The following is a 57,671-nucleotide window of genomic DNA, read 5'->3' as shown; positions in this document are numbered from 1 at the left end:
CCGAGCGCGCCTTTAATGCCATGGATAATGCGTTTTTTCTCTAACTTGCTTTCTGCTTGCTTTAAGTTGGAAACGTCTTGTGTCATCGAGCTCTTAAACACTTTCGCGATCTCATGCGCATCTTGCTTTCTGAACTTCTCGATCCACTCAGGCCATTTCGTCTCTTTTTCTTGACCGAGGTAAGGCAGCAGCTTCGACTTGAGTTTTTCTAAGTCATAAGGCTTGTATAAGATGTCATCAATCCCGATATTTTTTGCTCGCTCATTGGCTAAGCGAGAATCCTCTGCCGTCACGCCAATTACAGGGATCGAAGCATGCTCTGGTGTTGCTTTAAGCTTCTTCACTAGCTCAAAGCCATCCATCTCTGGCATATGGAAATCGGTCAGCACTAAGATCACTTGATCGTCATGGTTAACGTATTGCCACGCTTCTAGCCCGTTGCTGACGATCACAGGCTCGATGCCAAGCTCTCGCAGTTGCATCGTAATCACGCTTTGGTTAATCGGATTATCTTCTGCAACCAAAACCGAACCGTGCTTCCAATACACATCACTGAGTCTTTTAGTTTGCTTTGGCTTCAATGAACAATCTTGTGTTAACAGCGCCAAAAGAGTGTCGGGGTACTTGGCATCAGAAGGAGAAAGCTCACATTCTCGATTTTCCCCACACACCAAATTGAGACCTTGGAATTTACCTTGAGATGAAAACTTACCCGCTAAGCATGGCGCTACATCCGTAGACTCCATCCCCCAAACTAGACACCAGTCACGCACATTCGCAGGTAAAGTTGGTGAGAAGGTATAACGAATGGCCGCTTGCGGTTCGGCTTCGCAGAAAACCACTGGTAGCTTCACGACCATTGTCGTACCTAAGCCGAATTGGGAATCGATGCAGAGATCCCCGCCCATGCATTCCACAAGACGGTCAACAATGCTCAACCCGAGTCCTGTGCCACCGTATTTACGTGTGATCGTGTCATCAGCTTGCACGAACGGTTGGAGAATGCCGTCAAGCTGTGTCTCCGTCATGCCGATACCCGTGTCTGCAATCTTCAGGATCAACTTCCCTTCATTCATTGCAACGCTGACGCTGATCTCACCATCGGTGGTAAATTTCACCGCGTTAGATAGTAAGTTTGTGGTGATCTGAACCAAACGCACGGCATCAACTTTCAACCAAGGATTCACAAACGGTTTGAAAGTCACACGGTAATCCAAGCCTTTACTTACGGCTTTTGGCTCAAAGCTACGCACAACATCACTGAGGGTTGTCACCACATTGGTTTTGGTCGGAGTGACTTTTAATTGACCTGCTTCAAGCTTGGAGTAATCAAGTACTTCATCCACCAATAGGTTCAAGTGATTAAGAGAACGCATCGCTTGAGTGATGAGCTCTTTACTAGACTCGCGGTTAGTCTGACGGGTCAACAAGTCTAGCAAGCCGTGTGCCGCAGACAACGGAGTTCTTAGTTCGTGGCTCATCGTCGCCAAAAAGTTCTCTCGCGCTCTAACCGCAGTTTGCGCCTTTTCTTGGGCATCGATGAGTGCAAACTCTCGCTCTTTCTGCTCGGTGATATCTTGTAAAACGGTTAGAACGAACTTCTTCTTGCTACTCGGTGAAAGAATCGATTTACGCTCTCGATAAACATGCTGGATACCGAGCTTACAAGCATTAGAGGCCGTTGTATCCGAGATACGCTTTCCAGCTATAACTTGGCGCAGTTCGCTTACATTATCCACCAGCGGTTTCGCCCCTATTCGGCTTTGAATCGTACAGCCTTTACAACGATTATTGCGGTACAAAGAACAGTTGCTCATTTGGATCTGATTATCTTCACCATGGATAAAGACAATGCTGTTGATCTCTTGGATTATCTCCATCAACCACTGCTTTTCTTTTTCTTCGTTAGTCGCATTGAGCTCCGCTAGGTTCACTTTTAGCTTAAGATGTGCCAGAACGAAGTAAACAATGGCAAGCAAGATGACGAACACCACCGCGACAAACAGTACGATGGTAAAGATATGCTCTTCGCCGTATCCATAGACCAAGTTGAAGTTACGGTATGTACGGTTAAGTTTGTCTATCTCTTTGGCATCGATCGTGTCGATGATACTGTCGAGGATTTTCTTTAACTTGGTATTGTGGTTTGCGACTGCAAAAGCAATAGAGAGCGTAAGGACGTCTTTTTCACTGATAAGCAGCCCATCAATATTATCTTGCGCAATCATGCTATGAACAATGTCGTCCGGCACATAGGCGACATCGATCTCCCCTGATTTCAAATCGCTCAGCAATTGCTTTAAATCGTCATAACGTGTGAAGCGCTCTTCTTTCCATGAATCTAGATTTACCAACCCCTGCTTCTTTAAACTCATTAATATGCCCGATTTCGCATCGTGAGGTGGATGACTGTCCACATCTAACGCTTCAACCGCGACAAAGTTGTTGTGCATGAAAGGTTTGGTGATGAGCCAGTCTGAAGAACGCGCATGATCTACGTAGGCGACTGGAACAATATCGGCACTAAATGCAGTCAAGCCGCTGTTTAAGCTGCTGCTAGGTTTTAAGTATTCAAACTTGAGTCCCGTCCGAGATTGAATGAGGTCAATAAAATCCGGTAGGAAGCCATCTAAACGACCGGTGTGCGCATTTCTGAACAGAAACGGAAACGCCTCTTCGCTACTGCTGTAAGTGATGGTCTGTTTGTTCTTGATATCACGGCGATATTCCACCAGCAACTTGTCGTTGACGTGATAAGGGTTTTTCGATGCAACAGAACGAATGTTTTTACCATTGCGCTCCCAGCTTAAAATGCGGTCAATTCTATCAACAAGCGCTTGGTTCTCCTTAGAGGTAATAAAGCTAACGTCCTCTTCGTTTAACCAACTTGGGATATCAACCGAGCCATTCACGATGTCGTTTTGATCTAAGTATTGGTTGATCGCGACGTAGGTCGAGATCAGCGCGTTAGCACGACCAGTTCTCACCTCATCAAATGCTTTCGCTCGTGTTTGAACTTCTCGAACGTTGGTTGCACCCGTATCTTTCAGAGACTCGCAGTATACGCTTCCGACCACGCATACCCATTGCAGTTCCCTAGGGTCGCGTTTGTAATAACTGTTTTCGCGATACCAAACGGCGACGGTACTAGAGAAGAAGGGCTGAGAGAAAATAAATCGCGCCTCACGCTCCGGTGTTTTACTAAAACCAACGGCCCCGTCAATCTTGCCACTTTCAATATCATTGAGGATATCGGGGATGTTGTCATAAGAGCGCAGAATAAGCTTGAGATTGAGAACCTTCGCAATGTTCGTCAGGTACTCTAGGTTAATACCATAGAAGGCGTTCACCTTGATGCCGGCATTAGGGTCATCGGACATTTGTGCGATCACGCCAACCACAACGACATCACTTGGTTCTTCCGCAGCGAGAGAATAGTTTGAAGACGCAATTCCGATGAATGCGGCAAAAAATACAACAGTTTTTCTTAGAATGCTGAACATAACGACTTCCACAACTTGGGAGGTCAGACTAATTTGCACAGCTTAAATGTCAAACTTCGTAACTAGGCAAATTAATTTTATCTTATTGATTAAATGCCAATTTTTTATGGTTGGTAAGGATATTCTTACAACATTATCCACCTTGGACTACAACGAAATTGCGTTTACCATCTCATCATCAACACGAAACTGTTTGCACAACAAATAAACGGTATGTCGTCGCCAAAATAAACAAAGAAGTATAATTAGACACCAGTTTGTGATGAAAAAAAGGTCACACTAGTTAAGTGTGGCCTTGATGATTATTCAACCAGGCATGTTGTTTCATTAAGACAGTGAAACTGATTTTTCCCGTTATTCTTGGCTAGATACATTGCCATATCGGCTTCATTGATTTTTTCGTCCAATGTCGAACCGTCTTCTCTCGACCAATAACTCACACCGATGCTGGCAGAGATGTCACACGTTACATCACCAAACTGAAATGGCTTGGATAAACTTTCTATGATGCGTTGTGCAATTAACTCACAACTTGTCGCATCCCTTACGGCAATCAAAAACTCGTCACCTGCCAAACGCGAAACTAAATCTCTACGAGCAACGCAGTTCATCAAGCGTTGAGCAACGACTTTAAGTAGTTGATCGCCTATCGCGTGTCCATATTTATCATTGACGGCTTTAAATCCATCTAAGTCAACAAACAAGATATGCTGAGAAGCACCAACATCGTGCTTTTCTTGCAGACGGCGCATTGCTTTAGAGCGGTTTGCAAGGCCAGTGAGCGGGTCATGATTCGCTTGGTAGTTCAAACGCTTCAATTCAATATCAATGGTGAGGTCAGTAAAGGAAACCACAAAAGCTTCTGCTCGGCCCGTTTCACTCTTCAATACACGTACTTTCAACTCACAAGGCATCACCCGCCCTTGTTGGTTTTTGAGCTCTACGTGCGTCTTGTAGTGCCCAGTTTTGAGCAATCGTAGTTTGACGGCCTTTGTTACTTCAAAAGGCGACAAAAGCTCTAACGTTTTTAACGCATCTACTTCACCAAACCACTGTGTCGCGGCGTGGTTTTGAGTTTGAGTGGCTAATGCTCGATTAAGCACTAAGATTGCGTCTTGGTTTTGATCGAACATCAGATCCAACAACTTTCGTCGCTGCTCAGAAAGCGTTTGTTCAGTAATGTCTTGCAACTGAATCAAACTGCTCTTTTCCGTGTCCATTGGATTGCAAGAGATGAGATAACGCTTGGTCTTATCCAAACTGCGAACTTCAACACCTTTTACCGTCGTATGTGTGTCGATGGCAAACATTACCCGCTCAATTTTTGACATAGGTTCAAAGCGGCTCACGAGCAAACGTCTGATTTCAGAGTTAACATCCATGCCTCGCAACTCTTTAGACGCAATAGGGTTAAAGTACGTCACCCTATGACTTGAAGAAACCACCAAGACGCAGCGTTGCATTGCATCGAGCGCACTGTGTATATAACGGTTTTTATCCTCAACCCGTTTTAAAACCTGCGCGACTTGGGACTCACGCTCTGCCAAGCTCATGGTCATTTCATTAAAGCACTCTGTCAGCTTCCCTACTTCATCCTGATGGTAAACAGGCAGTGCTTTACGAATTACCCCGACTTTACTCATATGCTCTACGGAGCGGTGCAGAGACAAGAGCGGCAACGAGATAAGTGAATGCAGCAGTTTCGCCAACGCCCACGCACACATAGACAGTAGCAGCACGATAACGCCAAGCGATAACCACATTTTGCGCTCATTGATCAGTAAGTTTTCTAACGATACCCAGATCTCTAACGCACCAAGCTTTTCATCACCTAAGACCACATCGTAATGACGCATCACGACATTAAGATGCGAGCATTTCAAGGTACGGCTCTGCCATTCACAACCTTTTGGTAAATCTTCAATAGATGCGATGGTTTTATCATGTTGATTTACTACCAACGCCGAAATCACATCAGGATCGAAACTCAGGTTAATCAGTTGCTCTTTCGCGGTGTATGAATCGTCAAACATCAATGCAGCTTGAAGTGTATTGGCAACGCCTTGTCCAAGAATATTAGTTCTTCGATCAAGTGCTGATTCTTGCGCCAACACCAAATATTGAATAGCTAAAGTCCCCAAGCCAATAACAATCAGCGTGATCATAAGCCAAGTTGGAAGCATCATTTTGTGACGCAGTGGCAATCGAGCGAGACGAGAGCGAATCATGGCACCACCTCATCTTCGACTAGAATCGAAATACTAAGCAACTGTGCCCGAAGCAGTACTCGAGTGGGTGCCACATGACCGCGCGATACCATAGGGCGGATACGGTTATTCACTTTCACAAATGCAACCATGCCTCCCATCAAAACAAACTTTTCCCCATTGCTGATTAATAACGAATGGGGATAACTTTCTCTTAGCGTTTCAATCTGGGAAGGCTTGGCTTGTGGAATATAGATAATATGGCAAGTAACCGGCTTAACATCGCTCGACAGGTCGTAATAACGAGAAAGCTGAGGCCTGCGAGCAACGATGCGTTTTAAATGCTCAGCGACGGAGTCCCCCTCTGAGACACAGTATTCTACAGGCTCAGTAGGCTTGCCAGTAGCACCCCAATCGGCGAGTAAAGCAAATCGGTACAAGTAGACCGCTTTCAAATCGGCATCATCATATTGACCAAACGCGAACGAAGCACTCAATAATGCCCATAAGGTTATTCCCCATTTAAAAGCATAACCCTTCTCGAATCGTCTCACCATCTGGCGTAATCCCAATCTAGCGTTAGCCAATATTGCGTGCCATTAGCAAAAGAGTTGTAATTGTTAGGAAACTCTTTGCTTTGATCAGCTCCTAAGTTCTCGACCGACGCGGTAATCTCTGGCATACAATCGTTGTACTGCCAGCTTAAAGATGCATCAAAGGAAACGACTTCAGGCCAGTTGTAGTCTTTATTGGCAACAGAAACCGGATTCAATGCCGACTCATAATCTTCATGCAGTTCCGATTCAGAAACATATTGGCCACTGACACTTACCCACCATTGCGGCGTGATATCCCACATTACTTGTGCATTCACAAAGTGGTTTGGCTCATTTTCAATCGTTCGTTTTACAGCATCATTATTTGAGCAGATAGCACCTTCACAATGACCAACAATTCGCTTATAGCTGTAGTTAGCATTAATTTGGAGATCATCGCGGGGTTGCCATTTCACCGCGATTTCACCACCGAAACTCTCACTCCAAATTGGATCAACCAACTGAGAAGTGTACTGCTCTACCACTGTGCCAACTGTACCAGGCGATGAACCTTCGCCAATGATGATTTGCGACGCTGATTCTGCTTTATAAACACGAATGTTTTCGTGTCGGGTGTAAAAGGCACCGATGCTGAATTGCAGATGGTGTTCATCCCAAAAACGATAACCAAGTTCATACGTAGATACAGACTCGACATCCAGATCTTCATTGCCTTTAAGCAACGTACTGTAATAGTAATCGTAATAGTTGTTATCGCTGAACATTACGTTCTGCATGTATTGGTTTTCACGCAGATAAGTACTCAACTCAAGGCGTGACGGCGTCACTATTGCTTTCCCCCAACCTGCCCAAATTCTTTGGTTGCTTGCAAGTTCATAACTCAAGCGAACTTGCGGTTGCGGATCGATATCATGAGTCAGGTTATTGTATTGCCAACGATTGCCCAGCGTTAACTTGGTCTTATCCATGACGGGAATATTCCAGTTCATGTACACGCCATAAGACTGGTTGAGAAAATCAGGGTCTTCCGCTACACGTAAATAAGGCATTGTCACCTCATCACGCTTTGAAAAGGTGCCAAATTGCTCATCAATCAGGCGTACGTTGCCACCAAGGGTTAACTCAGTACCCCATAAATCAGAGAAAGTGTAATGTGAATCAAGATCGGTTCTGAAAAACTGGGCATTAGCATGAGTACTGTCGTTAGAACTGTAGGTAAACCAAACTTCGTTTTCCCAACTGTCACCATTGGCGCGATCAAAAATATGATGGCCACCAACGAAGTACTCTTGCATCGTCATTTCGGTTTCAAAAGAACGCATAGGCTCTGCACCTGGCATGATGAAATTCGGCTGGAAGTTACCCCAGTTGTAATCTTCACGGGAACGAATGCCACCTGCCTGAACACTCAATGTATGTTCATGTTTCTGATAATCCAAACGACCACCGAATCGCTCGGTATACACATTGAAATGCTGAAACGGCTGCACACGCGCTTCATCGCTGGTCCAAGGCATGTGATCAACGAACTCGCCGTAAAGACTGTAGTTTGCGTATTCACCAGCAGAGTCCGCATGATGGAGCTGATATTCACGGTAATCGTAGTTTCCGAAACTGGCTGACACCTTCCCTTTTGCCGCACCGTCCGCTTCTTTTGTGATGACGTTAATAACACCAGTTACGGCATTGCCGCCCCATACTGTGCCAACTGGACCGAGTACGATTTCGATCTGAGCTATGTTGTCCATACTGACGGGGATTAAATCCCAATCCACACCAGAAGACATCGGGTTAAACACACTACGACCATCAACCATGACCAACATTTTATTGTTCAGGGTTTCGTTGTTGCCACGCACGGTGACACCCCAATCGTAATTGGAGTATTTCGCGACATGCAGTCCGGGAGCCAAAGATAACGCATCAGCCACAGAGCGTGCACCAGAGCGTTTAATCTCTTTTGCAGTAATGACATATACAGACGCAGGCGTATCTGCAAGGGATTGCGAGGTTCGAGTGGCCGAAACAACCTTGGTTTCAGCCAAGGAGCACAATGGCATTTCGAGTAAAGAATCTAGATCATAGTTAGCAGAGGCAGGAGCAACAGCTCCAAACGTGGATGCAATCACGAGGTTTAACGACAAACGCATAGTGGTATTTCTCAACGTTTGAACGCAAAAAATGGTATTTGAGGGAAGAGGTTCAAACGTTAAATTACAGTGTATCTATATGAGTACAGTGTACCATTTGCCCTAGTGTGGTTCATTTTAAACCAACGCCAATTACGCTGAGTTATTTTTGTCGAGACGATTAATTGATGTACCAGATAGTGGGTATTGGAGATAGAGAGTAAAAAGCGCCTAAAGGCGCTTTAAGTTCACAATCTAATGCTAGATATTCTATTCACGGCAGGACTAACTAACAAACTGTAGTCCCATCTCCCAATCAGAGACTTTAACAAAATTAAGCGTATCTACATTGTGTTTTTTAAATGCCTTAACCACACTTTCGTGCACCATTATATGAGGGTAATCGCTATACTTAGGCATAAAAACCAATCGCTCTTTCTCGGGTAAAGCATCCAGCTTATCAGTATCTAAACTGTACTTGTCAATCGTATGTCTTGTATCTTCAGGATCAAAATCATCAATATCACACTCTTCTAAGTTCAATACATCCATTTTCTCAAATACATTGAACACCCAGTAATCCTCGTGATATTTCCCCGAATCATCAACAATAACTGCTGGGAACAACTAGAAATATTCATTTTCAACTTTGCCTAGTGACTTTTTAATTTCGTCCGTTATGACCGGGTAAGTAGAATCTAAATGAGCTTTTTTTAACGGTCTTGATACGCCACGAGCTGCATCTTCTTCACGATAACCGTTTTCAAAAAACATCGGTTCGTTACCACTTAATTTAGTAAATTCATAGTCCCTCATTGCAGAGTGCTTTTGAGGCTTTAGATATAAGGTGTTTTCATCATACTTCTCGAAAACAATATAGTACTTTTCGTTGTAATGGTTCATTTTCCTACCCCTGGAATCCATCGTCTTTTATTCCGTCTAACTACCTATCGTTTACCACTTCGGAGTACGATACGCATGCCACAGTGCATGGAAGTGAAGGTTGTGCCACCAGCAAGATCTTTTTATTTCGCATTGTTGCCATAAGGGATAGGAACGATCGGCTTGCCGACCTTCGGAAAAAACACTTAAGAAGGTGTGTTTACATGATTTATAGATTAAATCTAGTATTAAATGAAAAAGCGCCTTTCGGCGCTTATTGTATTTGACTTGCCCGGAAAATAGCTCACAAGCTTAACTGCCTATGCATCACCGTTATTGGTTTACAGCTAATTATTACATTAACTAGAGCTTCAGATAAATACAACCCACTTTCATCACTCGATAATATTTCATGTTAATTACCTATCTGCGTTTTGTTTCTCTCGAAGATGAGAAGAACCAGTATTGCTTTTTGCTACAGAAGTACATCTACTTTGTCAGATAAACCAATGTTCAGAGCAGCAAAAAAACTATAAATCGCCAAAGTCATCATCACTAAACATTGCAGCAGGTCCCCACTGGTCAACTCTAATGAAACCAACCCCAGTAAGATTTGCCGCTTTTAGAGCATCAACCACTGTTTCATGGAATAGAAATTGTGGTTTTTCTTGGAGTCGAAAAACGAGCCGTTCTTCTAAAGGCACCTTGTCTAACAGCGTTTCATCTAACGACAATGCTCTTAAAAAAAAGTCATTTTCAACATATGTGCCCTTTATGACTGAACGGCCTTGATGTATGGCTCTATAATTATTCCAAATATGCATCATGAAATAGTCCGACCAGACTTTGTCATCATTAGTCACTTCTGTTGGATAAAAATCGACCCCCGGAACCTCAAACGGCAATAAAACCTGTCTAAATTTATCGGATACCATTTGTTCTGCAATTTCGTGATAATCACAAGGGGAGAAATTCTTTTTGTTTCCTTCAAATACTCTAACCTTTCCCAAGCCTGTCACTTCACGCTTTAGGGAACGTTTTGCCATTAAGTGTCTTAATCCTTTATCAGAATCTTTAGTCTGCCCAAGCATATGAAAACCTGCATGGCCAGACTCACACAGTAAATAATATTGGTTATCGTATTTCATCTATTTTCCTAATTCTAATGTGCCGTTAAATCGCCCTAGGCCGAAACCATGATCTCGAGTTTCACAGAAGTTAGCTCGTTGTAATCCTTTTCGCTTCTGCTTGATTGTTGAAACATTACTACAACCAGGCCCTCCTTGACGATAATCTCGTCCGTCGTAAGCAATCGTCCAAGTAAAATCTTGGATATATCCAAGAATTATTTTACTGTGCTTTTTCATTTCACGCTCAAACATCATATTGACTTTCTTTGTATTATCAGCGTATTTACAAAGAAAACCATCCTCGACACGGTCTTTTAAATCTAAAACCTGTTTTTTAGCCGCTTTCGGATAACGCAATTCTTTACCTTGAGTGGTCTTAAATAACTTTCTGTTAAAGCTCTTTATATTTTCGTGACGGGCATTAGTTTCATGGCCCTCAAGTATACTTAGAGCTTTTTCGTTTTCACTCAGCGCCATACCTTGTGCGTGATTTCCCTGATGTCGCTGAACACCCAGCTCACAAGCTAGTTCCATTATTCCAGGAAGAGCCACCAAGTTATGTACATCATTGATATCATAACTAAAATCATCAAAAAGCTCTTTAAATACGTCATCGCTAACTGCTTCGAGAGGAATTACATGGTGAACTTCTAAGGAGCCTGCACCCACATACCAATCATGTCCTTCGGGATAGGATTTACCTTTGTTCCGGTAAGCCTTTTCCATCGCATCTAAATACCCACCTTTTTTATTCTGACCTTTCCCTTTTTTCAACCTTTTGCGGTTTTTACATTTTGAATCTCTACAAATAGGACAGGTTTTATCTAGTTCGGTTTCATCATCTTCAGGCTTCTCTTTATGGTTATTTTTCGAGTGCTTCTTACCTGCAACCAAGTTATTTATAGCTTTTACTAAAGGCTCTGCGGCTTTACCAGCCGATCTCGCTGTCGTTGCTCCTGTCAATAAGACGGCCATAGCCGGACCACCGACACCGCCAGCGGCAGTACCGGCAGCAGTACCGCCAACTACTATCGCTCCATCAATACCCTTTTGAGTCGCTAGGGACAGGCTATATTTCACCGCTTCATCTGCAGGTAATGCTTCCAGATAGAGCTGAGGAATAGTTAGCAGATATTCTCTAATTTCCTGATCAGAGATGATAAGAAGTAACCGCTCCATTGCTTCAGTCGCCTCTTGTAAGTACAGAGCCCCTCGATCAACTCGCTTTAACGCCTCTTCAAGCTCATCGATATCACCGGTTGTAATAGCATAAATTAATACGCTGAGGTCAATATCTAGCGCATCTAAGTAATCACCAATTTCTCCAAAGTCAGGCACGTAGTTTGTTACATCATCTCCCACCCCTTCGATTGATGACTTAGCTATTTCCCAAACGTATTCTGTCGTCGACGCACTGTCTAACTCGGCTTTTCTTGCTCGAAGTTCTTTTAATTCTTCTTCAGTTTGCGCCTTCAGCTCTTCAAGCAACTCTTTCTGAGGGCTTGGTTGGGTAGCATTGTAAGCAATGGTTTCTTTTACAAGATAATCGGCATACTTTGTGATTTCCTCTTTTAGCACGTCTAACTGTGCCGGACGATCCGCTTCGGCTTTGGCTGCTTTATCTGGATCACCGAACTCTATTTTCGGCACTTCGTGCTGAGGAACTCCATAAACACTTGCGATCCCTTTACCATTAAGTAGGCCTTCGAAGACCTCACCACTGCTATAAGTGAGTTTATAAGGTACATTCGATACTGGTGTTTTTTCTTTGTCGTCGTAACACAACTCCAATGCAAAAGGTACTGGTAGTGTTCTTTCTGCGTGTACAACATCTGATACTTTTTCGGACTGAGTCGTTTGTCCATTAGAAAAGGTATTCACGACTTTGGGCTTTGCACCGTTAGAAATCAGTTTTGAACTTTTCTGTTGCAGCTTCTCCATACCTGAAGCGGTGATATCTGGTAGTTTTGCTTTTACTTCGTTGGCACTTTTTGCTTGAACCTGCAACGTTTCGTAAGCAACTTGATACCCCTTCATCGACGCGTATTTTGACAGAGTATCAAATCGTTGAACGACTTTGCTCAGTATGGTGTCAAGCTGTCCAGATATTAACTTTGTCCACTCATTCCAGTTTAATTCTTTTAAATACTTCTCTGAATCACCGTAACCTTGCTGCCTCAACAGAGCCAGTATATTGTTATGAGATTCATCTTCATGTATGGAATGTAATAAGTTAAGCGTTACACCGTTTTTATCAATGATTGGTGCGACTTGAGCTATCAATTCGTTTGCTACTGCAGAATAATCATCGTTTGTGCTGAATAGTAGCGCGATATTTTGCGCGATATCATTCGCTTCTTTCTCTGTTAACTCATACTCAAAATGCGCTCTTACTTCCGTTGCTAACATTGAGATAAAGTCTTTATCTGAACCTAAGTTTTCGTCAAAAACACCCCAAGTACTACGGACGCTGTCGACACTTCTAGGCTCCCAAAACGGGAGTTTTTCTTTTGCACAATGGGCAAAGAGCTCGTCATCGCTCCACTCATATTTATGTCCATTTAAGCCACGAGATGTTTTAGCTTCATATTTTCTTGAATCTTCCTCGTAGACGACATAGCACTCACCTGGGGGTAAAGAGGACACACTACTGCGCCCATTAGAATCAAGTACTCCACTCCCTATTTCAGCATTATTCCCGTCAAAAACCTTAAACTTCGCATTAGCAAGAGGTTCTCCATCAGGATAGCGGCACTCTATATCCAGCGTGTACGTCCCTTCCTGCTCTTCCGTCACAGAGACCGATGGGTTTTGTGCGCCACTAAGACACATAGTGTTAGCTTTGTTCATGGTCATTTGATCGGACAGGCGACATACGCCCTTACCTTCAAACTTAACCGTTGGTGAGGCTGAAATGAACTTTGCTTCGGCTTCTATCGTGCCGGATGCAACGCCTTTTTTATCGCCGCCCGCATCACCGGTACTTTTTGAGAATGTACTGCCTTTGATTGCGACACTGTTGCCACCATCCATAGAGATAGTCGTTGTGCCACCAGCAAGATCTGCTGATTTGGCATTGTTGCCATAAGGGATAGGAACGATCGGCTTGCCGACCTTCGTTAAACAAACATCTGGGAGCGTTGCATTCGCTTGAACTACTGATTTAAATATGGTGCCAAATGAAAAAAAGCGCCTTTCGGCGCTTTCTATACATCTCTTACCCAAACGTCTTTGACGTCTTTTTTCAGAAGGTCAATCACACTTTGGTGAATAAAAACTAAGCCAAAATCTTCTTCTAGTTTAAATATTAATCGTTCCTCTAAGGGAATATTTTCTAATTTAGAGAAGTCAAACTCTGTTGACTCGATATCTAACCAGTTCAACTTACCGTATTGTTTTTCTTTATCCGTCAATTTATAAGTTTGATGGATGTAAGGCATACGATAATCTTCATAAACTTTAATTTCATCATCAGATGGTTGGCTTGGAGAACAATCCACGCGAGCGTCTAACCACTCAACTCCGTGTACGACCAGTTTCTCTACTTTTGACGCAATATCACTGATGATAAATAGCTTCGGAGAAAAGGTCATTTCAAGCAGTAAGTCAGGCTCTACGGGTACTATTGGTTTAGGGGTTTGCTGGAATGGGAAGTTAGTTAAGTTTTGCTTTGTTAAAATAATATAGTCTTCTTTCATTATTTTCCCCTAAAATTTAGGTGCACGCATAGATGTATTCTTCTTCATTTTCCTAACTAGAGAAAATCTTGAATCATTACTAATCAAATCATAGATTTCTGGAGCGAAAAATACTGCAGTATCAGCTCCTTTAGCCCTATAAACCACCCGTTTATGGAAGGGGATCTTTAAAATTTTCTCTGGGCTTAGAAACAATCGGTGGACGATTAGATCCCCATTGTTTGGTGATACTTCTACAACACTTCGTTCAAAGTCGACAACGTCTTGAATGTTATTCAGAGCTAGTATGTATCGATCGGTGATGACTCCATCTTTAGTCGATAGTGATGCTGGATAAAACTCTACACCATAAGGATCAAAGCTCATTACAAGATCTGCAAATTCTTTAGTAACACATATGTCACCATTATCCGAAATGGGGTGAACCATGGAGGAAGCTACATTTTTATCCTCCCATCTTATTGGACTCTCCGAACTCGTTGGGTGAAAATTATTTGTACTATATAGAAATTCACGATCATCCACACATTGGAATGCCGTTGAACTTCTCATATAGTCCTCAGAGATTACCGAAAACTCCATCTTATACCTCTTTATTGTTTGGTAATTATCTTGCTTTGCTCTCTTACACTCATAAGGCGAATTTTTTTCGGTATATAGCTAAATGCATCTACCGTTACTTGTTCAGGAACTCGCTTTTTGAGCTTAAAGAGTGATCTAAAACGCTTTGTGTAATGCGTATGCCGGACAGATTTTTTAATACAACGCGCACATCCTTTATCACCTTCTTCCATTAGTTTCCCTCTGCTTATTAACAAAAGGTCAAAACTCGCTATATCACCGAGGATTTCAATAGAAACATTATCTATTGTATCAATATAGCTTTTCGGAAGTGTGTCGCAATTGATTGATTTGAGCCTAAGAGCCAGTTTTCTAGCAACAACTTTATGGTATCCGAGAGCACTGTTAAGTGATTGAACATCTTCTTTAACGGACTCTTCAGTAACTGGGTTTGTTGCTATGCTTGCCAGCTCGGCCTCAACTTCTTCGCCAGTTCTATCCTCATAATGTGCAATTAAGTCACTATCAGTATGCCCAGATTTGTGTAGCGGTACACTATACTGACAAGATATTTCATCTACTGTTGGTAAAATTACCAAGTTTTTCTGATGATTCACATCATATCCTTTCCTCACGATTTGTTGCTGTCTAGCTTCGGACAGCCGAGATAGCGTGTCACAAGATACAACGTGATGGGATGCAACAGATCTTAACTTGAAGTTTAATGGGTGGTGCTTTTTAGCTTTTGAGTCTCTCAAACTCCTGCTTCGCTCCCACTTGCCTTTACCTTCTCTTATTGGCATAGAGCTTACCTTTTAACTATATCTAGCTTTTAATGCGTCTTTACACTGACCGTTCTTCTTCCCTGCAATTCGGCGACAGATTTTGCATCTAACAGGCTTTTTATCTTTGTCCTCATTCGCCTTCGCAGAGTTCTTTCCTGACTGAGCAGACTCACCTGTATTGTGTTTTACTTTTGCTGGATAGGTTTTCTCGCCCTTACCTAAGATGCGAGCAAAAAGCTTATCAAACTCGCCCATCGCTTCTTTTAGTTTGTCGGGTACCATCTTGTCGATGATTTTCACTTCATCCGCTAGCTTCAAGAAATACGCGCCGAGCTCATCTGCGCCCATTCTGTTTGCGTATGAAGCCAGCTCAGTTGCCACTTCAATACAAGGTTTTAGAACATCGCTAACAATCTGGCTGGTTTGCTTGGCGTAATCCACCCAATCTAACGTGCGCAAGAATTTTTCTGGATCGCCTTTACCCATGCCTCTTAAAACGGCCAGCAAAGTATCTTTTGATGTTCCTTTACCGCCTTTTAGTGCTACTTTACATGTGCCTTTGACCGCACTACCAAATGTAGGAACGCAGCCGACAAGGGTAAGTGAAAGTGCTAACCAGTTTTCGGGCTTATCACGTTCTTCTTCACTCAACAAAGTCATAATGTTTGCAGATAAATCTCGCACGTCAGCGGCTTGGTCTACGACAGGAATCATCGTCAGCGCTGTATTGGCGATGATCTGCTCTACAGAAGCATCATCGTTGAAATCACCAAGAATCACACCCCAAATCCAACTGGCGGCACCAGACATTCGCGTCCAAGCATTTTCCCAGAAACCAACTTCGCCTTTCTTTGTTTCTTCAATGATCAGTTGAGCGTTAGCACTAGGATTAAAGTTCGGATTGGTCTTAGTTGGAACATTCGGCATAAAGTCGCGACTGTCCTCACCGTACTCTATGGCAAACTCACCCGGAGCAACGCCACCGACCGAAGCCTTACCGTTGTTGTCTAATGTTCCTTCAAATATGGCGCCAGATTGATCGGTTAGAGTGTAAGTTGCGCCTTGAACGGGTTCACCGTCTGAGTAAGAGAGGTACAAGTCAACCGTATACGTCCCTTCCTGATCTTCCGTAACAGAAACCGATGGGTTTTGTGCGCCACCGAGACACATGGTATTGGCTTTGTTCATGGTCATTTGGTCGGATAGGCGACATACGCCCTTGCCTTCAAACTTAACCGTTGGTGAGGCTGAAATGAACTTTGCTTCGGCTTCTATCGTGCCGGATGCAACGCCTTTTTTATCGCCGCCCGCATCACCGGTACTTTTTGAAAACGTACTGCCTTTGATCGCGACACTGTTGCCACCATCCATAGAGATAGTCGTAGTGCCACCAGCAAGGTCTGCTGACTTAGCATTGTTGCCATAAGGGATAGGAACGATCGGCTTGCCGACCTTCGTTAAACAAACATCTGGGAGCGTTGCATTCGCTTCACCACCTGAGCCTTTATGAACTATCGAAAGTCCATTTGCACCAACTGTTACGCCCATAACCAATCCATTTGAATTTTGTTGATTGAATAATAAAAGAGATCGCACATTGCAATCTCTCTAAATGACTAGTGAATTTCACTAAACCGCTAGTGACATTCACGATAAAGCTTAAAACTGGCAGAAGATCTCATTTCGAGATCTTCTGTTTATCGATACACTTCAAGCAATTGCTGGAACTTTAAATCTATAACGATGTAGGTCGCGGCATACATGATCGCGAAGGTGATCGCACTGATGCCTAAAATCAGTTTGGGCGAAATCACCCTTTTTAGCGGTTTCTTGAGGTATTTGGCCTTAAGGTTAACGAGAGAGACTTTCTCTTGCTCTGCCAAACGCTCATCACGTACTAAGCGATAAATGGTATTGCCGATTTCTGCGAGCTTTTCGTTACCGCGCTCTTCACGGCCATATTTTCCCTGAAAGCCAAGTTGAAGCAGCAAATACAAGAATTCGATGACGTGACGGTATTTGCGCGGGTCTGCTTTTAAACGCTCGAGAATAACGAAGAACTTATCGCCGCCAGATGTTTCATTGTGGAACTCGGACAACAAACTGTTCTGGCTCCAATGGCTGTTAGCGCCCCACTCTTGTCGGCAAACCGATTCATCAATCGCAGCACACAAACAATATCGGATGACCAAAATGGATGCGCGATCCAATTCCATTTCGTTGAGCTTACGTTCGCCTTTTCTTATCTCGCGAGCCACTTGTTCACGGAACGGCATTGGGTCATCAAGCCAAGGAATTGAGGACATACAAGACAAGCTGGCGATCAACCATGAGAATTGGTCGACCAAAGGGTTGATGCCCATGTTTTCGATGTTTAGGTCTTGTACCGCGATATTACGAGACAAGTCAGGCGCTGGCATCACCTCCATCGGTTTGCCAGGCTCTGGTTGGAATAAGACTACGGTGACGTCGGTTTCTGCGTAACTCATAGACGAACAGCCCATAGTTGCAATGACAAGTTAGCAAAGTCACCCGCTACGTGAACCGCAATCGCAGCCGTGTTTTTCAGTGCTGCCCACTCTTCGCCTGTCTTATCCAGTTCGAAGTAGGTGTAACCTGCGTGGTAAGGCAATGCTCGAGGTACGACTGGCATTGGTTTAATCTCGATGCCCGGTAGTTGAAGGTTAATCAGGTCACGAATGTTATCGATAGAACCGATCTTCGTTTGGCTAACAAACTGAGTATGTAGAACATCCAAAGTAACATCAGCTTTAACCGCAAGAATAAAGGTTGTGGTATCGATGATCTTGCTGTCTGGAATCGCTGCCGTTCTAATACCATAGTTTTGGTCTCTCAACGTCAGTGGGATTGCACGTTGCTCAGACATCACACTTAGTGTCATCTTCGCACTATCCAATGTACGCGATAGACAGCTGGTTAGGTCGCCATGGTTGTATTTGGTGAACTCGACTGGACGACGAGACGCTGAACACAAAGTCGAAAGCTCACCTTCCGCTTGAAGAAGAATGCGATAAAACGATTCAGGATGAACCCCTTCTGCGCTCGCAAAGTGCCAGAATAGCGGCTCGTATCGGTTTAGAGCTTGCAGCAGCATGAAATCAGAAACTGAAGATACGCCTTGCTGGTCAACCACGCCGAGGCGCTGAACGATGGATTCTGCGCGGTGTTTCAGCATAGAGGCAAACTCGGTTGCGAACTTGTTTAGCACGGTAGAGGCATGAATATCGATACAAGTCGGAATAAAGCTTTCATCCAAGATAACACTGCCGTCTGGCTTCACTTCTGAGATCTTCAGAATTGGAATTGATGTGTAAGCACTCTTATCTTCATGGTCATACATCAAGCAGAAGTTAAGCTTACCGACTACGATATTTGCCATGTCTTCTGAATCATAACAAGCGTCAACCGCCTCTTGAGATTCCAGCGTGTAACGTGCGCCGTCTTTCTTGGTGCCGAATAGCTCCGAACGTTCAGAAGGTAAGGGACAGCAAAGGTAAACGACTTTGTCAGCGATCGAAGGATCGACGTCTTTCACTTCTGGAAGTTCAGCCAACAGCGGCAATTCGAATGGCGTTCTGTCTTGAAGAATACCTTCAGCACGAGTGATACCAATTTTGCCCAACGCCAGCAATTGCGAGTTAATCTCTAAACGCTTAATGCCCCAATGCAAAGGTGACGTATTTGCGCTCAGCATACTCGACAATTTACTTTGCGAACGATCGAGTTGCTGAAAGTGCTGCGGCTTCATGAACATTCCATCTTGCCAAACAACTGGATTGTATAAAGACATGCTTTTATTCCTTAAAAATAAACTTGTTCAATGCCGCGAGTGTTGTCAGAAATTAACTCACTGCCTTCTAACTTAAGTTTGATGTAGTACTCGCTCTTCTCTTCAATCACTTCAACTTTGCGCCAAGAAGAGCCATCAATATCGCGAAACGCCACCGAGAATCCGACAGCGCGAGTGGCAGGGTCAAGCTCCAAAAATTCATGGATTTTGTCACCCGGTTGCATTTGGTATTCGTAACGTTTGATGTATTCATCGCCTAACGACGCTTTGTCGTTTTCAAACAGAGCGAAGAAATCTAAGCTGCGAAATAGAACTGGTGATGTCAGTTCATGAACACGCAAAATAACTGGGGAGGATTGACCACCTTCACGAACATTAAGCACAGAAGATGCCTCAATCACTAACTCGACTGAGGACGTTTCGGGGATAATTCCCGTTGATTCTTTAAATTGCTCCCACATAGAACAACCGGATAGCAAAACACATCCGAGCAACATTGTAATACTACGCATGACTTCCCTTAATCGCTTTGGTGTAGTTTTTCTTGATCAAACCTTTCAATGACGTCTCATTCATCTGGCGACGGTTATTGGCATAGAACTCCAGATATTCACCCCACAATTTTGATTTGGTAGTGAACATAGATTTACTTGCGACGACGTTTGCAAATGTGACAGGGTCATTCGTCTCTGATTGTTCTATCAGCAACTCATTGAGAGCCTTGTTAAAAATAATCTGATGCTCATTGAGCTCATCCAACATTTGCTCCACCAATTCATTCGGAGACAGCAAGTTCTGGCTATTTAGCGTCAACATCAGTTCCGCTAAGTTTGAATCCGCTTCGCTTAAACCCTGTTCACCTTTAAGTGACTCCACTTCATGAAGGTCTTTTTGCAAGTTGTCGATACACAAACGAAGACAGGTTCCCATTTGCTTAAACAGGAGTGCTTCGTTGCTGATCAATTCTGGATTACTGATTCCTAAACCTTCGTAAAACGCTTTACTAATGTCAGAGGACAGCGTGCCTTCTTCAGTGGCGTTAGGTTCATTGCTGACGAACCCCACTTTGGTTTCTGTAACTTTTGATTCTTGCTGAGCAGATTGCGTCGAAGGAATAAAGGCTTGTGTTACCTCCTCCCATTTCTGACCAACAGGTTCTGTTCTTTGTGCCGATTGTTGGACTGGTGGTGGAGTTGGTTGTTCAAATTGTTGTGGACGAGATTGGTGTACTTCAGGTTGTACTTTCTCAGGTTGAGACACAAACGCGTCAGAGTTGTTTGCTCTCTCTGAATTCACAAAATCTTCAGGGATAAAACTGTTATCTCGACGAGGCTGTGTTTCTGGTTCAACAGACGCATTACTCGTGGCGGTTCCAGCCAACCAATCTTCTGGAATTAGGTTCGGAATATCGAATTCAGAGTGGATACTGAAGCTGTCATCAACGACTTGTCGCGTGTTTTCGATTGGCTTAGCTTTTACCGTCTCAGGCTTTTCGACATCGCGAATAAGATGGTCGTCTTCACGCTGCATCGAAAACTTAAGGTGTGCGATAGGGTCATCGCTGTCCACATCGTCCTGCTTCGTTTCCATGAACAGGTCTTCTAACGCGCCGACTTTTTCGTCTTCCTCGACGACAGCCTCACCCAAATTAACAAGCGGATCATTTGAGACACGTTCTGGAGCAATATCGGCAGCAATATCTTGAGCCGCAGAAACGTGCTCTAAAGAAACACCAATTTCGTACTGGCCAAGGGACACTACGTCACCGTCGACAATCGAAACTGGTTGGTTTTTAAGGATCTTATTGCCGTTTACCATAGTGCCATTGGTTGACACATCACTGATGTAATATGTGTCACCGTAAACACTAATAAGGCAGTGGGTCCCAGAGATAAAACGATTATGGTCAGTTAAAGGCAGTGTACAACTTGGCGCACGCCCTACTGAACCACCACCTTCGGGCATTTCAATATGCTTAGCGCCCGTGTATTCCTCCGGGCACTTTGAAATGAATAGGACTAGCTGATGTGTTTGCATTGCTAAACCTTAAAATAGTAGGGAAACGGACAGCTCTACTCCACCAATTCCATCATTGACTACTGGAAGAATGTAGGAAGCTTGAGGAATGATCTGGATGTGGGCATCTGGGTTGCTACCAAGTTTGATTGCGGTACCAAGAGTGACAACCGCACCAAGTTCAAACTGGTCGATGTCTTCAATGCTTTCGTCACGATAACCGTCTTGGTCTACTTTCCAACGGTTTGAATACTGTGAATAGCCGAACGAAAGTCCAGCACCGACGTAAGGAGTAAAGATGCTCCAAGAGCTCAGGGCGTATTGCGGAACAACACGAAGCTCGTAGTTTGTGACTTCTTGATAAACACCGTTTGAAGGTGCGTCGATATCTTCAGCAAGGTAATTAAGGCCCAACCACCAACGCCAACGGTTGTTGTTTTCATCGATCGGACGTGTATGAACTAGACCGTATCGCAACGTGTCGACATCACCGCTAGAACCTTCATCATAGTCAATACTTTCGATTGTCAGCATGCTGACTGAACCGCCATATCGTTCCCCTTTCGCAGCTGCAAAAGTAGAACACAGACACATGGCCGTGATTAGCCCAACTTGACTTGGTTTTAGCATTTCGTCCCTCTTGGAAAACCTTTGTAATAATATTCAGAGGCGAAAGATATCAAGTCTCTTGGCTTTTTCAACATGGTAAAAAATAGCGCCATTAAATAAGGCAAATAAACTACAAATTAAGGCAGAATAACTAAAAATAATTGCAGAAAGCAGGATGGTTATATTGATGAAAATCAGCGCGAATTTGTCATAATTTTGGTGAAGGTTTAAGGCTGATCAGAAATAACAACCATGTGTAATGTTGCAAAGATGAAGTCAAACACGATAGATTGACCGTATTACAGTGAAAACTAATCAAGGAAGATTTAATTTAGATATTGTCAGATTGATTCCGTTAATCCTGCGTTTCCATAAGCTAGAAAAATAATAAAAAACACATTTATTAACCAAACAAAAGCTTTTAATGCGACACATATCACTGTTGCTAATGCGTTAACAATCAGCACTTTCAACACAAAACGTGAACGAAGATCACACATAGTTAAATTATACGTTTTTAGCTATTATTTATTATTCAATTTCTTTCTTTTAACTATAAAATCCCACCAAAAATATATCATAGCACCTCATTTTTCATTTTCCTGTGGGTCGCTAATTTTTATAATCAGTTGGAATTGGACAATATGTTTTTCAGCGACTTCACTAGAAGGCCGATCGATGAAAGTAATCCAAGCGGCTTAAATCCTAATGGCTTAGATGATTTTGACGAAATCAAACGTCAAATAAATAACCTTAACAAAGTAACAGGTAGAGTTTCTTGGAAGACAGTGCAAACGCTGTCGAAAAAGATTCTAAGCACCCAAGGCAAAGACTTTCGTTGCAGCTGCTATTTTACGGTTGCGGCAACCTATAATGACGGTTTGAAAGGCCTAGTTGAAGGCTTGAACTCGTTGCTCGATTTGTGCGTCGTGTACTGGTACACCGCTTACCCAGAACATGCAAAAGCGAATGCCCGTATCAGCGCTATCGAGTGGATGGTTGAATACACTGAGAAACGGATTAAAAAGCAACGCGCATTACCAGAGGAGCTTCCTCTTATCGAAGCAGCACATCAACTGTGCTTACGCATCGAGGAAGAGTTGCGCCTTCACTACGGAATTAAAGCCCCATCTTTTGGTCGTATTCGTCGTATCTTGAATCAGTGGATTGAAGAGATTAAGGACGCAAAAGCCAAACAAGTCATGGCGTTAGAGGCGAAGCAACCAAAACCGGAAGTGCAATCGCCTTCGACAGGGATTAAAGTTGAAATAGCCCCCCCACCGAAAGTTGACGCAAAACAAGCACCAAAAACCCCACAGCCCGAGTCACCGAAATCGAGCCGATGGGTACTCTTCTCCGTGGTTGGTTTGTTAACAGCAGCATTGGCTTCTCACTTTATTTACAAACAGCATCAATACGAAACACTGAAAGATGATATCGAACACGCTTCACTGACAGAACTGACTGATATCGTTGGCTCGTTTAGTGTTGAAAACAAAGATCACCGACTTTCTTTACGTTCAGCGACTGTAGAACGCCTTGATACATTGATGACCGATTGGACGCTCGATCCAGTGAAGGTAAGTAAAGTAAACATCATTGATGAATTGACTTATGAGTTGACAGAAATCTACCCAGACTCATCGTCTGCTCAGCAACTTCGAGAGAATTTTTTAGATCAACGTTCTCGTTTCGAAAATGAATTCGATGTCATATACAAACGCTTTGCCTATGCTAGGACGATATTTGCCAACGTAACGAAACAGAACACGGACAAGGACTCGAAGAAAGCGTACGAATACAGCAATTCGCTGTTCCCACTTCTTGGGCGGATTGAGTACGCAGAAAAGAATGCGCAGCAAAAGGAAATTGAACGCTCTCTCCTTTTACTGAACATCTACCTATATAAGATTAACCAGTTGCAAGCTGCAACAAACGACAATGAATAACAATACAAGTAAAGAAATTATAGGCTTATGTTCAAACAAAAAACACTGAGAAACCCGATCGTGGTTTCCACCATAGTGGCTCTGGTTTTAGCCGCAATATTTGCAGCAGTATATTTATTCTTACTCGAAGATGCAGATAAGCTTTATCTATGGATTGGCCTTGGCGTCATTTCTGCGTTTTATCTCATATTCCAGTTGTCACTATGGTTTAAGAAAAAGAACAACTCGAAAGCTCAACTTTTGGAAACCGAGGAAGAAGCCCTTTCTATGGTAATCCGCCCTCTCCTTGCTCATTCAGGCAAGAAACCAATCTACCTAATGATTGGTAATAAAGGGTCTGGCCGACGTCAGTTTTTGTTTAATTCAAGCGCAATTAAACCAATGGATCGTTCTCGCACTGCAAAAAACGATTTCTTTGAATGGTATGAATCTGACAGCGCGGTTTACGTCAAGCCAGATCAACGTCTCGTGTTCCAAGAGGTCTCAAGCAGCGATGCATCATTGTGGAATACCTTTGTCGATGAAGTGATTCGTCACCGTCCGAGAAAGCCATTTTCAGGTTGCCTGTTCTTTACCGACTTTGAGTTCATGATTGTTTCTGAGCCAGAGCAAAAAGATTACACCATCACTGCCCTGTTGCAGCGTCTGAGCTCCATCAGCGAAAAAACCTCTTCAGCATTGCCTGTTTACCTGATGATGTCGAAACTTGACAAGTTGGATGGCTTTAAGGAATACGTGCATTTTAGCTCGCTTAAAACTCGCGTAGAGTTCTTGTCTATCCCTTTAAAAGAAGCGAAAGGTGTCATCACAGAGTATTACCGCGATGGTTACCGTAATCTGGTCAAAGTACTTGAAAGCAACGCTTTAGATGCATCAGCAAACTCAACCGATATCGACGAGAAGCAAGCAATCCTCGCGTTTCCTAAGCAATTTGAACTTTGCCAAGCGGAAATCAGTTATGTACTTGAACGCCTTTGTGATGCAAACAGCGGCGTTTATTCTCTTGATATCCGAGAGATTTTCTTCTGCTCTAGCTTACAAGGTGGTCGTAAGTACAACTTGTTAGCAAAAAGCTGCAGCAATTACTTTAATTTGCCGATCATTGCTTCAGAGCACACACAGCTGACAGAAACGCCCTACTTCTCTCGTTTCCTGATTGATTCTCAGATTTTGCCAGAGAGCGATTTTGCCGGTGAGAACAAAACGTACCTGCGTTTGATCCAACGTCAAAGCCATTTGGCTATGTTGGCATCCGTGATCTTGTTGGCTGGCGGTACCTATTTCTTTGTTACAACACTAGACAGTAACCTACGTGTCATCAATCAACTGCTTGGCATAGATGACAAAGGTCAGGTAGAGCAAGAAGCAAGCTTTAACCAGTTATTGCTTAACGCAACACGTGCAATTCAGCCATCATACAGCGCATGGCTAGAAGGCTCTCGTGCCCTAGACGAAGAAGTCTTGCCATTGAACATCAGCCGCCTAGACCAAAGCACAAGATTGGCTTACGAAGCTCTGCTTAAAGAAGTCGCACAACAGCTCATGCCTGTTGTAGAGAGAGGTTACCGTCTCGAGTTAACTCACAATCAACATGATATTGCTGCGACGTTGCCATTGCTTAAAGGCTACTTAATGCTGAATGACCCATCAAAACGTGACATTCAGTTTCTACGTCGCCAAACACTACAAACACTCAACGATTTGAGCGACAAGCCAGATGTTGTTAACCAAGCAATGCGTTACTTGGATGCTTATTTCCGCACTCAATTTGCTCCGGTTGATATCAATATGGACATTGTTCGCGCGACTCGTCGCTCATTACTGGCTAACTCCAATGTCGATCTTGTTTACGCAGGCATTTTGAACCAGGCGGATGCCATTGACCTTGGTACGCTCGACCTTCAACGTGCCGTTGGTTTTGAGTTCAACAACGTGTTTAACGAACCGCTAGACGACAATCGACTTGTGATCGATAAGGTTTACACCTCAACAGGTTTTAGTACCTTCTATCGCCCTCGTGTTGATTTAATGTCACAACAAGTGATCAGTGATAACTGGGTTTTAGGTTTATCAAACCATGTGATTCCGACCAAGCAAGAGCAGGATGCGTTTAAGACTCAGGTTCGTAAGAAGTACACCGACGACTACATCAACTACTGGCGCAACGCACTGAGTGAGTTAAAAGTTCAGAACTACAGCAATGTGGGTGACCTGACGAACGCTATCGACCTTATTTCAGGTCCATCTTCGCCAATGACGACTGTACTTAAGCAAGTTTACGCGAACACGCAGTTCTCTCCTGTTGGCGAGAAGAACGCGTTAATCGCTAAAGTGAACCCGAAACTCGCGGAAGCGGCAGACTCGGCATCAGAAGCAGTAGAAGAAGCCGTACAGCCAGATTACCTACTGATGAAGCGTGTTGAGCAAGCTTTCCACTTGTTGAACCAGCTTCAAGTAAGTGAAACACCGAACTCCCCTACTCCATGGGATGAAACCATTACAGCCTTGAGCCGTGTTCGTACTTACATGAAAGACATCGCTGATGCGCCTGATCCACAAATGGCTGCGTTGGCCGCTGCTCAGCACCGTATGAACAGCACAGAAGCGGACCCGCTTATCAAACTGAAGCAGATTGCTCAAAAGTCACCAGAGCCGGTACGCAGCTGGTTGCTTGATGTGGTTCAGCAAAGCTGGTCAGTGATGATTGCGGAATCAGCAAAAGGCATTCAAACCCAATGGTACAGCGAGATTTACACCAAGTTTAAAGAGCTAGGACTTGGTAAATACCCATTTGATCTCAACGCGACAGAAGAAATCTCGATTGAAGACTTCGAATTGTTGTTTGCATCAGGTGGTTTGTTAGACACGTTTATTCAGAAGAACTTCGCACCGTTCTACGATACAAACTTGTGGACACCAAAACAGGTGGATGGCGAGACAATGCCACTTTCTCCTGCCCTATTGGTGCAATTGCGCAATTACAATGTTATCCGCGATACGTTGATCAATAAGAGCACAAACCGAGTTTACATCCCGTTCAGTGCGAAAGTATTAGACCTTGATTCCAGTGCTATCAGAGCCAGTCTGAAAATTTCAGACGCTGATATCAACTACTATCACGGTCCGAGCCGAATTCGTGAGATGGAGTGGCCGCCGCAGAACGGTGACTTCAACATTAGTATCACGATCCAAGATGTGACAGACGAGGGCAAGCAGCACGTTCTTAATAAGAGTGGTCAGTGGGCGATATACAGATTGCTAGGTGATTCGACCCTGACAAACACTCATAACGGTAGCTTCGTCAGTGACATAAAAGTGTCAGGGAGGGACCTGAGCCTTCGTATCACTCCTTTGACACAGAAAAACCCATTCACTCTAGCCGAGCTGTATAACTTTACACTCCCAGAGTCGATTTAATAACTATATAAAAACCAGAATAGGCAGAACACATGATTTCAAACATGAATTTACAAGGCTTAGACAAGTTAGACCGCAAAATCCTTTCCAGTCTGTTATCAAACGGACGAGAGTCAATTGCGAATCTATCTAGAAACATCGGTTTGTCTCGTACTGCTGTCGCAGAAAGAATCAACAGGTTGGAAAAGACTGGGATCATCAAGGGCTACACTGCCCAGATCCGAGTCGAAAATGAGGGTCGCAAAGCAGCCAGCTATCTGCTGATCTCTTGTGAAAAGGGCAAGAAAAACGAAGTAACGAGTGCCCTTAAAGAGATTCCAGAGGTACGACTGACGAGCGTTGTGGGTGGTAGCTTCGACATTATTGCTCTTATCGAAGCTCCAGACCTTCAGTCTATTCACCACCTATGTAATGAAATTGAATCTTTCAGCGGAATTCAAAAACTCGACACAACGGTAGTACTCCACCAACCAATCAGTCGATAAGTTATTTGGGGTTCCCGCCGAACATTCTTTTCAGACTAAAAAGCCGCGAATACATCGCGGCTTTTTTTGTGTTGTTGTACCTAACGCTTCTTACGCATCCGTTTCTTATTCATCCATTTCGGAATCATCGCAAAGCATTAGATACTGCCGATTACACGTATTTTAGCGTCTGCTTCGTTAGGGCTACCTAGCCAAAACGTTTGACCTAAGTGGTTCCCTTCCCCATTACCCAGTTGGTTATCTGGAATAGAATCAAGGTTAACCGTCAGCTTAAGGTCCCACGACATCGGGTCACGCAGAATAAAACGCATCAATCCCACCAGCGTCTTGTGTAATTCGCCATCGTAAGAGAACTGCTTAAACGTCTCAAAATCAATGTTGTCGATGCACAAGTTAAACTTGCCATTCAAATCCGCAATGCTTTGGCCCAAGTGCAGGCTTTGCCCCAACACACAGTTAGCGCGATTGAGTTTGTTACGCTGGCTTTCAGCGATTTCTACGCGTCTATAAACCCACTCTTCAATACGCACATTCGGCAGTGAAAAGTAGTGCGAAACAATACCGGATATCAGCTTAGGGGAGCGTGTACGTGTCGATAACTGGTTAACGTAAGACAGAATCTTCGCTCGGTCTAGCTCCGCGACATCACAATCTTGCATCACGCCAGACAGACCAGCCAAGTGCAGTATCCGTCCCGAGAACGCGTCGCTCGCGTCACTTTGGTATTGCACATGATAGCGATACTTCTTCCAGACTCGATACAACAAACTGGTGTAGCGGTTATGGAAAAAGTCGAAGAAGTCTTTTACCGGGTTATCATCAGGGTCGCGACCTGCAAGCTTCTCCGTGTAAGAGGCTGGCAGTGGTGAACTTGAGCCGTGCAAACCGAGGAAGTTCGTCTCAACACGAGAATACTGTTGCCCGTTTCTCTCCATATGAGTGATAAAGTCCATATCACTCTTCGGAAAGCACAGATTTGGCGACACACTGAACTCAATGCGTTCCTGATGGAAGTATTTGTTCTCACCGACCGCGACAAAATTGGAATTTGGCTCTAGTTGGTAGTGTTTTTCCAGCAGAAGTACCGCTTGGTAAAAACTAAACTCATTCGACTTATCAGAAAGTGTATTAATCATAGAATCGTCTGCTGTCCGATCAGGCTTGCCCAGTTGTACACTTCGCCAGTGGCTTCATCAAACACTTCCAGTTCAGTAAAGGAGTTCACACTCGAATACAGACGGATGAATTCATTCAGTACCGTTGCCATAAGGAACATATCGCCTTCATTCACGAAGAACTTAGAGTTGGTCACCAACTTGAATTGGTTACCACGTACGGAAACGCCACGGAACACACGGTCAATGGGTTTCATCTCTGACGAGATAATGCCATCAAGTCTATGAATCGACGCGCGGTGGGCTTGCCTATCGACACGAGAATGGAAGTCGTAAGTCGAGAGCAACACTTTCAACACATCGATATTCGCTAAAGACAAGTAGTTGAGAGACATGTTGGCAATCAGCTGCCATTGAAGCTCACCGTTCACTTGTGGGCTTACCGATTGTGTTGGCTTCGTAATGTTTTTAAACGTCGCATACGTTGGCGACTTGTGGGTTGCGTAAGTGATGTCACCCACCGAAAGACGTTCTGCCAAATCCGCATTGCTGCATTGCAGTTTCATCAATACCGTTTCAGTCCCCAAATCCGCAATGTCGCCATTGTGAGTATGGAATGAGATATAGCGCTCTAACCCTCTTCCGCTTACTCGCTCACCTACTTTGGATTTGTAGAACTCTCGTTTATCACGCTGGTTGATTTGGTGTTCAAACGACTCAAATTCGATTAACGGTTTACGACGGCGTTCATCCTTACTCCAACTCTCCACTTGCTCAATCCCATACACTTCATAGTGTTCTTGAGTATTGCTTTGAGGGCGTACTTTATATTCATTTCGGCGATGCTCTAGGCGAATTGGATCACCGTCTTTTTCAAACAGGTTCACCGCTGGGGTGCAGTGCAGCCTTAAGTGTTTATCTTTAAGCACCACTTCTGAAGGCAAAGCACGCTTAAAGTGGAATTTGATTTTGACCGTGCTGCGTTGGGGAATACCTTTTAGCCACTCTAAGCCCTTGATGTCGAAGAACATGAACTTATCTGGCAAAGAGAAGAATTCTTGTAGCAAGCGGTAACCTGCGAAGGAGTTTTTGCTGTAAGGCAGCAGCGCTTCGTCTTCTTCATGCCCTACTGGCTTAACGTATTCTGGCCCTAGGCGGTGTTTGTAGCCACCACCAACGTCTAGCTCGACGTAATCTAGGTAGCGGAACAACCATAAGAAGACGGTGCGAGTTATGTGAATCTCGCCATGCAAGTGTAAGCGCAGCGTATCTAAGCCGATACGAGACAGCTCAAGACCATGTTCCGTCGATAACGTCACATCAATCGCTGAGCTGGTGCGGCTATTGGTTTGTTCGATATTAGTGATCGTGATTGGGTACAGATTCACATCGTAGCAAGTGCGGAACAAACACTGCGTGCCTTCAACTTGTTCACTGGCCATCTCCGCGCCACGTTTCACCACGGTTTTCTCAGTAACACTTCCCGTATGTGGTTTCAGCTCGCTGATGCACAAAGACGGAATTGAACGCATGTAATGCGGCCACAGCAAAGTCATCAGAGATTGCGTCAGCTCCGGCAGTTCGTCGTCAATCTTTTCGCGGATACGTCCGGTCAGAAAAGCAAAACCTTCAAGCAGTCGCTCGACGTCTGGGTCGAAGGTTCCTTCAGAGAGAAAGTGAGTTAACTTCGGGTGATATTTGGCAAACTCACTACCCGACTCGCGCAAATACGTGAGTTCATCTTGAAAGTATTTACTGTTACTCAAGTGGCACCTACTAAACGTTAAATTGGCCGTCAGTTCCCATGTAGACATCGATCGACATTGGAACTTTACCGCCGTTATGGGAAACTTCGCCGCGAATACCAAAGCCGAGTTGTAATGGGTTATGGTGGTCTTCACGGTAATGAACCTCGACATTCAACAGTCGGGGCTCAAAGCGTTCTATGGTTGATGTGATGTTTTTTTGAATGTGGCGAACGAGGTTTGTGTTATTGGAAAGCACATCGTTGAAATCTGGCAGGCCGTACTCATCATCAATCATGGCGTTACCAGAATGTGTGTTCAATAAGTCGGCAAGGTGCGAGTGAATAGACTCAATCAGGTGCTTGTGAGACACCACTTTCTCGTAGCAGTTTTTTGGCTCACCCAATTCAATCCGTTCTAGAAGACGATAACCTTTTTCCATGTTCGGTCCTACGAAAAAAGCAGCCAGTCTTCACTGGCTGCTTGATGGTTTCAGTAATGGGTTATTGATCTAGTTTACCAACTAGAGACAAGTCGAAGCTTGCGCCCATGTACTTGAAGTGAGGACGTACAGACATCGATACTTTGTACCAACCTGGATCGCCTTCTACGTCTGATACCTCTACCTTCGCAGCGCGAAGTGGACGACGACCACGAACTTCCGCTGGCGGGTTCTCTTGGTCAGAAACGTATTGACGGATCCACTTGTTCAGTTCGATTTCTAGGTCAGAACGCTCTTTCCAAGAACCGATTTGCTCACGCTGTAGCACTTTGATGTAATGCGCCAGACGGTTGATGATGAACATGTAAGGAAGCTGAGTACCTAGCTTGTAGTTCATCTCTGCTTGTTTGCCTTCAGGCGTGTTCGCAAACACTTTTGGTTTTTGAACAGAGTTTGCAGAGAAGAACGCCGCGTTGTCAGAACCTTTACGCATGGTTAGAGCGATAAAGCCCTCTTCTGCTAGCTCGTACTCACGACGGTCAGAAACAAGGATCTCTGTTGGGATCTTAGTTTCGATTTGACCCATTGCTTCAAAGTTGTAAACCGGTAGGTCTTGAACCGCACCACCACTTTGAGGACCAATGATGTTCGGACACCAACGGTATTTAGCGAATGATTCACTGATCTTAGACGCCATCGCGTACGCTGAGTTGCCCCATAGGTAGTTGTCGTGGCTGTCTGTTACTTTCTCATCGTAGTCAAACGCCTTAATTGGGTTATCTTCTACAGAGTAAGGTGTACGTAGCATGAAGCGAGACGTACATAGACCTAGGTAACGTGCATCCTCGTGCTCACGCAGACCACGCCATTTCGCGTACTGCGGGCCTTCGAATACAGACTTAAGGTCTTTTAGGTTTGGTAGCTCTTCGTAGCTATCTAGGCCAAAGAATTTAGCCGATGCAGACGTGATGAACGGTGCGTGAGACATTGCGCCCACGTTCGCCATGTATTCCATCAGTTTGATGTCAGGCGTTGATGCTGACATGTCAAAATCACAGATTACTGCACCAACAGGTTTACCACCGAATTGGCCGTATTCACGTGTGTAGATCTGCTTGTAAAGACCAGACTTCACCACTTCTGGTGCGTCTTCGAAGTCATCAAGAACTTCATCTTTCTTCGCTGAGATCAATTCAATTTGAATGTTCTCACGGAAGTCAGTGTGGTCAACAAGGTACTTAAGACCACGCCACGTTGACTCAACCGCTTGAACTTCTTCGCTGTGAAGAATCGCATCAACCTGGTTCGACAGTTTTTGGTCGATTTCAGAGATCATCAGATCAACCAAAGATTGGTCTACTTTCTCTGTGTTCGAGCTGCTTAGTAGCTCACTGATGAATGCTTCTACGCCGCGTTTTGCAACGTCAAAACCTTCATCACTTGGCTTTAAACGAGTTTCATTAAGAATGCTATCCAGAAGTGAGCCTGATTCAACTAAGGCTGCTTCTTGTTCTGGCGCTTGTGCTTCTGCAGACATGATATCCCTTACTCTTCTTTCGCTTCTTGGTCGGCGCCAATGCTTAGTTCATCCAACAGTTTCTTTCTCGCTTCTTCGTCTTGAAGAACCGATGCGATCTTCTTACGGAACGCAGGAACGTTTCCTAGAGGACCTTTCAGTGCAACCAAGGCTTCACGAAGTTCAAGCAAGCTGTTTAGCTCAGGTACGCTTTTCGCGATTGCTTCAGGAGAAAAGTCCTTCATGTTTTGGAACGTAAGATCAACGCCGATTTGACCACCTTCTTCTTCAGAAAGACGGTTTTCAACATTCACTTTAACGTTTGGAGACATGCCCTCTAGCACTTCGTTAAAGTTGTCTTTATCGATATTGATTGGAGTACGTTCTTCGATTGGCGTCTCATCTGCACGTGCAGTAAAGTCGCCAACTACCATCATGCTCAGCGGCAGCTCTACGTCTTCTTGCGTATCACCAGTTGCTGGAACATAACGGATATTAATTCGCTCTTTAGGAGCCACCGAGCCGTCACGTGACATAATTAGTTCCTTATTTAACTCTTTAATTAGTCATAAATTGCTTTCCACTCTTCATACTTCTCAGGCAAAAGGTCCTTACTTCTGAATAACTGATGGAGTGTTTTTCGAATCAGGTCTTCTAACTGTGAAGATAAGTGGGGTTCCCAGCTCGCGAGATTAAACGCTTTTTGTACTTCCCAACCCTTCTCAAGATAAGGCAGACACAACGGGTATAATCCAACAGACTGGTAAGCTGCTATCAATTGTAAATACAGCATGAACTGTCCACGTCCCGAGCTATCCAGCTCGAGTTTGCGGGCAAGTTCTGCGGCATATTCCCCTAGGTTTTCTAGAGTGATATCCTCCATCGGCAGCGAATCTTCTTGCGAAATAACAACCGTTTGAACAACGGATTGAGACGTCGAAGAAGTTGCATCCTGAGTCGATAACCAGCTCAAGGTCGCTTCATCTGCAAATGGTAAAGAATTCTTAAATGAGAGGTGCTCGATGCCCTCTAGCGAATCAACAAAACGCTGCACTTCTTGTTTCACAGCCAGTGCTGCATCGTCGAAGCCCAAGTTATTGAGCATCGAATACACGAAGTAATGACCTGTCAGCCAAAACGGCGCATCCGTTAGTGTGCGCTCCAAACGTTTAATGGTGTCGATGTCGCTTTCTTGATTGGCTTTGTCTCGGTATTCCGCCTGTTGATCGGAAGACACTGCCAAGCTCAATGGCGTTTGATTGTTTTGATGATCAGGCAGACCATCAATATCATCCCAAGTCAGATGACGATAAATTCGGTAAGCCAGCGGATCACTTGGATTTGCATGAAGCATGACTTCTGCAACCTTCTTCAAGGTGCGCTTAGAAGCCGTCGGTGAAGAGAAGTCCGTATCGACATCCACTTCTTTTGCTACCGCTTTCTTAACTGGTGCAGGTTTAGGGGCCGGCGTAACCGTCTTTGCTGGAGCGGTTTGCACTTCGCTCTGTGCCGGCTTTTCTACTGCGGCAGGCTGTGCAGTTGGCGTAGATATCGCCTGTTCAACAGTGACCGATGCGTCATCGATTTGGTCATCAGCCGCAGCTTGTTGAGATAAGACGTTGAGCTGAGTGCGAATCTCAAAGAAATCAGCTTCTGAGTCTTGGTAAACATCGTCGAATTGTCGCTGAACCTCTTCAATGGTCGAAATACAGCTTGAAACCAGCTCCCATGACTGAGCACTTTCTGCTAACTTACCGCTTACCAATTTAAACTGATGGTTCAGCCATTCGACCGCGCCATCTCTGCCCCGCTTTCGCGAAGGATACAGTTCAACGCCAAAGCGACTTAACGCCTCACTAAGCAGCTTTAGACCTTGCTCAAAACCTTGAAGACCAAACTCTTCCGTTAGCGCACGTACAAGGTAACAAATGGCTTTTAAGTCTTTGCTGTGGTGCTCTAGCACTTCAGTCGCATGCGTTTTTACGACGCCCCAATCGACCGTTTCACCAAACAAGGAACCGAATTTTTTTACCTCAGATTCCATCATCTCGTAGCAAAACTCGTAGCGAGCATCTTCACCCACTGGCGTTGCATCAGAGATAGGGGCCAATAAGCGTTCGATATCGATAACAGACATTAGCCTCTCCCCTCTGCTAGATAATCTCTCAGAGCGCGCTCAACGGCGATTGCACCACGTGCCGGGCGAGAAAGTTGATGACTTTTATCGATAGAATCCGTAGCCATGCTCTCAAGCAGATCGGTAATTTCACTAAACTTCTTCGGCGCGTGTCGCTCAAGGTCAGCCAGTGAATCATGCAGTTTTTGCTTATCAAACACCGACTGTTCAGTCACGGTGCTAAATAGTATGTATTCGCTACGAGCAACAATCAGATCCTTGACCTTTTTGTTCAGCGCCGGCGTGTTACCAAAATAAGTCTTAGCGGCCTTCGCCTCTTCAATAGCTTTGGTGTAGTAGTGATCTTTTGCGTGCTGCTCGATAGAGTCGTTGATGTTTGCCATTACTTTATTTGGCAACACTTGGCTGTAGAAATAAGCTTCCGATTGATTTAGTAACCAAGCCGCTTTCATCTCCTCGTCGGCCAACTTAGCTTCACCATCAAGGATTAATTTAGCAATCTGCTCGTCTTTGCTTCCCGCAACCGCAGAGATTTTCATCGAATCGACCGACGCGACATTCAAACCTGCCATCACTTTGGTTAAGGTTTTGTCAGCGTATGGGTATAAAGCACCATCATCGACCAATTTTTCTCGTAACGTCACCAACTCTTTACGCAATTCCACTAGCGTTTTCGGTAAGTCATCCGCTAGGGCTTGATAAGAGGTCAATAGCGCCTGATTATTTTTGTACAGCTTAGACAGTTTCATTTGCTGCACTTGGTAGGCTTCACGATATGGCGCCATCGACATGACATCTTTTTCCATATCATTGAGCGCCTGCTCAATCGCCCAAGGAGGCTGAGCCAAGAAGGAAGCGGTTTGTGCTGGTTTGATCGTACTCGCCAGAGGAGTTTCGTTTTGTGAAATTGTCGGTTCCGACTTCACAATCGTTTTCCATTCAGGCTGGTTTTGTTCATATAAGTAATGGCCTGTAATTGCCATCACGCTCAATACTAAGCTAGCTTCGAGGACTTTAAAGCGACCGTAGCCGGCTTTGTCTTGAGGTTTACAATGCGTCAGCAATAAGTCGGCATTACGCAAGCTGCTAAAAATCGGCGCATTCGACTGTGAATCAATAGATTGAGTGTCAATGCGTGCAAGTTGCTGTGCAAATGAAATAGCGGTGTAGCCATGCCCTCTTGGGTTATTAATCACTTGCTTGAGCAGCTTCCAAATATGGTTTGGAATTAATGCCGGACGCTTGCGATCTTTTAATTGCTTGTGCCAAGCGTCACCAAAGATCGAACCAATAAATAAATGGCCCGTCAGTAGTGCAAGTGAATAAACATCGTCTTGTGGCTCGGTTGTACCTGTCTCAAGGTAAAGAGGTGAAGCGTAACTTAAACTTGCCTCAGCATGAGATTCTGTCTCACCAATATAGCGAGCCGCACCAAAGTCGATGAGCTTGACGTAGTCCCCTTCGCTAACCAAAACATTTGATGGTTTGATATCAAGATGACAGATACCTCGAGTGTGCATAAATTCCAGCGCACCTGCGAGTTGGTACACTAACCAAGCAATATGGTCGTGACGGAAACCTTTAGAGGAGTGACGCTCCATCTTTTCTGCCAGTGATTCACCTTGAATCCACTCGTACATTAAGTATGGGCGTTCAAATTCGTTACCGATTTTAATGAAATCCGCAACGCTAGGATGTTGAGAAAGTTCTAATCTACTTGCCTCATTAACCAACATTTTATTGGCAATGTCTGGCGCATCTTCGTTGACGACTTTACAGCAGATTTGTTTTTCTGGTTGGCCTTTTTTGGCGAGATGGTAAACCGTCGTTCTACCATTTTTCGATGGCAGCGTGTCTAGAACATCAAATTGTGAAAAAAGCACGTACTCAAGCTTTGGCTTATTTTTCTGCGCCAACCTTTGCTCGTTCTGTTTCTTTTTCTCAATGGCTTTGACAACCAATTGATCAATATATCCTTTGGCTGCTCCCTGCTTATCAGACACTTTGCACTCTTTTATCGAACAAATATTATTAGGCGGAAATAATATTTGCTGAAACATCCTTGTTTCAAGGCTGGTATTTAAAACGAACAGTAACGCTATTACTTTAGTTATAATTACTAAATTATTAGACTCTTTGACTTACGCTTTCACTACATAAGTTATGTTGTTTTCATCGATTAAATACCTTGCCGAGATTATGAGAGCATTTCAATAAGGTTTTTCGTGTTGTTTCGTACTAGCACGCCAGTAATTGAAGCAACCCTTTGTCACCATTAAAATCAAACATTAATAGCGATGCAGGTTGGTTAAAATGATGATTTTTAACCGTAAATGCGACCAAAGCGAGAGAAGAACTACTGCCTATCGTGCCCCATAACTCATTGATAAGCTGTGGCTGTTCTGGATTCGTGAAACGTTCTGCTTTGGCCCCCAGTGCAAAGCCGTAATCTTCCGTGTGCATACGGAGGTTCGTCATATCGGAATACACTTCACCAAATGAATCGAGCTTTTTACTCGCGCGCTGAACAAGGCGATACATGCCTCTTCGATCTGACGTATTTAATTCCGTATCAATATAGCCAAGCTGCGCTTGAGGCTTAAGTTTCAATGTTTCTACCGTATTTCTTCGGCAGAGAATTAAACCAGCCCCTCCCTCACTCGGAATAACGCCCCACGGATTATAGGTACTCATGACCATGGCATCATCGATGAGTGCTTGCATCGTATCCACCATAGAATCGACGCTAATACACATCATTGCATCGTATTTATCCAAAGACTTCATAGCCTGTAGCACGAAGCTAGGCCCACTGGCATGCACTGCTTCGACCACAGAAAGAAAGTCAGAATAGTCACTTTCACCAAGCCATTCTTGTATCTTCACTAATGAAATTGTCGTTGGCACAGCAATAAGTAATGGAATCGGCTTCAAAGAACGAGGTAACTGCACAAGCAAGGAGTCCAATAAATTTGCAGTTAATTCACACGTTTTTTCAAACAACTCGCTCTCTTTTGTGTACTCGATTTTGGCAAACGTAAAACGCTCAATACCATCTTTACCAACCACTTGATCAAATCTGGCTAAATCAGCGTTTGCGACACTGGTTGCGATATCCAGATTCATACCCGTTGGCGTGATCACTTCCATCCCCAGCACGTAACGGCCTGTTGAATTATGCATGCTCGCTTACCTCCTCCAACTTAGTGATCGATGTCGACACCAACAAATGCTCTTTACCCTGACAAGGAAACGCAGCGGAGTAACTGATTGATATGGTTTTCTTTTCAGCATCCACAAATAAGGTGTACATCGCCATATCAGCTTGATAGCTGTTGTCTTTGAACGTCGCGATTGCGCGATATTTCTCTTTAGGAATTCGGAATGAAAGCGTGTCATCATGACAGAAACCACTCATCATCAAGCGCTCACCACCATGAAGAAAGCCTTTACATTGTTGGTCAACCGGCGCGCTTTGGAAGAAACGCTTATCAAAGTCGAGCGGTAACATTGGCTTGCGGTTTTCAATCCAATCCTCATCAAAGGTCCCCGCTAGTTTTTGGCGCGATTCAAAGAATGGAGGAACAGGACCAAAGCCCGCTACGCGAAGGTTTTTCGAAGTAGAACTCCACTCTTCTCTCGGGTAGAAAACCGAGGGCACTTTCTGTTCGAGCAGTTCTTTGTTGGAATCGGCCACCCCGCCACCAACTCGGTTACGTAGATCACCACCAATTGCACAGGTGTAATCAATGTCTTTTTCAATAAAAGGAATAGGCTTACTGAGCGTGATACTGCCACCATGTTCAACCCAAACACGTTCACCATGAATCGCGAGAGTTTTATCAATGTGGCCATCAATCAACACGCGACACTCTAGGTATGTCACTGGCTTTTTCGCGTAGCTGCGCGCTTTGCCGTAAACGAGCACATCTGTGTTGTCTTTGGTATACGCAAACTCGTGGTCAACTTTCATCGCAGAGAAACCTTCTTCGCCCAAATATTGAGGATCATCGAAGATTTCACTTTCACCTAATTCGTGCCAAACCACACCATCGAATTGCCAAGTACGTTTAGCGACAACAACCCAAACTTCATCGCCGTTTTCGTCACGTTGAAAACGACCTTTAAGTGATAGCTCCGGGTGCGCTTCAATATCCCATAATTGCATTGCTATTCCTTAAGTTGAATCGTTCGCTCGCAGAAGGTGCGGCCTTTAAATTGTTGAAGTTCCAGTCTTGTTGATGAATCGGCATCGCCATATCCCAAGGTACGTACGCTCTGGATTGAATACAGATTTGGCGCCATAACCAATCGCGGAACAGCACATCAACGTTAGGATCTTGCATCGCTGCTAAAGTAGATTCGAAGCTCAATGCATAACCCAAGCGGCTTGGTAGATCTTGGATGTGTTTTTCATCTTCTACCCATTCATTGAGCAGATCGACGATCTCTTCCCACTTATATTCGACACCAACGTCTTGCGGAGTAAGGGGAAGAAGCTTTCCGTAAACCACATACAAAGCTTGAATCCAAGTTTCACCGTCATCTTCTTCCAGAGTTTCCAAGTGCTCGATTATTTCTGGCACTAACTTCCAATCGCCACTCAGAGCAAAATCAACGGGAGCTAATGACGAAGAGATATCAAACGCTTCAAACTCTTTGAGTTCTAATAGTTTCGCGAAGGTCAAGACTTGGGCGGAAGGCAAACCACTAGGCTCAATACCAAAACACTGACGGAACCAGGTGCCTCTGTCGCGCTTAGTGATCAAACGTTCAAACAGATATTGTTCAGAGCTCGCATTGTCATTAATCCATTCAATCCCCTCTTCCACATCTTGTAATGCCAGTAGAGGTAGCGCGATATTAGAACGAATAACTTCCGCTTTATGCCAACGTTTAACTAACGCAACACTCAAAGCTTGGCGGAGACGCAAGCATTCAAAGTAAAACGGACTGGATTTCGCTTTGCCCTCAATGAGCTCCGACATCACGCTATCCATGTGTTCAACTGGAGATTGCGTGACAATGACCTTGGCGGTGTGTGCGTCTAACTCTTCGAGTAAGCTCAATCCACATAAAAGATTATCGAGTTCAGAACCAAGTTCTTTCTGTAGCATCAGCCAAGCGTAAATTTCTGGCTCTTGGCTTCTTAGCTGATGAATTAACCCCGGAGCTAATCGATAAAACGACAGATACACTTGTTTGAGCTCTTCTATTTGGTGCTCAATCAGTTTGAGGTAATCCAGATCACGACTCGGATATCCTCGTTTATGAAGTCGTACACGCTGCTTGATTAAAAAGCCGAGGCTCTCAGAAGCAATAGACAGCTTTTCATTGCAGAAGCTCAGCCATGTTGAAGGCAATTGGGAGAGGTCATTCACAGCACGTTCAGCTTTTGCTAACGCGTCTTCGACTTCTTGATTGGTTATGGGTGTCTTTAGGTGCTCAACACCGATTCTTTGTCGCATCTACTTATCCATTGTTAGCGTGCGATAACGCAATATCAGTTAGTTAACTCGAGTGACTAGTTAGCTCGAAGTAACGACTAAACTCGAGGCAATGAGTTAGCACGAAGCAATTCTTTACCACGAGATAAAGAGTTAAAACGAGGTAACTAATTAATCGCGATCGTTCCGCCTTGAATTTTTTGTGCTTTTTCTGCTTGAGAAGTGACGTACTTCGCTTTGGTGGTAATGCGGCCATCACGCCCGCTGTAGCGAGTTTCTGTCTCACCACTTCTGACGATCAGTTCTTGCTCTGTCTCGATGACCATTTTCTTCGCTCGCAGTACAAACTCGTCAGAGTCATCCAAAATGGAGAAGAAAATGTCCGCCACAAGAGGCAAACTCAAGTCGTCGTTCAAAAATTCGATTCGACAACTTAATCGATTATCGATAGCCATTTGCAGTTCAGAGCGGCGAAAGCCACGCCCTAACCTTGCGGTAAGTGGTTGGTTAAATGGGTTACCATCAAAATCAACGCGGACACTGCCCGTTGATTCGTTGATGGCGACTATGGTTCCAAAACGCGAAAAGCAAGCCGGTGTTTCGGCTTGCTGCTTCGTGATGGTTTCTGTAATAAGAGGCTGTTTTTCCATCATTAGTTAATCGCTACGTTACCACCTTTCACGACGACTTTATCGCTACCTTCAATGGTGATTGAAGAACCAGAGAGCTTGATTGAACCGTCGCTGTTCATCACTAATGAAGAACCACCGGTTTTCAGTACAATCTTGTCACCACTGATGATTTGCGTTGCGCCATCGGCTTTGTATGACGTATTACCTTTCACCGATACTGTTAAGTTGCCGCCTACGGTTTGGTTATCATCCGCACCAATGTCTGAGCTCTTCGATGCACCAACTGTTAAGTTGCTGTTTTCACCCACATCCAGATCATCATTCTTACCAATCTTAGTCGTGCGGTTATCACCAATTTCCAAATCAGAATTATTTTTCACATACTGAGTTTCGTTGGCGTTGTAAGTAACAGTGACGTCTTGCTCTACGGTTTCCGTAAAGGTGCTGTTTACTTGTGTTGTCTTGTGACCGTCAATGGTTTCCTTGTGGTCACCGTGTATTTCGTTGGTTTGATGACGCGCAACTTTTAGGAACTCGTCTTGACCGATGTCTCGGTAACGGTTGTTGAGTACTTTCGTCGACATGTCTTTTTGAGCGTGAATGTAGACTTCTTCTTGGTTCGCTTCGTCCTCAAAGCTCAATTCGTTGTAGCCAGTGCCTTTGTGCGTTTGAGTACGGAACGTGGTGCGCGTTTTGTTTTCTGGCAACGAGTATGGAGGGAAATGCAGGCCATTATAAACCGCGCCTGTCACTAGCGGACGGTCTGGATCCCCTTCAAGGAAAGTCACTACGACTTCATGGCCAATACGTGGCAAATAAACCGCACCCCAAGTTGGAGCCGCCATAGATTGGCTTACACGAATCCAACAGCTCGCATGTTCATCATTATCGCCATAGCGATCCCAATGGAACTGAACTTTGATTCGTCCAAGCTTATCGGTGTAGATCTCTTCACCTGCAGGGCCAACCACAACAGCAGTTTGCGGGCCGTCAACAAGTGGCGCTGCCATTTTTGGTGCTTTAAATACCACATCGCGTGGAATACAAGAAAACTGGTTGTAGTAGGTAGTCGGCATCCCACTCGTTTCGTCTTCATGCACTTGTGGATCTTGTCCAGTATGCATGACGGACAGCATGATGTAATCACGGTTAATTTCTGAACGAGGATGCTCCCCGATATTGAAGCTGTAACCAGACGCCAAACGCATTACGTCACTGCTTGCTTCCACTTGTTGGTTGTCAACAATGTGCTCAGACATCCATTCCGTCGTTCTCACCTGCCCCATCGCAGGATCAACATAACGACCTGGGTAATCGAACTGCTTCAAATCTTGGTCAAGGTCACCTGCGTGTGTCATCTCTTGCGGGATCTTTGGCTGCTCGTAGTTGTAATCCGTGTACGTAACCTGACCAGTTCGAACGCGGTTAACAAGCTCTAGATCAGAGATATGCTCGCGATCGGCAACACCGCCGCCGTCAGCGTGGAACACAATCGGTCCGATGTATGATGCATTGATTGGTGAGCTCACCAAAGGCGCGATAGCATCGTTACTATCAACAATCACCATGGTGTGGTTTGAATCGGTATGGTCGAAGTAATACCACATACCGTGCTCAGCCATCATTCGTTGAACGAAGTGCAAGTCAGATTCGCGATATTGCAGAACGTATTCTTTTGGAGGGTAAGTACCCGAGACTTCAAATCGATAATCAGTGACCGCTCCATCATCTAACACTTCAGTGATGATATCTTGCGCTGACTTTTGTTGGAAAATGCGACAATCTTGGCGCTGAGATAAAAACCAAGCTTGAGGAACCAAAACCAATTGATAGCGAGAAAAACGACGCCCCGTACCTAGGTAACGAACTTCGTTTACTACGCCGTTGAATACGCGCGCAGCACCGACACCCTGTCCATAAAGAGTCAGCGTGCCCGCTTTACGGATTAGAGCATCAAAAGAGATATCTGGATCAAGTGAAAGTAATGAGAGACTGATGTGAAAAGGCTTCGAAAGCTCTTCATTCACTTGAAAGCTTTCTACTCGAAACTCGTGCCCACACCCTGGCACTTCAAATTTAAATTCTACGTCATTCACCATATCTTTTACCTGATACAAATAATCGAATTAGGGCCAACAATTGTTGGCCCTGAATCTTTACGCAAAAAGCAATTATGCTTCGCGTGGAGCACGCCAGTCGTCGTTACCAGCTGTACCACAGTTTTCGTGAGTTACTTCGATTGCACGGTAAGTCAGCTTAAGAACTTCTTCTGTCACGCGGTCTGCAGTTGCAGCATCTTGACAGTGGTTCATGCGAGTTTGGATATCAACAAGTAGCGCATCAATCAGTTTGATTGTGTAGTAGTGCTCTTGCTTACCTTGAACTGAAGTACGGTAGAAACGAATCACACACTCAGGAAGTTTTTCACCAGATACTAGTGCGTTGAATAGTAGTGGAGAAGAACGGTCTTGAACTTTAGTTACAACAAGTGGGCGGTGTACACGTTGACCTGTTGGCTGACCGCTTTGTGGGTCACGTGGCACTGTTAGTACGTGGTCTAGCTCTTGTACTAGGAACTCATCAACGTGAGCTTCTTGCCAAGTGTTACCTACAGAATCTGCAGAGTAAGTATCTTTAGTGATGTGACCTTGAGTTTCACCTTGGATAGACATATATGCTGGAGTTGGCATCGTTATTTCCTTTTCTAAAATCTGTTTTGTTTAAATCACCAAATCGCTTATCACCGCGACTACTTGGTATATTCAAACTCCATGCCAACTTTTATAAACCTTACAATACAAACACTTAGATGGAAATTGGCATTATTTATCAATCTATTAAGTACAATTTATTGGATAAAAAACCAAAAAGTTGGAAATCGATAATAATAAATTGTTTCAATAATAAAAAGTGAAAATAACCATATATCAAGAACAGAATAAAGTTAATAAAACTAGCCATTTAGTCATATTAACTAAGAATTAATTCAGTATGACAAACCAAGATAATCAGCCGTAAATATTCCCACTAATTTTGTCATTAAAATCACCAGCAAACGCTAGGCAAAATATCTTGATAAAAAAACTGCACTGTCACTTCTAGTATAATAGCCGCTACCTCTTTTCCTCTAAAGAATAAAATGGCTATGATAAATATAAACCTTTCTTCATTAATTCAGCGTCTACACCCGATTGCAAAAGTGGCATTAGAAGACGCGGCTGCACTTGCAGTCTCTGAAAAAGCAAACGAAGTTCAAATTGAGCATTATTTACTGAGTCTTTTAGAAAGGCCAAATAGTGATTTTGACGTCTTATTAAGTCATTTTGATTGTTCTGAGAACTTATTAAGACAATCGGTTCGATCCACACTCGACACCAACGCCAAAGGAAATGGCAGCAAACCTGTTTTTTCTGCTTTATTAATCGAATGGTTACAAGAAAGCTGGCTGGTTTCTTCTTTAGATCTATCCGAAACACAAATCCGCTCTGGCGCCCTACTCCTTACTCTTGTTAGTAACCCTCTACGTTACGGCCAACATGGTTACGCCTCTATCCTTGAAGCGGTCAACCCTGACAGCCTTAAGCGTAACTTTGCAGAGCTAACAAGCCACTCTATTGAGGCGCAAGTCGCGACTTCCGAAAAAACACAAGCTCGTGAAGATGGTTCCGCACTGAGCAAGTTCACGACCGACTTCACTGGTAAAGCACGCAAAGGCGAAATCGATCCTGTTTTCTGCCGTGACCAAGAAATCCGCCAAATTGTGGACATTCTTGCTCGTCGCCGTAAAAACAACCCTATTGCAGTTGGTGAACCGGGCGTTGGTAAAACCGCAGTAGTAGAAGGCTTGGCACTTAAGATTGTACAAGGTGACGTACCAGACAACCTTAAAGGTGTTGAGCTTTACGGCTTGGATATGGGTCTTCTTCAGGCAGGTGCAAGCGTAAAAGGTGAATTCGAAAAACGCCTAAACGCGGTATTGGATGAAGTGAAAAACTCGCCAACCCCTATCATTCTTTTCATCGATGAAGCACACACCCTTGTGGGTGGTGGTAACCAAGCGGGCGGCAGCGACGCTGCAAACTTGTTAAAACCTGCCCTAGCACGAGGTGAAGTGAAAACCATCGCTGCAACAACATGGTCGGAATACAAGAAGTACTTCGAGAAAGATCCTGCCCTTGCGCGTCGTTTCCAATTGGTAAAACTTGACGAGCCGTCTCCTGAGCAAGCAGCATTGATCATTCGTGGTCTGCGCCCAGCATACGAGAAATCACACAACGTTTACGTGCGTGACGATGCTATCACTGCTGCGGCAGCACTTTCTGCGCGTTATATCTCTGGCCGTCAACTACCAGACAAAGCGATCGATGTGCTAGATACGGCGTGTGCACGAGTGAACATCAGCCTTAATGCCATTCCTGCTTCTGTTGAGACTCTGCAGCAAGAACTTGCAGCTCAACAGCGTGAGCTTGAAGCACTTGAGCGTGATGCTCTGCAGCAAACTGGCGACAAGCACAGCCTTGCTAACATTCCAGACCTAAAACTGGCAATGGAAACAACGAAAGAAGAGCTAGCAGAACAAGAAGCGCAATGGCACAAAGAAAAAGAGCAGATCCAAGAAATGATTGTTCTACGCTCTCGCTTACATGAACTGGTCTTTGGCGAAGCAAATGAAGAAGAACTTGCTGCAGACGAAGACTCAGAACAAGAGCAAGACGTTTCTCCATATGCAGAAATGGATGAAGAAGCCGTTCGCATTGCAATTTCAGCCTGTCAAGAACAGCTAGACGCAATCCGCAATGGCAACCCACTGGTTCACTTTGAAGTGGGTCCAGATGAAGTCAGCCACGTCATCTCGGACTGGACTGGTATTCCAATGGGTAAGATGCTTCAAGACGAAGCAGAAACCACACTAAAACTGAAAGAAAGCCTAACACAGAGCATCAAAGGCCAAGAATACGCTATCGATGCACTGTCTGAAGGCATTCAAACTGCGAAAGCTGGCCTAGGTAACCCAGACGCACCAACAGGCGTATTCCTGCTGGTTGGTCCAAGTGGCGTGGGTAAAACTGAAACGGCTCGTGCGATTGCTGATCAAATGTTTGGTGGCGAGCGCTTTATGACGACCATAAACATGTCTGAGTTCCAAGAGAAGCATACCGTATCTCGCCTAATCGGTTCACCTCCGGGTTACGTAGGCTACGGTGAAGGCGGCATGCTGACAGAAGCGGTTCGTCAACGCCCATACTCTGTTGTACTGCTAGATGAAGTGGAAAAAGCCGACCCAGAAGTATTGAATCTATTCTACCAAGTGTTCGACAAAGGTACGCTGAACGACGGCGAAGGCCGCACCATCGACTTCAAGAATACGCTGATCATCATGACCAGCAACCTTGCGACGCACGAGATTGAATCTTTGGTTCATCAATCAAAAGACATCGATGCCAACATCATCGCAGAAGCCATCCGCCCGACGTTGAACCAACACTTCAAACCAGCGCTACTGGCACGTATGTCGGTACTGCCATTTGTTCCGCTGTCTGATGAAGCAATGACAGAAATCATTCACCATAAGCTGAACAAAGTCTCTCAGCGTCTACAGAGCCATCACAAATTGTCTCTGAGCTACGAAGAAAGCTTGGTTGAATTCGTACTGGGTAACTGTCGCCTTGCTGAAACAGGCGCACGTAACATTGACGCGGTTATCAACCGTCAGTTACTGCCGCAGCTATCGACACAGCTATTGGTGCATGACAAGGATGATTCACATACGCAAATCGCAGTTTCTGTCGATGAGCAAGGAACACTAACCTATGCGTTCAGCTAATCATAGCGAACTTAGCAACGCCCTACTTGCGATCAGCCAATCTTTGGCTGATCGCAGCCAGCTGACCCAAACGTTAGATGCCGTGTTGACCGCTGCGAGACAAATGACTCTCGCAAAACACGGCATCATTTATGTTTTGGACCAGACTGGTCAAGCGTTGATCCCAAGTACCGCTCACCATAACGATAAAACGATTGTTTCCCACCCTTGGGAAGCATTGCAGATAGATTCTGCCAGTGAGAACGACCCATTTAACTTTGCGATTCGCAATGGTGAAGTGGTGTTGATCAACGAGCTGTATAAGTACAACGGTTACGACTGTGAAAGCATTTATCAAAGCGAGCAGATACTTGGACTAAAGAGCGAAAACTTATTGGCTTGGCCACTTATCGACAACGATAGTAAAACCATCGGCCTGTTAGTGTTGCTCGATTTAAGCGTTATCGACAACGAAGCCGCACTCACTGAGTTCTGTCGTATGGCCGCAAGCAATATTCGCCAAGCAGTTTGGTTAGAGCAATATGGGCAAGTGATTAAAAGCCTGAGTGCCGATAACCAAGCACTGCTCCGTGAGAACACTCAGCTTAAAAAGCGTACCAAGAAAACCTATCAGGGCCCGATTGCAGAGAGCGAAGAAATGCTCAATGTTTTAAATCGTCTTGATAAGGTGCTATCTCTTCCTGTCGACGTTCTGTTGCGTGGTGAAACTGGTGCAGGTAAAGAAGTGATCGCGAAATACATTCACGAAAACTCTAACCGAGCAGAACAGCCTTTGATCGTTCAAAACTGTGCGGCTATTCCAGAGCAGTTATTAGAATCTGAGCTTTTTGGGCATAAGAAAGGTTCATTTACGGGCGCAGACAAAGACAAAGTCGGCCTGTTTGAAGCAGCCAACGGCGGAACGCTATTCCTAGATGAGATTGGTGATATGCCAATGCTACTGCAGGCAAAATTGCTGCGTGTCTTACAAGAGCGTAAAGTTCGCCCAATCGGCACCAGCAAAGAGATTGAAGTGGACGTGCGCGTTATCGCCGCTACTCACTGTAATCTGATGCAGCAAATAAAAGATGGCGGATTCCGTGCCGACTTGTTCTATCGCTTGAATGTTTTTCCGATTACATTGCCGCCTTTAAGAGCCCGTAAGTCGGACATCCTCCCTCTCGCAGAACACTTCGTGCAACACACCACAAACACGCTAGGTTTACCGCAAGCACCAGGGTTAAGTGCCAACGTCCGTAAACAGCTTCTTGCATACTCTTATCCGGGTAACGTACGTGAGCTGAAAAACATCATCGAACGCTCGGTACTGCTGTCCGATTTTGAAACCATCACTCACATTGAGTTTGGTGAACAAATCCCAGAAGATACGCCAAGTGTTGAAGTCAAAGCTGCATCACCTGCCCCAGAGCAACCTGCTTACGAGCCAGCACAAGCGGATTTAGAAGACGCTTCAATGGGCCTTAAGGACGTTGTCAGCCAATACGAGCGCACAGTGATCATCGATTGCTTAAATGCCTGCAATTGGCACACCAAGAAAGCCGCTGAGCAATTGGCACTTCCAATGAGTACGCTCAACCACAAGATGAAGAAATACGATATTTCTGCAGCGGGTTGATAAAAAACGGGAAACGGGAAAATTTTAACTACTGTTTGAACAGAAAAGAATAAAAAAACCGCCCGAAGGCGGTTTTTTTGTATCCGAGTACTAATTCTCTACCCAGCTATCAATCATATCGATCCTCGCTTCGAGCAAGCTATCAAAATGGTCGTTGTAACTCATCCACTTCTGAAGGTTGATATGTGGTTTAAATTTAATTTCCTTAGAATGATCAGCATACTCAAGGTCTGTTTTGAGCTTATTAAGCTGTTTAGCAGCCTCAACTTCGTCTTCTTTGTACTTGAGTTTGATCCAGTTACTTGGAATTCTAGTCACACCACTATCGACCATGTGCATTCCATCACCTTTCTCTAAATCTAGCCCTGCTCCAAACGGAGCATTGACTTGTATACCAAAGTTGATGCCTTTCCTTGAACTGCTTGGTGCAATCATCGGCCTTAAGCCATTTACTTTGTGACCAAATAGATTGATATAAGAAAGCTCTTCCACACTGGCAAACAAAGTGGTTTCTTCCTCCCTTGCACCGCTCCAAGTCGATAGTGCTATACACTCTAGACTTTCTGAATTCATCTTAGCTAGGTCTTCTTGAAGCTCAGACAGCGATTTAGGAATTCTTTCGATTTCAGATTTTTCAAAGATAAAAGAGTCACCCACCTTTTTCACTGTTCCGAGTCGTGCGACTGCTTTAAAATCTGTCACTGGACATAGGTTTGAGCCAGGCCATAAGTTTGGATCATAAGAGAATTGAACGTGAATTGGGATTAGATTTTTATCAAAACCTTGCTCCTCTAAATTATCAGGATCACACGGTTTTGAACGAATCAGTAGAGTTGCCGTCGTTTCTTTATTCCAGTTAAACGCAGTAACTTTACCACTCATGCGCTTATCAGCTTTTAGAAGAGGATCATCCCCACCTTTCTTAGCAGAGGCGTATTTTAAGCCACTTTGCCCTAAGTAAAGGCTCACTTTTGCCCCATCAAAAACCTGTGGATATCGTACTTTCTTACCCTCAGGTGGCGTTAAAAATGTCTTCTCATAGAAGAGACCATCGCCAAAAATAGCGCCGCTAAAGTTGATAAAGTCTTTTGTTAACTCATATTGACGAGATGGTGACAAAGTCACGTTAAATCGGTCGATGGTTCTCTCTTTGCTATCTGTCGAACCAAACGAGGACAGCACATTGACACGCTTTTCTGTCTTACTTTGACCTGGCACTTTTAGCTCAAAAAAGTAGCTCAGGAATTTGAAACCACCCGAGACGGTCGAGCTAGCAGCTGTATCAAAGAGACTCTTCAATGCAACATCATCGTAGTTAGCAACTGGTCGAATACCAAATACACGTGTAGTACCAAAGAAATAACTTGGCTGAATAATGACGCCAAGCTTCTTCGCATTATTGTCATCGCCAAAAATCACTTTTCTCTCTTGTTCAGAAAAGTTCACAGGTGTTAACTCTGACACATATTCTATGTGAGTAGAGGCAACACAATCACTCCACTTCCAGTTTCCTTCATTTGAACTATGTGAGATGACATCAAGACAAATCGGCAGCTGACCAATAACGTTGCTGTTATCTTCGCTCCCAACCCCATCTTTTACCAGCGCTACGACCTTAACATTGTCATAGGGTGTCAGCATTGCACCGTTCTCTCGATAATATTGCTCAAACGGCACCCAATCATCATATTTTGGAACTGAATCATTACTTTTATAAGGACGACGAACAAAGACTTCAACTCTCTCGAAGATACTGTCATCTAATCCTGTTGGTGGTTTATCCCCTAGTAATGCTTCGAAATGGCTGTCGTCTTGACTTGCTCTGTAATGAATTGGGAAGTAATGGTTATATCGCTGAGCTTTCTCAGTCACCAAGTCGGTCAAATCATCGGATGAATAATGTCGGTAAACATTAACACCTTGAGCGTATATTTTGGCAACCGAAGCGCTACCAATTTGGTTGTATGATTGACTGTAGCCATTTTTCTCCATCCAAACTTCATCTAAGTGTTCAGCACCCAGCAGTGAGATATCAACACTCCAATCATCATTGAGGATGAACTCATCAATATAGCCCAGCACATCGAGGTCACTGAACTGATTGATTTTAGGACCACTCAGCACATCAGCGTCACTTAATATCCCGCCACCGCTAAAAGCAGGATTCGCATTGACAGCGTGAAAGCTCTTAATCAAGCGAATCAAACCATTCAACGCAATCATTCGCTTCATATACGATTTTAAGTACACTCGTGTCGCATTGGGGATATCTGGCTGTGCTAAAAATTGGTTAAACGCCATAAGATCTTGATGACGGATGGAATCAACCTGCTTAACGCATTTTTGATATTCAGTGTTTGGCTTTAAGAGGTCCATAATGGCAGTAGCAAGCTTTACACCTTCCACCCCTGCGGCAATAACTTTTGCTGGCGGGAAGGCCATGGCCGCCCCACCAATTAATGCATTCAAACCGGATTGGATAAACTCCAGCATCGCCTGATCTTCGTTCATGTCCTTGGCAATTTTTATCTTTGCCGCCTTTTCAACATTCATAAGGCCTGCGCGACACGGCGGATATTCCACAGAACGGCTAAACGCGAGATAGATTTCAACCCGACGGTTTTTTACTCGCTCTTCAATCGTACGGTTGGTATTACCAGGTAATGAAACTGCATACCCTTTTGCTACAATTTTGAACATAGGAGACCAAACGCTTCGAGCGTCCGGAGACATCGCATCAAGGATTGCCTCTTTGACAGAAACAGCACGCTTTTCCGATAGAGCCAAGTTGTAGGCTTCTGACCCCATATTACAGGTATGGCCTGTTATGACAATTTCGAAAGGGTTGCTAATTAACGCCTGTAACTGCTCAGCGATTCTTTTGTGCACACTACCTTTTTCAGTGACTTGGTAAGAATCGAACTCAAAAAATGTCATGTTCAACCGAAGTAACACGTCTTCTACACGCTGGTCTAGTGAAACACTGCCTTCTTCTACAAACAAATCTGGCATTTCATTTCTTAGTTGATTGACAGCATTTTGATACTTCTCTTCCGTTCCCTGAAAAGCTTGTGCTTTATCTGCCTGTACAGAAGCGGTTGTTGCCATGTATTCCTGTATTTTAGATAGTAAATCTCCGTGTGCCGAACCTTGAGCAGCTTGGCTTCCGTTCCAATTGGCATAGGTATTGACGGCATCGTAACCCAGCTCCGCAATAGTTAGCGGTTTATCTAACATGTCTAAAGCTTTCATTCCGATCCGCCCTGCGCCAGTAAGGTATGGCAAAATGGAAGCGCTCCATAACGGAGAGACTCTATCCATCTGCGCATGAAACTTCTGACTAAACCACACTATTTGCGCATTAATGCGGCCATTCATAAAGTGAGCAGATTGGGTCACTTCGTTCGGATAGTGATCATTTAGGTCCGCCACAGCTTTGATGAAAGCTCTAGACGCTTGTGTAGCACCCAAAGTTTTACTTACGGTAAGTGCTAGCTTAGCAAGTTCAGTATCTCCAGTGTTAATGCTTGATACTGAAGAAGCTGCAAATTTACTTAACGTCCCCCAACTGATGCCATCTTTTAACACACCGGAAGTTGACTCTAAACTGCCTTTTACCGTTTGAAACGTCGCCCACGTTGAGTTTGGCAAACTGGTTTTGGTCTCCTTTCGTTCAATCAGCTTTGCTGGGCTGTCGTAAGGGAATGCTTCTAAATCGGCATTCAAATGAGGGAAGAATTGTGGGGCGTGGTTAATTAAGGCTTCTTCAACGGAGATAGGATCGCCATTAACAACGGATGTACGCCCCGCGGTTGTGTGAATATCCAGAGCAAGGGCATTTTCTTTTAGACTATATGATTCGGGTATCCTGCTAGCTCTTAGAGTCGACCTGATTTCGTCGGCGTCGCCCCCGTTAATTTTCTTTGAAAAATTAATATCAATACGAACAGAGGTTAGTCGGTCATTTAAAACTAAAACACTTTCCGAGTTTAACCAAAACGTTGCGACATACATAGACTCGTCTTGACTAACCTGACCATCTGTAGAGTATTTGTACAAAACGTCTTTAACCGTCGATGTAGGTAAAACACCCTGACCCTCGGTCTCAGAGCCTTGGATATTAATGCCTTTTGGTAAATCGGCTAATGTAACTTCAGCGCCAACATAATCTTTTGAGGAAAAAATAACCTGAATAGTATAAAACTGCGGAACTTCCACTATATGTATTTGTTTAGAGTGGCTATTATTAAACCACTCTGCGTAGTTGTTAAAGAAGTCACTGCTTTGGTCAACTTGGTCCGAGGGGGGAGCTAGGCAATCTTGCTCGACACTTACACGCTTCACGCTTAAATCAGTCACACAAGCAGGTTGCCCTTTATCATCCTTTATCTCCTTAAGATCATTATAAGACAACAAGTTGTAGAGTTTAGTTAACCATGGCTCTTGGTCTTTACTTTCTTGGGCTGCATTCGCCATCTGGCTTAATGGCACCAAATAGCTCGGGAAAAACAATACGTCTTGCACGGCGCCCTTGTTAATCGCGGCTTCCACACAACCCTTTGCCAAAGGAGCCTTCAGTAACTCAGCGCCTATCTGATCAGCATTGAATTCGCGAGCCGCTAAAATATTAAGCTTCCCCAACTCATCACTAACCGCGATCGGATTTTTACTGCTGGTGGATATCTGTTTGTTAGTAGTACTGTGGTCTGCAACAAACTCTTGTTTAACTTCTAAGCTCGGAATAACCAATGTTTCATGGGCTAATGGGAAAAAGCGCCCAACAGGTTTACCATCCCTGTCATGCAATCTTCCCATTAGATACAGGCCCGGAATATCGTAACGTTTTACCATTTTTTAACCCCCATATATTCCCTTACCTGCTCCATATCTGTAAATAGCGCTTTCATATCGTAATACTGAGCACAATTCTGGAACTCTCCTCGGCTTCTTGCGCAATCCCAACGTAACTTTTCTGTAACGTCTGGTAAAAGTTCATCATATTGCGCTTTGGTAGGGATAGGAGGCATAAATGGACGCAGATCCATACTTTCAAAGTCTGCATACATATGTGACGGTATAAAAAAGCTTAAGCGATGGAGTCGGTCATAGTCGAATTCACCTTCCCCAGTTTTTAATGCGTAGTTATAGCTCAAACCATCAAACATCCCTACTTCTCCGGGCTGTTTCAGGCGCACAACTCTGTTACCATTTGCTCTCGCATACCACTTACCTCGCTGCAAAACATACCTTTCTGGCACCTTTTCAATTTTTTTCTGAGGGTCTTCAAGCGAATATAAGTCGTAGGGTTCACGTCTATTACAGGCTAGATACTTCTGCAGCGCTCCTTTGGTAAAACGGGTCAAACATTCAGGAGCTAAATACTCTTTTTTACCAAGTAAAGACATATCTGAAAAACGGAACACTAATTGCTGATCAGGGCCTCGGTTATCGGCATCATCTATTTTTCTTACTTTATAGATAAATCGGTCATTCACCTGATCAATAAAGAAAGCATAACCATCACGCAGCGGATTGAAGGTTTCTTTATCAACGTGGATCGCAGATTGAAATACGTCACTTCGATTGTGGCTTTCGAGTTCAAGGCGCTGTGGGTTACGACTGTCAGAGTCAATAAAATAGAACTCTTTACTATCTTGAGTAAAGGTCGCCGACGTGCAAAACTCCGCCTTAACGATGGTTTCTCTTTTCTTTAAATCATAAACAGCGCAATTAGCCCATGCTCCATAACCATAATAGCGAAACGCTAGATATCTCCCGTCAGGGGAGCGTTGGATATCATTCCCCCCAGCTGGTAATTCACCAAATTCGTCGCGATGAAGTAACAACCGGACATCCGTTCCATCTAGGTTCATAGTATAGATGGTAGAATCTGGTCCATAGTTAAACATCACTTGAGGTTGAGTGTGCGTTGCATTCCACTCTTCTATAGGTGCACCTTCTAGAGGATCTATTACTATCCGCCACCCCCTAATTTTAGAAATCTCTCCAGTGTGCTTACCAAAAGATAGGGATTCAATTATGTAGCTAAGATTGGTTTTATAATTCTTATCCATTGAAGGCTTGCTTTGCCAATGTATAACACCAGCCCCAGCCAATAAGGCGGCAATAATAGCGCTGCCTATTATAATTTTTTTCATAATTTGTTCATTCTCTTCATAATTTGATAAACCGAGGTCTAAAGCACATTCCCCGTGTTATCACTTTAATTGGCGTTGATAAGCTCTAGCATCATGTCTAATATCTTCTTTTGACGCTCTCTTTCTTCATTAACTTCATCAGGCACTCGCTGTTCTTCGTGCTTAGAAGCCATCGGTAATTCTGGTGGTTCTGCGGTGATCTCTTGGTATGTCAGCCCTTCAAACATCATCACCGCGCTGTCTTGCCCCCCAAGGTGCGAAAGAACAAGTGTAAACTTTCCTTTGGGAGGCATACCTGTCACTAAGGCACTGATATAACCATCCTTACTGGTTAACTCAAAGGGCTCGGTAACTCGCCAGTCACTTTCAGAATCTTCCATAATGGCAACTAAGCCGTCATACGAAGCCAACGAGTAAGGGTCTAGCTGTTCTGCCAATGGGCCATCTGCTAAGCCAACTTCCAAGCGGACAAGAAAACCACTGTTTTTTCCATCCACATAAGCAATGACCGTATTACTCTGGTCGTAACTACGAACGATGGCTTGTTGGTCACTCAGCCATGGCATGTCGTCTTCGGTCACTTTGTGGATGGCTGCGCTGTCTACATCGGAGGTGAATTCTTTTACACTGAATGACTGTGCGTCACTGTAACTGCTTAATTCATCTAATGGCGTGCTGGATTTCTCTAGCAAACCAGCATCCGATTCTAATGCTTCAATTTGAGTAAAGCGCTTTTGCTTTGGTGAGAAAATGATCTTGAGTCCATTTTTTCCCTGTTGGACTTCACCCGATATTTTGTAAGGTGCCCAGAAATGCGCCATAGCAAAACCGCTTGCGCTTCTTTGTATTACCTGAGGTGTGTCTTTTTTCTTTTCCTCTTGCTCTAGCGTGCGGTAATACTCGACGTCAACATCTTGGTAGTAACCTTTCTCGTTTATCGCCATCTCTCGCCAAAGCTTTCCTTTCCAAAACACATAAAGGAAACCACCACGCAGGTCAGAAGCTTTTGCTTTGTCGTTGCTGCCATCTAAGTAAGCCAATGGTCTCACCGGCACCAACACGTTATCCCACTCATCCATCTGAGTCTCTTTATCAACGGGTTGCAAATCTTCGGCGAGTTTAAGCAAGATTGGCTGAGGCTGGTCGGAACAAGGGATTTTGATATAGAGCGTTTTGCCCTCAGCTTCGAGATCTTTAAACGTCGCGAGGCTGCGGTGTTTGTTTTCTGTATCGGCCTTGCCTACAGTAACTTTTTCTTTTTGAGCGTCCGTTTTACCCAACATCAAACATGCTGCATTGCTAGACCACTGCCCTGCAAACTCGACAACAATTTTTTGGTCTGGGCTTGGCTCAGAAGGTACATGCGTGTAACTGCGAACTAGAGCAACATCGTCAGTAACCTGCTTGTAACCCGCTTTAAAAACTTTGCTTTCATTCGAAGCAGATACAGAGTCAACGAGTGTTTTAAGTCTAGGAAAACTTTGCAACTGAGAGTCTGTTAGTGGCGACCTACGAGCAAAGGAAGACAATGAGACCCAACTGCCTTTTCCAAGTTCGGCTCTGATAGCTGCTAGCAATCCGCTGGTCGTTTTTTTAGAGGAAAGAGAAATCTTTTGCGCAAACTCTTTAGGGAGGTTTCTAAGGATGTCATCTGAATTTCGCAAACGCGAAAGCTGCCCTATACACTCGTCTGGTGTAAGAACATAAGATAGCTCGCTGGAGGATAGCTTCGAGCTAGGTATAAATTTGCAAACTAAATGCATTTGAATTCTCCACAACCAACATCGTAAATATGGTTGCGGTGACATTTAAGCTGATAAGGCTTACAAGTACGATTTGGTGCGCTAATGCTACTAATTTAATTTAGAACATTCAATCGCATAGAAAAATCAACAAATAAGCTAAAAACCACCAATAAGACACATTCGCTAGCAAATAAATCATTTTAACTACAGATACAGGCAAACTAACTAGACATTAAAATCAAAAAGAAGGATTCAAATAAAAGGAATTTTTTTATTTTTGGGCAGAAGTTAACAGTTTCGATATAGACAATGAGGGAGCAAAGAAAGGCTGTAAAGCAATGACCTTCCTCAGTAACAATAAATAATAGAATTGCTACTGAGGAAGTATGAATAAAAAAAGGTGAGTGCGTATCACACCCACAAAAACGCGTAACCGCTTTGATGTGATGCTAGGCTGGTGTCACTTCATTACGATTACACAACTGTCAGGTAGTACCCTACCTTACGCAGAACTCTATACTTGGGGTATAGCGATGGATGTAACTATATAATATTGCGACATATTCTCAACGTGGCATATTCACCATCACAATCTTGAATTGACCACCACAATCACACCAACACCATCTAAAAACAAAATAGGTATAGTCATTCTAGATATTTGACCTTGTATAAAGACCATCAAATCATCTGTCGCAATTATTAGAAAAAGCTAATTATTTGACTTAGATCACTTAAAACCAAGTAAAAAGAAAGCGAGCTAAATGCTCGCTTTGTATTACGCAACCTTTTTCAAGGCTATATCTTCCTTATCTCTATACAGATAATCAGAGACGGAAAGCACTTTAACGATAGTGCTCGAATAATTAAATGTCGTGTTGACCTCAGTAGCACTTACAGATAATGAATTGGTACCATTTCCATAGACAGTAATTGTGCCCTCTTTCAAAGAAGACAAATCAAGATCAACGGTCCATGTTCCATCACTGAGCACAGATGCATTACCAGTAGTTGGTTTATCATCAGCATCAACAGCTCTGATTTCTATTACTTCACCCTCTTCAAAGCGAGTAGTTGTTCCATTAACAGTTACTGTTGTATTACCAGACACATCACTGATGGCTCCTATAGTGATCGTTGGTGTGATTGGTAACGAGTAAGTGCTGTCATCTGCGCCTGTATTCCCTGATAGGTCTTGGTAGTCTTTGACCACCAAGCCTACAGTCAGCTCTGACGACACAGGCACAACAACGTCACCAGTCCAGACTTTCGCATCCCCTGCCTTGGTCAGCGTGATGGCGGAACCACCCAGCTCTGCACTCGCTGTTTGCAGCGCTTTATCGAACTCCAGTGTGACCGCGACACTTTGCCCTTCCAACTGGTGCGTTGGATTGAAGGTCGCGCTGATCAAGGTTGGCAGTGCCTGCGACAGCGTGAAGGTACTCGTTTCTGTGGCCTCGACATTCGATGCGTTGGTCCCCTTCACCACTACGGTGTAGGTGCCATTTGTCTCACCACTGATGTCCATTGCGTTGCTCGTCCAAGCACCGCCGTTT

The 57,671-nt window shown here is 44.2% G+C and carries 39 protein-coding genes and 1 pseudogene (1 of these 40 running past the window's edge); 6 read left to right on the top strand and 34 right to left on the bottom strand.

The features are described 5' to 3' along the window. The 17 genes from QTO06_RS11040 to QTO06_RS10960 form a co-directional block, all read right to left on the bottom strand. Positions 1 to 3,503: the 5' portion of an ATP-binding protein gene (locus QTO06_RS11040; protein WP_331408040.1), read on the bottom strand. Its footprint begins 148 nt before the window's first position; the window shows 3,503 of its 3,651 coding nt (coding positions 1-3,503); it begins with the start codon at positions 3,501 to 3,503; its stop codon lies off the left edge, out of view. Between the two features lie 302 nt (positions 3,504 to 3,805). Further along, on the bottom strand, positions 3,806 to 5,731 hold the full coding sequence (locus tag QTO06_RS11035; protein ID WP_331408039.1) for a diguanylate cyclase domain-containing protein: 1,926 nt from the start codon (positions 5,729 to 5,731) through the stop codon (positions 3,806 to 3,808). Then, positions 5,728 to 6,267 (bottom strand): YfiR family protein, encoded by a 540-nt coding sequence (locus QTO06_RS11030; protein ID WP_331408038.1) that lies wholly within the window; start codon positions 6,265 to 6,267, stop codon positions 5,728 to 5,730. Before QTO06_RS11030 ends, QTO06_RS11035 begins: the two co-directional genes overlap by 4 nt. Continuing rightward, positions 6,261 to 8,417: a TonB-dependent receptor plug domain-containing protein gene (locus QTO06_RS11025; RefSeq protein ID WP_331408037.1), complete on the bottom strand. Its 2,157-nt coding sequence runs from the start codon at positions 8,415 to 8,417 to the stop codon at positions 6,261 to 6,263. The genes QTO06_RS11030 and QTO06_RS11025 overlap by 7 nt, the downstream gene beginning before the upstream one ends. Before the next feature lie 264 nt (positions 8,418 to 8,681). Beyond that, complete coding sequence (locus tag QTO06_RS11020; protein WP_331408035.1) at positions 8,682 to 8,969, bottom strand: hypothetical protein; 288 nt, start codon at positions 8,967 to 8,969, stop codon at positions 8,682 to 8,684. Between the two features lie 54 nt (positions 8,970 to 9,023). Next, positions 9,024 to 9,299, bottom strand: coding sequence for a hypothetical protein (locus QTO06_RS11015; RefSeq protein WP_331408033.1), 276 nt, complete (start codon positions 9,297 to 9,299; stop codon positions 9,024 to 9,026). A gap of 509 nt (positions 9,300 to 9,808) precedes the next feature. Beyond that, positions 9,809 to 10,426, bottom strand: coding sequence for an imm11 family protein (locus tag QTO06_RS11010; protein WP_104026714.1), 618 nt, complete (start codon positions 10,424 to 10,426; stop codon positions 9,809 to 9,811). Then, positions 10,427 to 13,618 (bottom strand): PAAR-like domain-containing protein, encoded by a 3,192-nt coding sequence (locus tag QTO06_RS11005; RefSeq protein WP_443088833.1) that lies wholly within the window; start codon positions 13,616 to 13,618, stop codon positions 10,427 to 10,429. After that, complete coding sequence (locus QTO06_RS11000; RefSeq protein ID WP_203486676.1) at positions 13,615 to 14,106, bottom strand: hypothetical protein; 492 nt, start codon at positions 14,104 to 14,106, stop codon at positions 13,615 to 13,617. Before QTO06_RS11000 ends, QTO06_RS11005 begins: the two co-directional genes overlap by 4 nt. A gap of 9 nt (positions 14,107 to 14,115) precedes the next feature. Next, positions 14,116 to 14,688 carry a hypothetical protein gene (locus tag QTO06_RS10995; RefSeq protein ID WP_171371464.1) on the bottom strand — a complete coding sequence of 191 codons (573 nt, stop codon included), beginning with the start codon at positions 14,686 to 14,688 and terminating at the stop codon, positions 14,116 to 14,118. An 11-nt stretch (positions 14,689 to 14,699) separates the two neighbouring features. Further along, on the bottom strand, positions 14,700 to 15,470 hold the full coding sequence (locus QTO06_RS10990) for an AHH domain-containing protein (protein ID WP_171371463.1): 771 nt from the start codon (positions 15,468 to 15,470) through the stop codon (positions 14,700 to 14,702). A gap of 12 nt (positions 15,471 to 15,482) precedes the next feature. Next, positions 15,483 to 17,000 (bottom strand): PAAR-like domain-containing protein, encoded by a 1,518-nt coding sequence (locus tag QTO06_RS10985; RefSeq protein ID WP_331408023.1) that lies wholly within the window; start codon positions 16,998 to 17,000, stop codon positions 15,483 to 15,485. A 149-nt stretch (positions 17,001 to 17,149) separates the two neighbouring features. After that, positions 17,150 to 17,941, bottom strand: a complete 792-nt coding sequence (gene icmH / locus QTO06_RS10980; RefSeq protein WP_005449458.1) for a type IVB secretion system protein IcmH/DotU — start codon at positions 17,939 to 17,941, stop codon at positions 17,150 to 17,152. Continuing rightward, positions 17,938 to 19,263 carry a type VI secretion system baseplate subunit TssK gene (tssK, locus tag QTO06_RS10975; RefSeq protein ID WP_331408022.1) on the bottom strand — a complete coding sequence of 442 codons (1,326 nt, stop codon included), beginning with the start codon at positions 19,261 to 19,263 and terminating at the stop codon, positions 17,938 to 17,940. The genes icmH and tssK overlap by 4 nt, the downstream gene beginning before the upstream one ends. Before the next feature lie 11 nt (positions 19,264 to 19,274). Next, positions 19,275 to 19,775 (bottom strand): type VI secretion system lipoprotein TssJ, encoded by a 501-nt coding sequence (gene tssJ / locus QTO06_RS10970; RefSeq protein ID WP_331408021.1) that lies wholly within the window; start codon positions 19,773 to 19,775, stop codon positions 19,275 to 19,277. Then, positions 19,768 to 21,300, bottom strand: a complete 1,533-nt coding sequence (locus QTO06_RS10965) for a type VI secretion system-associated FHA domain protein (protein ID WP_331408020.1) — start codon at positions 21,298 to 21,300, stop codon at positions 19,768 to 19,770. Before QTO06_RS10965 ends, tssJ begins: the two co-directional genes overlap by 8 nt. A gap of 9 nt (positions 21,301 to 21,309) precedes the next feature. Continuing rightward, positions 21,310 to 21,909, bottom strand: a complete 600-nt coding sequence (locus QTO06_RS10960) for an outer membrane beta-barrel protein (RefSeq protein ID WP_331408019.1) — start codon at positions 21,907 to 21,909, stop codon at positions 21,310 to 21,312. A 623-nt stretch (positions 21,910 to 22,532) separates the two neighbouring features. Between QTO06_RS10960 and QTO06_RS10955 the strand changes: the two genes are divergently transcribed. From QTO06_RS10955 to QTO06_RS10945, 3 genes are read left to right on the top strand one after another with little or no spacing between them, the layout of a single operon-like run. Further along, positions 22,533 to 23,837, top strand: coding sequence for a type VI secretion system ImpA family N-terminal domain-containing protein (locus QTO06_RS10955; RefSeq protein WP_331408018.1), 1,305 nt, complete (start codon positions 22,533 to 22,535; stop codon positions 23,835 to 23,837). A 27-nt stretch (positions 23,838 to 23,864) separates the two neighbouring features. Next, positions 23,865 to 27,254 (top strand): type VI secretion system membrane subunit TssM, encoded by a 3,390-nt coding sequence (gene tssM, locus QTO06_RS10950; protein ID WP_331408017.1) that lies wholly within the window; start codon positions 23,865 to 23,867, stop codon positions 27,252 to 27,254. Between the two features lie 32 nt (positions 27,255 to 27,286). After that, positions 27,287 to 27,739, top strand: coding sequence for an Lrp/AsnC family transcriptional regulator (locus QTO06_RS10945; protein ID WP_331408016.1), 453 nt, complete (start codon positions 27,287 to 27,289; stop codon positions 27,737 to 27,739). Positions 27,740 to 27,876: 137 nt separating this feature from the next. Here the strand turns inward: QTO06_RS10945 and tssG are convergent, their stop codons facing one another. The 13 genes from tssG to QTO06_RS10880 form a co-directional block, all read right to left on the bottom strand. Next, positions 27,877 to 28,875, bottom strand: a complete 999-nt coding sequence (gene tssG / locus QTO06_RS10940; RefSeq protein ID WP_331408015.1) for a type VI secretion system baseplate subunit TssG — start codon at positions 28,873 to 28,875, stop codon at positions 27,877 to 27,879. Then, complete coding sequence (gene tssF / locus QTO06_RS10935; protein WP_020195814.1) at positions 28,872 to 30,620, bottom strand: type VI secretion system baseplate subunit TssF; 1,749 nt, start codon at positions 30,618 to 30,620, stop codon at positions 28,872 to 28,874. Before tssF ends, tssG begins: the two co-directional genes overlap by 4 nt. 10 nt (positions 30,621 to 30,630) lie before the next feature. Next, positions 30,631 to 31,041 (bottom strand): type VI secretion system baseplate subunit TssE, encoded by a 411-nt coding sequence (tssE, locus tag QTO06_RS10930; protein WP_020195813.1) that lies wholly within the window; start codon positions 31,039 to 31,041, stop codon positions 30,631 to 30,633. A 61-nt stretch (positions 31,042 to 31,102) separates the two neighbouring features. Further along, the gene (gene tssC, locus QTO06_RS10925) at positions 31,103 to 32,578 is read right to left on the bottom strand and encodes a type VI secretion system contractile sheath large subunit (protein WP_005437988.1); all 1,476 of its coding nucleotides are present in this window, start codon (positions 32,576 to 32,578) and stop codon (positions 31,103 to 31,105) included. 8 nt (positions 32,579 to 32,586) lie between these two features. Continuing rightward, the gene (gene tssB, locus QTO06_RS10920; protein WP_331408014.1) at positions 32,587 to 33,093 is read right to left on the bottom strand and encodes a type VI secretion system contractile sheath small subunit; all 507 of its coding nucleotides are present in this window, start codon (positions 33,091 to 33,093) and stop codon (positions 32,587 to 32,589) included. Between the two features lie 26 nt (positions 33,094 to 33,119). Then, positions 33,120 to 34,694 carry a type VI secretion system protein TssA gene (gene tssA, locus QTO06_RS10915; protein ID WP_331408013.1) on the bottom strand — a complete coding sequence of 525 codons (1,575 nt, stop codon included), beginning with the start codon at positions 34,692 to 34,694 and terminating at the stop codon, positions 33,120 to 33,122. Continuing rightward, positions 34,694 to 36,697 carry a serine/threonine protein kinase gene (locus QTO06_RS10910; RefSeq protein WP_331408012.1) on the bottom strand — a complete coding sequence of 668 codons (2,004 nt, stop codon included), beginning with the start codon at positions 36,695 to 36,697 and terminating at the stop codon, positions 34,694 to 34,696. The genes tssA and QTO06_RS10910 overlap by 1 nt, the downstream gene beginning before the upstream one ends. A gap of 235 nt (positions 36,698 to 36,932) precedes the next feature. Continuing rightward, positions 36,933 to 37,877 (bottom strand): hypothetical protein, encoded by a 945-nt coding sequence (locus tag QTO06_RS10905; RefSeq protein WP_331408011.1) that lies wholly within the window; start codon positions 37,875 to 37,877, stop codon positions 36,933 to 36,935. Continuing rightward, a complete protein-coding gene (locus QTO06_RS10900) occupies positions 37,870 to 38,862 on the bottom strand; it encodes a DUF2169 family type VI secretion system accessory protein (RefSeq protein ID WP_331408010.1) in 993 nt (330 codons plus the stop codon). Before QTO06_RS10900 ends, QTO06_RS10905 begins: the two co-directional genes overlap by 8 nt. Continuing rightward, positions 38,843 to 40,162 (bottom strand): hypothetical protein, encoded by a 1,320-nt coding sequence (locus tag QTO06_RS10895; protein ID WP_331408009.1) that lies wholly within the window; start codon positions 40,160 to 40,162, stop codon positions 38,843 to 38,845. Before QTO06_RS10895 ends, QTO06_RS10900 begins: the two co-directional genes overlap by 20 nt. Positions 40,163 to 40,308: 146 nt before the next feature. Then, complete coding sequence (locus QTO06_RS10890) at positions 40,309 to 40,794, bottom strand: hypothetical protein (RefSeq protein ID WP_331408008.1); 486 nt, start codon at positions 40,792 to 40,794, stop codon at positions 40,309 to 40,311. Continuing rightward, positions 40,794 to 42,872 (bottom strand): type VI secretion system Vgr family protein, encoded by a 2,079-nt coding sequence (gene tssI / locus QTO06_RS10885; RefSeq protein WP_331408007.1) that lies wholly within the window; start codon positions 42,870 to 42,872, stop codon positions 40,794 to 40,796. The genes QTO06_RS10890 and tssI overlap by 1 nt, the downstream gene beginning before the upstream one ends. A 72-nt stretch (positions 42,873 to 42,944) precedes the next feature. Further along, on the bottom strand, positions 42,945 to 43,463 hold the full coding sequence (locus QTO06_RS10880; protein ID WP_331408006.1) for an Hcp family type VI secretion system effector: 519 nt from the start codon (positions 43,461 to 43,463) through the stop codon (positions 42,945 to 42,947). 455 nt (positions 43,464 to 43,918) lie between these two features. On the opposite strand from QTO06_RS10880, the gene tssH reads away from it, so the two are divergent. Continuing rightward, positions 43,919 to 46,597 carry a type VI secretion system ATPase TssH gene (tssH, locus tag QTO06_RS10875; protein WP_331408099.1) on the top strand — a complete coding sequence of 893 codons (2,679 nt, stop codon included), beginning with the start codon at positions 43,919 to 43,921 and terminating at the stop codon, positions 46,595 to 46,597. Further along, positions 46,584 to 48,212, top strand: coding sequence for a sigma-54-dependent Fis family transcriptional regulator (locus tag QTO06_RS10870; protein ID WP_331408005.1), 1,629 nt, complete (start codon positions 46,584 to 46,586; stop codon positions 48,210 to 48,212). Before tssH ends, QTO06_RS10870 begins: the two co-directional genes overlap by 14 nt. Before the next feature lie 90 nt (positions 48,213 to 48,302). Here QTO06_RS10870 and QTO06_RS10865 read toward each other — a convergent pair whose 3' ends face one another. The 3 genes from QTO06_RS10865 to QTO06_RS10855 all read right to left on the bottom strand — a co-directional run bounded on the left by QTO06_RS10865 (position 48,303) and on the right by QTO06_RS10855 (position 56,133). Further along, positions 48,303 to 53,063, bottom strand: coding sequence for an OmpA family protein (locus tag QTO06_RS10865; protein ID WP_331408004.1), 4,761 nt, complete (start codon positions 53,061 to 53,063; stop codon positions 48,303 to 48,305). After that, positions 53,057 to 54,370, bottom strand: coding sequence for a TolB family protein (locus QTO06_RS10860; protein ID WP_331408002.1), 1,314 nt, complete (start codon positions 54,368 to 54,370; stop codon positions 53,057 to 53,059). Before QTO06_RS10860 ends, QTO06_RS10865 begins: the two co-directional genes overlap by 7 nt. Positions 54,371 to 54,435: 65 nt before the next feature. Then, positions 54,436 to 56,133, bottom strand: coding sequence for a hypothetical protein (locus QTO06_RS10855; protein WP_331408000.1), 1,698 nt, complete (start codon positions 56,131 to 56,133; stop codon positions 54,436 to 54,438). 386 nt (positions 56,134 to 56,519) lie between these two features. On the opposite strand from QTO06_RS10855, the gene QTO06_RS10850 reads away from it, so the two are divergent. After that, entirely contained in the window at positions 56,520 to 56,666 is a 147-nt protein-coding gene (locus tag QTO06_RS10850) for a hypothetical protein (RefSeq protein WP_331407998.1), read from the top strand. Between the two features lie 227 nt (positions 56,667 to 56,893). Here QTO06_RS10850 and QTO06_RS10845 read toward each other — a convergent pair. Next, positions 56,894 to 57,671 (bottom strand): annotated as a pseudogene (locus QTO06_RS10845) (tandem large repeat); the annotation flags it as partial.

Origin of the sequence: Vibrio sp. M260121, from assembly GCF_036533715.1 — a bacterium.
Lineage (GTDB): Bacteria > Pseudomonadota > Gammaproteobacteria > Enterobacterales > Vibrionaceae > Vibrio.
Note: the sequence above shows the minus strand (reverse complement) of the source record. Positions and strands in the feature narration are given on the sequence as shown.

What these genes read in the sequence shown, in the direction of transcription:
- QTO06_RS10855 (WP_331408000.1), bottom strand. Translation starts at nt 56,133, where the DNA reads ATGCATTTAGTTTGCAAATTTATACCTAGCTCGAAGCTATCCTCCAGC.
- QTO06_RS11030 (WP_331408038.1), bottom strand. Translation starts at nt 6,267, where the DNA reads ATGGTGAGACGATTCGAGAAGGGTTATGCTTTTAAATGGGGAATAACC.
- QTO06_RS10955 (WP_331408018.1), top strand. Translation starts at nt 22,533, where the DNA reads ATGTTTTTCAGCGACTTCACTAGAAGGCCGATCGATGAAAGTAATCCA.
- tssM (WP_331408017.1), top strand. Translation starts at nt 23,865, where the DNA reads ATGTTCAAACAAAAAACACTGAGAAACCCGATCGTGGTTTCCACCATA.
- QTO06_RS11025 (WP_331408037.1), bottom strand. Translation starts at nt 8,417, where the DNA reads ATGCGTTTGTCGTTAAACCTCGTGATTGCATCCACGTTTGGAGCTGTT.
- QTO06_RS10990 (WP_171371463.1), bottom strand. Translation starts at nt 15,470, where the DNA reads ATGCCAATAAGAGAAGGTAAAGGCAAGTGGGAGCGAAGCAGGAGTTTG.
- QTO06_RS10870 (WP_331408005.1), top strand. Translation starts at nt 46,584, where the DNA reads ATGCGTTCAGCTAATCATAGCGAACTTAGCAACGCCCTACTTGCGATC.
- QTO06_RS11010 (WP_104026714.1), bottom strand. Translation starts at nt 10,426, where the DNA reads ATGAAATACGATAACCAATATTATTTACTGTGTGAGTCTGGCCATGCA.
- QTO06_RS10945 (WP_331408016.1), top strand. Translation starts at nt 27,287, where the DNA reads ATGATTTCAAACATGAATTTACAAGGCTTAGACAAGTTAGACCGCAAA.
- QTO06_RS11015 (WP_331408033.1), bottom strand. Translation starts at nt 9,299, where the DNA reads ATGAACCATTACAACGAAAAGTACTATATTGTTTTCGAGAAGTATGAT.
- tssA (WP_331408013.1), bottom strand. Translation starts at nt 34,694, where the DNA reads ATGTCTGTTATCGATATCGAACGCTTATTGGCCCCTATCTCTGATGCA.
- QTO06_RS10995 (WP_171371464.1), bottom strand. Translation starts at nt 14,688, where the DNA reads ATGGAGTTTTCGGTAATCTCTGAGGACTATATGAGAAGTTCAACGGCA.
- QTO06_RS10905 (WP_331408011.1), bottom strand. Translation starts at nt 37,877, where the DNA reads ATGCATAATTCAACAGGCCGTTACGTGCTGGGGATGGAAGTGATCACG.
- QTO06_RS10965 (WP_331408020.1), bottom strand. Translation starts at nt 21,300, where the DNA reads ATGCAAACACATCAGCTAGTCCTATTCATTTCAAAGTGCCCGGAGGAA.
- QTO06_RS10860 (WP_331408002.1), bottom strand. Translation starts at nt 54,370, where the DNA reads ATGAAAAAAATTATAATAGGCAGCGCTATTATTGCCGCCTTATTGGCT.
- tssB (WP_331408014.1), bottom strand. Translation starts at nt 33,093, where the DNA reads ATGTCACGTGACGGCTCGGTGGCTCCTAAAGAGCGAATTAATATCCGT.
- QTO06_RS10865 (WP_331408004.1), bottom strand. Translation starts at nt 53,063, where the DNA reads ATGGTAAAACGTTACGATATTCCGGGCCTGTATCTAATGGGAAGATTG.
- tssI (WP_331408007.1), bottom strand. Translation starts at nt 42,872, where the DNA reads ATGGTGAATGACGTAGAATTTAAATTTGAAGTGCCAGGGTGTGGGCAC.
- QTO06_RS10890 (WP_331408008.1), bottom strand. Translation starts at nt 40,794, where the DNA reads ATGATGGAAAAACAGCCTCTTATTACAGAAACCATCACGAAGCAGCAA.
- QTO06_RS11035 (WP_331408039.1), bottom strand. Translation starts at nt 5,731, where the DNA reads ATGATTCGCTCTCGTCTCGCTCGATTGCCACTGCGTCACAAAATGATG.
- tssJ (WP_331408021.1), bottom strand. Translation starts at nt 19,775, where the DNA reads ATGCGTAGTATTACAATGTTGCTCGGATGTGTTTTGCTATCCGGTTGT.
- icmH (WP_005449458.1), bottom strand. Translation starts at nt 17,941, where the DNA reads ATGAGTTACGCAGAAACCGACGTCACCGTAGTCTTATTCCAACCAGAG.
- QTO06_RS11000 (WP_203486676.1), bottom strand. Translation starts at nt 14,106, where the DNA reads ATGAAAGAAGACTATATTATTTTAACAAAGCAAAACTTAACTAACTTC.
- tssK (WP_331408022.1), bottom strand. Translation starts at nt 19,263, where the DNA reads ATGTCTTTATACAATCCAGTTGTTTGGCAAGATGGAATGTTCATGAAG.
- tssC (WP_005437988.1), bottom strand. Translation starts at nt 32,578, where the DNA reads ATGTCTGCAGAAGCACAAGCGCCAGAACAAGAAGCAGCCTTAGTTGAA.
- QTO06_RS10895 (WP_331408009.1), bottom strand. Translation starts at nt 40,162, where the DNA reads ATGCGACAAAGAATCGGTGTTGAGCACCTAAAGACACCCATAACCAAT.
- QTO06_RS10960 (WP_331408019.1), bottom strand. Translation starts at nt 21,909, where the DNA reads ATGCTAAAACCAAGTCAAGTTGGGCTAATCACGGCCATGTGTCTGTGT.
- tssE (WP_020195813.1), bottom strand. Translation starts at nt 31,041, where the DNA reads ATGGAAAAAGGTTATCGTCTTCTAGAACGGATTGAATTGGGTGAGCCA.
- QTO06_RS10985 (WP_331408023.1), bottom strand. Translation starts at nt 17,000, where the DNA reads ATGGGCGTAACAGTTGGTGCAAATGGACTTTCGATAGTTCATAAAGGC.
- tssG (WP_331408015.1), bottom strand. Translation starts at nt 28,875, where the DNA reads ATGATTAATACACTTTCTGATAAGTCGAATGAGTTTAGTTTTTACCAA.
- QTO06_RS10880 (WP_331408006.1), bottom strand. Translation starts at nt 43,463, where the DNA reads ATGCCAACTCCAGCATATATGTCTATCCAAGGTGAAACTCAAGGTCAC.
- tssH (WP_331408099.1), top strand. Translation starts at nt 43,919, where the DNA reads ATGATAAATATAAACCTTTCTTCATTAATTCAGCGTCTACACCCGATT.
- QTO06_RS10900 (WP_331408010.1), bottom strand. Translation starts at nt 38,862, where the DNA reads ATGCAATTATGGGATATTGAAGCGCACCCGGAGCTATCACTTAAAGGT.